We start from the raw sequence: 57,671 nt of genomic DNA, 5'->3' as shown, positions 1-57,671 counted from the left end.
CAGGATGGGTTTGGCTGTTTGTCAAATTCAACGGCTCTCTTGCCGTAAGTTCTACTCCTAATCAGGATAATCCGATGATGGATGTTCTTACGATGAACAGAGGTTTTCCTATACTTGGAATCGATGTATGGGAACATGCTTACTATCTCGCCTACCAGAATAAGAGAGCTGATTACTTAGACTCGTTCTGGTCTGTTCTTGACTGGTCTGCAGTGGAAAGAAAATATGAAGAAGCCCTTTCAAAAATCAGATAAATCCTTTTACTATAAAAAACCGTTATGAATCAGGGAACTTTCATTAATAAGGCAAAAGCTTCGGGCATTATCGCACTTGATCTTCTGGATTATAAACCTACCACAGAAATTGTAGAACTGGATATCAAGGAACATCTCTTTATGGGAATGATTGTCAAGGAGAAGGAATTTAAAGAATCTATTGCTGCGGTGGATTTTTCCGTGTACAAAGATAAAGCCGTAGGAATTATTTGCTCAACCGATGCTATTATTCCGCCATGGGCTTATATGTTACTCATGGAAAAACTATCACCTTATGCTATTCATGTTGACTTAAACAATGCTGAAACTGTTCTGCTTGACCTTTGGAAACGCCGTCTTACCTATGCTGATCTGAAAGCCTATAAAGACCAGAAAGTAGTGGTAAGGGCCCAGGCAAGCCACGACCCTTCATTATATCTGTTAGCGGCAGGGCTGCTGAAACCTTTGGTTAAAAGTCTGATGTATGGCGAAATAGGCCTGCCAAAAGTAATTTTCAAACAATAACAAAATGAAAGCAATCCTATTCAACGGATCACTGGAAAGAAGAGCTGAGTCAACTTCCGGATTTATTTCCCGCTATTTTGCAGATCGTCTTACAGCGTCAGGTATTTACACGGATATTTTTAATCTTGCTGACTCAGGCATTCCCTTATTTGACGTGAGTCTTACCAAAACACCTTTAGCCGTAGAGCGTATGGCCCAGATGTTTACAGAAGCTGATCTGCATATCTGGCTGGCTCCGCTCTATCACGGAAGTATTCCGGGGGTAATGAAAAACTGCCTGGACTGGCTTGAAGTCACAGCAAACAGATATGAACCTTATCTTACAGACAAAACGGTGGGATTAGTATGCTGGGCTGATGGGTTGCAGGCCATGCAGGGAATCAATGCGATGGACGCCATTGCCAAATCATTGCGCGCATGGCCACTTCCCTTTAGTGTACCTATTGTCAGATCCTCATTGTTTGACAACGGTAATCCCACACAAATTTCAGAACTCTATTCTGGCAAGTTTGACAAACTGATCAGCATAGCAACGACGAAAAAAATTGAAAAACTATAATAAATCAATCATAACATGATAGAAACAGATATACTGATCATTGGTGCCGGCCCGGCAGGGTTGTTTACGGTATTTGAAGCCGGCCTTCTTAAAATGCATTGTCATATTATCGACGCATTACCACAGATGGGAGGCCAGTTATCAGAATTATATCCGAAGAAGCCCATTTTTGACATTCCCGGATTTCCGAGTGTTCTTGCCGGAGAACTTATTGATAATCTTTACGAACAGATCAAGCAGTTTGAGCCAGGTTTTACCTTTAATGAAACGGCTGTACATCTTCTTAAACTGGAAGAAAATCTCTTTGAAGTTATTACAGATAAAGGAACCAGACACAGAGCTAAAGCCGTGATTATTGCCGGAGGTCTCGGAAGTTTTGAACCGAAAAAACCACCTATTGAAAATATTACTCATTTTGAGGATCGTGGAGTTAATTATTTCGTTAAACGTCCTGAAGATTATGCCGGAAAACATATTGTCATAGCCGGTGGTGGAGATTCTGCCCTGGATTGGACAATACATCTTTCGGAAATTGCGTCTTCTCTTACTTTGATTCACCGAAGAAATGAATTCAGAGGGGCACTGGACTCTGTGGAAAAGGTAAAAAAGTTAAAGCAGGAAGGAAAAATCAATCTGATTACTCCTGCCGAAGTTATTGCTGTTGAAGGTAACGACCATTTGAATACAATTGTAGTGGAAAAAGAGGGAACTCTTCAAACTCTGGAAACCGATTATTTTATTCCTTTATTCGGGCTGGTTCCTAAACTCGGGCCTCTTGCCGAATGGGGGCTGGAAATGGAAAAAAATGCCATAAAAGTTGATAACAGTACCGATTTCCAAACCAATATTCCGGGAGTCTATGCCGTGGGAGATATCAACACTTATCCTTACAAAATGAAGTTGATCTTATGTGGATTTCATGAAGCGGCTATTGCCTGTCAAAGTATTTATCAACGGCTTAATCCTAATAAGAAGTTTGTGTTAAAATATACAACAGTAAGTGGTATAGAAGGTTTTGACGGCACTAAAAAGCAGGCAGAAAAACAGGTAGTAGCAACGATTGACTAATGTATGAAAGAAGAAATTACGATTAGGGTAACAGATCAAAGAGGAATTACTCACACTTTGATCTGTCCGCTCGGTATGGGTCTCAGTCTTAAAGATATCTGTAAGGCCTATGAGCTCCCAATGGAAGCGATGTGCGGAGGAATGGCCATGTGTGCAACCTGTCATTGTTTTATCCTAAGTAAAGCCATTGCTTTACCGGAAAAAAGTGATGTAGAAGATGCTCTTCTCTCGGAACTTTTTAACACACAACCAACCAGCAGGTTGGCTTGTCAGATCCATCTGACAGAACAAATGGACGGGCTTGCCGTAGAAATTGCAACCGATTAACAGATTCAAAATAAAGTTTGCACAGTTTATGATGTATAAATTGTTGAACTGCTTTAATTAAGTTTAGCAGGGATTTCCGAAACCATGTTGAGGAAATCCCTTTTTCAAACCCTTAAAAAACCAAAACAATATGGCCATTAAAATAACTGATGATTGCATCAACTGTGGGGCCTGTGAACCGGAATGTCCCAATTCAGCCATTTACGAAGGTGCTATCGACTGGCGTTGGCAGGATAAAACAAAACTTTCAGGAAAAGTAACTTTTCCGGATGGAACAGAAGCCGATGCAGGAGCTTATCAGGAAGCTTATTCGGATGAAGTTTATTATATTGTATCCGGAAAATGTACAGAATGTAAGGGGTTTCATGAAGAACCTCAGTGCAAGGCAGTCTGCCCTGTAGATTGTTGTATTGATGATCCGGATCATCGTGAAAGTGAAGAGGTATTATTGAGCAGGCAAAAGTTTCTGCATGCATAAAACAATTAAAAATAACAATTCTAAAAAAGTGAATGCTTTATTTTATATTTAAATTTCTTACATCAAATCAATAGAGGCGGGTTAAACCCGCCTTTTCATATGTTAATCCATCTGGTTTGAGCCAACACTTATTTTCCTTTAATCTCATGGTAAATTTTTTGAGTAAAAGGAGTTTCAATATTTAATTCTTTTCCATATTGGAGGATTGCTCCGGCAAACAATTCCAACTCATTCTCTTTTTTCCCGGAATGAACATCCAGCTGTAAAGAAGTTGGAGTTTCAAAAGGAAATGTAGAAGCTTTTTTAAATGTTTTTTCGATAATATCTTCCGGAAGTCCGATGCCTTTCTGATCCGTAATCTGTTTCATTTCCTTCATAATTTCGGTGGCTTCATTTTTCTGTTCAGCATCGCTACAAACAATACCTATTGATGAGTTATGCTTCGCTGTTACCAATCCAAAACTGGCAATAAAGAAAAATTTGGTCCAGATGTCCGTTAGTGCATTGTCTTTAAAATCAAAATCGATCTTACTTTCTTCCAGTAAATCCGTAATCCACTGTATATCAGATGAAAAATATTCAGGATCTCTTCCGACAATCATTTTTCCAGCTTTTCCTTTATGTTCTACCGTACCTCTTTCTTTAATATGGGAAGCGACATAAATGCAGGTTGGCAATACAATATGATCAGGTATAATCTTTTTTATTCTTTCATAAATATCAGCTCCGTTCATCATTGGAAGCAATAGGGTATTCTGATGAATCACAGGCAATAGTTCTCTGCAAACATTTTCAAGATCATACTCTTTAACTGCGATCAAAACCAGATCAGGATTTTTGATTCCACTGACCTTTCCTTCAATAGCATCAGGATATGTCCGGATATTGGAATGTTCGGGCGATAGCAAAACCAGCCCGTTCTCTTTCACTTTATCATATGTTTCTCCCCTTGCCACAAAAGAGACTTTATATTTCTCCGAAGTTTCATTGGTTTGATTGATTTTAAAACCAAAATAGCCACCTACTCCTCCCAGTCCAACAACTACAATATGTTTTTTATTCATGAAATTATTTTTTAGCAAAGATCAGTGACAAAATCGAATCTATCACTTGACAAATGAAAAGAAATGTTATTTTTTAAGTTGGAAGCTCGAGGCTGGAGGCTGCAAGTTCTTATGGTTTAAAAAACAACCTGAAAGCAGCTTTTACTAATTATCTTACTATTCCATAAAAAACATCTATGAATCCTTTGTTTAATAGTAACTTCCAGCTCTCCTCTTCCAGCTTCCTAACATATCATGCTTTACGAACATCCCTTCTGATACGGCTCAATGAGCTGTCTTTTATTCCGAGATAAGATGCAATCACTTTTAACGGGACGTGCTGAAAGATATCGGGATCTTTTTTCATGAGGTTAAAATACCTCGTCGAGGCTTTTTGACTCGCCATTTCAATGAGCCTGTCATGAATATTGTAATAATTCAAAACAAACAAAAGCCTGCTGAACTCTCTGAATTCAGGGATATTATGAAAATTATCCTGTACATTTTCCAAACCTGTTTCCCAAAACACACAATCCGTTACGGTCTGATATATTTCCTTCGTTGGCTGCTGTCTGAAAAATGACAGAAAATCATTCACAAAACAGGGTGCTGAATAAATATTGGTGGTAATTTCCTCATTATCTTCATTCAAAATATAGGAACGAACATATCCCTTCTCCAGAAAATAGGTCTTTGTACTGATGACATTTTGATCCAGTAAAACATCATTTGCTTTCAACTCAAAAGAAGTGAACGTTTTTGTAATCTTTTCCACCACCTCATCTTTAATGGTAAATAAAGAGTGAAAATAATTGTTGATTGATGATTTATCCATGTAAATAAAGCCTTAATACTAGGTCTCTGTGGCCAAAGATAAAAATAATACTTTAAGCATGGGGATTAGGTTATAAAAGTTATTTTTGCGGGAATACCCCCGTCAAATAAAAGATTTGCCCCCCTTCCGGAGGAGGAGAATTACGCTTCCTATGGTTGTAATATGTAGGTAAATTGGAGATTATTAAAAGCCTTTATTTCAATTTTACGGCTTTGGTTGCCAGAAAAGTCGGGAGGTATTTATCAATTAAAAACCTTGGATGAGGCTGCATTTCTTCTGTAAAATCTGCAATCACAAAACCCGCTTTCATTTGACCGCCAATCAGATCAGAGAGCGTATGTCCAAAAACCAGCGCTTCCTGATTCTCCATTTTTCTCGCAATCTGTTCCTTATTCAGGTCTCTGATATCTGCATAAGGCAAAGTATATTTGGGTCTGATAATCCCATCTGCGATATCCTGTGGATTACGGTCTGCTACAAAAACAACCGGATTGAAGAAGCTGGCTAATAACGTTCCTCCTTTCTTTAAAACTCTGTAGGCTTCCTTCCATACAGGATTCACATCTTCTACATAATGGTTGGAAATCGGGTGAAAAACGATGTCAAAAGATTCATCTTCAAAGACACTCAAATCTCTCATATCCCCTTGTATAGTCTCTAAAGCAAGGCTGTCACGTTCTGCAACTCTTTGATCCTGCTTCAACTGTTCTTCTGAAATATCATAAACAACTACAGAAGCTCCTGCTGCCGCCAATACCGGAGCTTGCTGTCCGCCAGCTGAAGCCAGGCAAAGTATTTTCTTTCCTTTCACATCTCCCAGCCATTCTTTATTCAAAGGTTCAGGAGTAAGGTGTACGTCCCACTTCCCTTCTTTTGCCTCGTTGATAAGTTCTGTGCTTACCGGTTGAGACCATTCGTTTTGTTCCAGAGCCTGTTGGTTCCAGGCAGATTCATTGTGATGTAGAAAATCAATTTTTTGTTCTTGCATAGTATTCTTTTTCATTAACATTATAAAACACCTATAACGTTTTATAATATTCAAATATAGAGACTTTGCTGCGGATCAATAACGGAATGGCTACCTGTTTTCGTGAAAAAGGCTGGAAACTAATCGCATTCCAGTTCATTCTCCTCGCAAATTTTACAGATTGTGCAAATCTGAATAAATGGAATTTGAACGAGGTTATTATGACCAAGAATACACGAATTCCTGATGCATACGGCGGAAATACTCATATTATTTAACTTTACAAAAATATTGCAAATTACACAGATCCTGACAAGGAAATCTGCTCATGTGTGCGAAATTTTCTGTACTAAAATATTGCTTTACTCTATACCTTTTCTTTTTTCGTATCTTCATTAACTGAAATAATTCCTACAATTTGCTAGTTATGGATAATGACTTTCAATACAACTTTATCAAACCTGACCATACTATTGCTGATTTTGTAGAAAATCTGGGCACTTTTCATAATGCTTCAAATGAACCCAAAGAAGTCGTTGTAATCCCCGATGGAAGAATTGATTTGTTTTTGTCTCAATCTCCCAATGAACCTTTTCATATTACACTTTTAGGATTGGAAACCTATCCTGAACAAAGACAAATTCCCCCAAAAACGACAGCTTTTATCATTAGTTTTAAACCTATCGCCGTTGAATATATTTTGCAAACTTCCATTGCTGATTTATTAAACACCGGAAAGGAACTTTCTCACAATTTCTGGGACTTTACAGCAAATGATATTCATAATTTTGAACTTTGTTCTAAAAAAGCAACAGAAAAAATTAAAGAATTATTGCCGGTGAAAACTGATGAAAGAAAGCTCAGGCTTTTTGAGTTGATGTATTTATCAAAAGGTGAAATGAGCGTTCAGGAACTCTCAGAACAGGTGGGCTGGAGCACCCGCCAGATCAACCGTTATTTTTCCAAACAGCTTGGATTGTCTTTGAAAGCGTACTGTACCATTTTACGTTTCAGAGCATCATTGGAACATATTGCCCAAGGCAAGCTCTTTCCAGAACTTAATTATACCGATCAAAATCATTTCATTAAGGAAGTAAAAAAGTTTTCGGGAGTGGCTCCCAAAGAATTATCAAAAAATAAAAACGACCGATTTGTACTATTATCAGTGTTGAAAGGAAAATAAATTTGCCTTGTAAAATTTAAATTAAAATGCTGATAGACAACAAATCAATAGCTATTGTCGGTGGTGGTCCTGCGGGACTTACCCTGGCCAGACTTTTACAATTGAAAAACGCCAATGTAAAAGTATATGAAAGAGATATCAATCAATATGCCCGTGTTCAGGGTTCTCCACTTGACTTGCATGAAGATTCAGGATTAGCTGCTTTACGAAAGGCAAATCTGTTGGAAGAGTTTAAAAAAATATTTCGTCCGGGAGCCGACAAAATGCTCATTATCAATCCACAAGCAGAAATCCTGTACAGTGACCATGAAACAAAACCCGAAGAAAATTTTGGTCACGAACATTTTCGTCCTGAAATAGATCGTGGTCCTTTAAGAACAATGTTACTGGAGTCTTTACAACCTGACACTGTAGTATGGGATAGCCACTTTATTTCGATGGAGCCCCAGAATGAAGGCTGGTTACTTCATTTCAAAAACGGGACATCAGTATATGCTGACCTCGTTATTGCTTCAGATGGAGCCCATTCAAAAATACGCCCTTATCTTACTGATATCAAACCTCTTTATTCCGGAGTACTGATGCTTGAAGGAAACGTTTCAAAAGCAGCTGCTCCAAGAATCAATGCATTAATCAATAATGGTAAAATAATGGCTTTTGGAAATTCTCAAAATATACTTATCGGACAAAAAGGTAATGGCGACCTGGGATTTTATGCCAGTTTTAAAGCGGATGAAAACTGGCCGGAAACAAGTGATCTTGATTTTTCGGATAATATCCAAATGCTGCGATGGTTTAAAGAAAAATATTCAGAATGGAGTGACATTTGGGATGAATTGTTTGAGAATGCTTATACTCCTTTTATTCCTCGTCCCATTTATTATATGCCTTTAGATAAGGTTTGGGAAACTCGATCTAACCTTACTTTGATAGGTGATGCAGCGCATGTAATGCCTCCTTTTGCCGGCGAAGGGGCCAATATAGCGATGCTTGATGCTTTGAAATTAAGTGAATATCTGACAGACTCCAGATATAGTACATTGAGAGAAGCGATTGCAGCTTACGAAGCAAGCATGCGCCAGCAGGCCAGTAAAGCAATTCACGAATCGGTTGAAAACGGGGAACGGATGCATTCTGAAAAAGCGCTGGTAACGATACTTGAATTTTTTAACGGACATGCATCATGATCCTGATTTAAAAAAGGCTGCCTCAATTCTGAGACAGCCACTCCCTCTAATTTTCTTTTCTCCGTTAGATCCTGTTTTGGAGAATCATTTGTGTTTTATCTTTGATTACCTTTTATTATAATTCTATTTAAATCGAGAAACCATTCCCATAAAATCACTGTCACTGGACACGCTATTCTCACAATAGTGCTCAAGCAATAATTAATACAAAATTTCATTTTTATTTAATTTTATAGAAAAAAATTACTCTATATCATACTATAAGCACAAAGTTATATATTACATTTAAAAAAAAGCAAAACAGACCTACTACACGAATACAGCGGCAGAAAAATAAACTGATTTTCAAAAATTTAAATACATACAATTCAATTTCAAGCGATCATTATATTTAAAATATCAAATATTAAAAAGACAATTATACCAGGGAATATCCTGAAAATCATACGTGAGCAAATTGTCAATAAATGTTCTCGTTAATAATAATTATGGTCACTGATGACCCCAAAAAGAAAGAAATCATAATAATTCAATACGAGTAATCAAAAAGTAGATTGTATGACACCAAAAACACAAACGCCTGATTATTAATTAATTGAAAATAAAAATAATTGCTGTAGTACGTGTGTAGTATAATCTTTTTTTCTATTTTAATTATTTTTTTACAAATTTGAATCAAAGACCACGAAAAAAAACAAGTGGCGAAAAGAGAATATTTCGAATACTGTCTGACGTGATGAATCAGACAGTTTTTTATTTTAATCAAGATGATCTAAAAATTTATAAATATCTGTTTCGGTTGGAATATTTAATTTTTTTCTAACCCTGTATTTTTTTTGTTGAACAGTTCGATGTTGAACCAAAGTATAACTTGCAATTTCCTTTGAAGTAAAATGCAATTTGAGCATCGCACAAAATGTCAATTCAGAATTTTCAAGATCCGGGTTAATTTCTAAAAGTTTTTTTACAAAATCCGGATATCCTTCTTTAAAATAGGTCAGGAATTCAGGATCATTTTTTCTTGCCAATTCCACGAGTGTATTCTGAGTATTATCATTCATACTGCTTTTCAACTCTTCAGATTCTATTTTAAGAGCTTTTCTTCTGTTTCGCAATTGACCAACAATTCTCCATGAATATATTCCTAACAGTGAAAAGGTAGCAAGGGATAAAAAAATCACCCATTGTATCTTATTCTTGTGTTTCTCAGCGCCTTCTTTTGTTTCGGCAGTAAAAGATTCCATATCCTGGTTGATTGTATTCAGTAATGCTTTATTTGTCTTATTTTTTGCTTCAGTATAGGCTTTCAAATAAAAATAGGCTTTCTCTTTTTGTCTGGTCTTCTCATAGAGTGATCGGAGGTCATTATATATATATTTTGTATAATACGCAAAAATACGTCTGGTTTTTTTGTCTATTTCTAAAGATCTTTTAAATGCAGCTTCGGCCTCTTTATACTGCCCATCAGCCAAATAGTATTCACCAAGAATTGTATTGATATATAAGGCAATTCCATCATCTCTTTTCTGTTTTTCAAGTTTGTGATATGCCATGGATATATACACATAGGCAGAATCCATATTTTTATGCATATAAATATAATCACTGATAGCACACTCTGAGTATCCTGTATTATCAAGTTTTCTTGCCTTTTGAAAATTATCCAATGCATCTGCATCTCTTTTTCTTTCTATGAAGTAAAGAGCCTGCCTGAGGTAAATATTGAAAAGCAGGTTTTTTTGAATTTGGGACGGGCTGGTTTCTTTTATACAATTCAATGCTTCATGATTGTATTCAAATGCCTTATCAACCTTCCTGAGTTCAAAATTAAAACGACCGTATACATTATAAAATCTGGCTTTATGTAGATTATTTTTCGAATCGGCCAAAATTCGTTTTGCTTTGTCAAAAAGAATCTGTGATTTCTGATAGTTCTCTAATGAAATATTCAACTCTGCCAAATTAATATAACAGAGCGCCTTGCCATCCTGATAGTCTATCCGATCGGCCAGTTCATAATATTTTCTGTTAAGATTAATAAGAGAATCATATTCGCCAGAAAGACGAAGCTTCTCGTTCTGAGTCAACAAAGGAACATCAAATGCATTTTCATGCTCCGTATGCCCCTGATTACAAGAAACTAAAATAATGACAACAATAGAAAGAAAAATACGCATCATAGTGCTTTCTATATTTAAACTATAAAATTATCGGTATAAGTTACCATTTAAAAACATTACTTTTGTCTATTCTCTCGTTAAATCATTAATCATTTTGTTTTTTTAAATGAGCAAAAAAATCATAAATATCCTCATCACCCTGTATATTTAATCTTTTTCTGATTCTATATTTTTTTTGTTGAACAGATTTGTGCTGTACAAAAGTATAATCCGCTATTTCTTTGGATGAAAAACCTAATTTTAGCATTGCACAAAAAGTAAGCTCTGAATTTTCAAGATCCGGATTAATAGCTAAAAGAGCATTGATAAAATCGGGATTTATTTCTTTAAACTTCTTTAAAAATGATGAATCATTTTTCCGGGCAAGCTCAGTAATTTCCTTCATTTTTTTGTTGAACACATAGTTTTTAAGCTCATCTGTTTCCTGCTTTAGGCTTCTTTTTTTTGCTCTCAGATTCTTTATTATTTTCTGAACATATATACCGGAAATAGTAATGGCAGCAATAGATAAGGCTATCAGTAAAGGTAAATCATTTTTATGCCAATCTGACTCTTTTTTCATCTCTGAAATAAAATCATCAGTACTTTTGTTCATTGTCGCAAATCGTTCACTATCAAGCCTGCCCTCTTCTTTCATATATTTCTCAAGATAGTAATAGGCTTTATTCTCATCATTCTTCTTTTTATACAAATCAGATAAAGCTTTATACACTTCACTGATATGCGAGGAGTATGTACTTTTCGTTTTTATATTAATTTCTAATGCTTTTGTAAGTGCTTTTTCTGCTTCATCAAGGTTATTAACTTCATTATAATAATACCCCATTGTATAATACACCCAGAGAGATTCTACATCAGTCGTTTTCTGACTAAGCATTTTTTTGTCCGCCTGGGTGATATAGAGGCCTGCACGTTCCGGCTGGTGCATAAACAGATAATATTGAGCAACCATGCAATTGGTATACGCTGAATTTTCCAATGCATTAGCTTTGAGGAAACTCTTCAGAGAGGTTCCTTTCCATCCTTTCCAGGCAAAATAGATTCCCCGGTTTACATAAAGTCTTGGAAGAAGCTTCTTTACAAGATCTGTTTCTTTAGCATTTTTCAGATAATAAAATGCTTTATCATTGTATTTTATAGCTTTATCATATGATTTAAGATGGGAAAAATATAGACTATAATCGTTATAAAATATAGATTTATGATAGCCATTTTCAGAATTTATCAGGTCATTCTCTGTCTTATTAAAAAAAAACAATGCTTTTTCATAGTTTCCCGCGGACACATTTACTCCGGCTATATTGAGATAACAGAGGGCCTTTCCGCCCTGATATTTCATTTTTGCAGCTTTCTTCAGATATTCTGTATTAAGACGAATAAATTCTTCATATTTGCCGGATAGCTGCAAATTTGCACTCTGATTCATGAGGGAGACATCAAAAACTTCCCTTTCCTTATCCCGGGATTTTTGATTGCATGAGATCACAAAGAATAACAAACCTATACAAAGTGTATAGATTGTAATTTTCTTCATGATTTCTGAATAAATATATTTACTTTCAATAAGGATCACATTGTGCTGTTCCATCTCAACTGAACATTCTTTATCAAAATCTAACGATCAAACAATCTTAAATAAAATTCCGTTTTCAAGCAATTTATATTATAAATATACATAATTCTCAAATTCATCCTACAAAAGGAATAACAATATTTTTAACAACAATAATATATCCTTGCTTTGAGATAAATTATTTCATCATTAACGAAATTAATTTTACAATATTATCTTTAAATATAATTTTTTTCTAAATTAGCCTTCGTCAATCAAAAAATGTTTGCATTTTTATCCGGCAAAACATTATAATCGTCATTATGTCAACTATTCAATATCGCAGTCTCTCCCCTACAGAAAGTAAAATATATCGAAAAATTCGCCTCGAGAGTCTGAAAGCATTTCCTGAAGCTTTTAGTGCCACTCATGAAGAAGCTTTGAAAATAGAAAAATTCGGAATGGAAAATGATATAGAAGATCAGGTATTGGGAAGGTTTGTTTTTGGAGCATTTTCAGATCAGCAGCTTATTGGCATCTGTACATTTGTTAAGAATGAAGATTATACAGGAAGCCTGTATCAAATGTATGTCAAAAAAGAATTCCAGGGGAAAAATATAGCATATGAGTTGATTCATTCCACGATCAACGAAGCAAGAAAACGATTTAAGGATATTGAAATTTTCCTGGAGGTAGCTCCTGACAATAAAAGAGCTTATCATTTTTATAAAAAGACAAACTTTAAAGAAGTTATAAAACGGAAAACTGAAATTGTCATGCAGTATTCCCAAGAGGCTCAACAGAAACAATAGGAATACACCAACGACTTCTTCAAGCACTGTTTTTAAATTTATAACAAACAAAAAAAGAACTGCCAAATAGCAGTTCTTTTTTTGTTGTGACCCGGCTGGGATTCGAACCCAGGACCCATACATTAAAAGTGTATTGCTCTACCAGCTGAGCTACCGAGTCGGCCCCTTACTTTTTTAAGTAAATCCCTTTGTTTAAGGGACTGCAAAGATAGAAATTATTCTTTTAATTCCAAGTTTTTTCTACAATTTTATTCATTTTTTTCACATTTTCTTCAGGGAAAAGAAAAGGCAATAATACATTTCTGCTGTCATCCAAATATCTTATTATTTTTAAGTATCTGTTTATGAAATCATTTTCTCAAAAAAGACATACAAAATCCTTGAAATGTTTTTAAGCCTACATTTAAAATTCTTTCCGGAGAAATTACCAAAGAAGCGGAGCTTTGTCTCCATTTTCATTCTCTGCATAATAAAGTGAGGGAAGAACTTTTGAGAGGTAGGTAAACTCACTGTAACAATGTTCCATCAACCCGAATCCTATCTCATCAGGAAGTTGATGATCGGTATCTGCAGTTAAGGCTCCCAGAAAAAAATGACTCCTCAACATCCCGCCTTGAGCCGTATCTCTCATAATATGAAACATATAACCATCCAAAGGATCCCCATTGATATCTATGGGAGTATTTTCACCAAAACCTATTCTTGCGTACACTACAGCACTTACACTTCCATTAGCATATGCCTGTTTTAAAAGAACTGAATCAAAAATCTCTGTGGGATTATGGAATTTTATAGTTGCCGGTACGGGAGGAATATCCCCCAATGATTCTGTAGCGTGTATGGTTGCTCCAATATAATTTTTATTCTTAATCCATTGACTATCCCATCCTCCATGCTTTATATGATCATGAGGGTGCCAGAGTTTCAGGTCTGCAGTTGTTTCAAAATAAGTAAACCACCAATCCAGCATTTTTCCATTGCAACCATGCAGTATATTTCGCATCGCAATATGCAACATACCATTTTCTAATCTTCTGATACCTGCCTCAAGAGACATTGGTTTAGGAGATAGAAGGGTATCTATATCCTTAAACACCAGTTTTTCAATTTCTTTTGTCAATTCCATGATAAATCCATTTTATTTATATATGTTGGATTTTGGAGCCTTATTAAGTTTGAAAAATATTGATCGTGAATTTCACCCTCTACAATTCATCTTATCAGCCCATAAATCCTGAAACAAATTTAAATAGGATCTATCCCATTCTACTTGCATTATCTCCTAATCCAATTGGATAATTTGGAAACGGATATTAAATTGATTATGGAAAGTATTTATTGGCTAAGCTCTTTATTAAAGAAATTAATTGACAATTTGCTTTTTAAAATCTTCAGGCGTTTGTCCTGTCTGTTTTTTATAAAAACGGGAAAAATAGGCAGGATCATCAAAATTTAAATAAAATGCGATTTCTTTTATAGTCATATCACCGGAAGTCAATATCCGGTCAGCCTCCAAAATAACCCTGTCATGTAATAATTGGGTGATGGTTTTATTCATTTTTTCTTTGAGAATCTGATTGATCCGTTTTTCACTAATCCCCATTTCTGAAGAATAGAAATGGGTCTTCCGATGTACTTTGTAATGCTTATCCATCAGCATAATAAACTGGTAAACCCTTTTCTGGTCGACATCCTGATGCAGGAAGTAACTTTGATTCATTCTGATCAGATTTAAAAGGAAGACTTTCAGTAAAGCTTTTAGAACAAGATAAGTTCCATTGGGATGCTTATACTCCCTTTCCATTAATACTTTTACATATTGAAGGGTTTCCAGCACCTCAGGCTCCAAACGAAAACTGGTATATTGGCCCTGCATATTGAAGAGATTAAAAACATCCAGTGCAAATTCTTTATCATCCTCTTCGAGATATTCTCTTTTAAAGGCAATTATACATCCTTTTTTATCCTGTATATCAAATGTTTCTACGCGATACAATGGTACCAAATACATGTATTGATTCCCATGATCATCCTCCTCTTTACTATGCTTAAACCAAATAATCTCAAAAAATCCGGCTCTTTGAGGGTTTTGAAAATAGAGGTTCGGGCAGTCCTGAAGATTACATAAAATAAATTTCGAAGAATCGATCTGGTGAACACATTTCATCTGTAAATTCAATTTTCATACTGAATACAAAGATAAAGGACTGCGGCTAATTTTAGTTCTGGAAAGGCTTTTAATATTAAAGATCCATCAACGTGAAACCGGTAAAATTAAAAGTAAAGACCCTTATGGGTAAAAACAAAAAAAAAGAACTACTGAAAGGTAATTCTTTTTTACTTGTGACCCGGCTGGGATTCGAACCCAGGACCCATACATTAAAAGTGTATTGCTCTACCAGCTGAGCTACCGAGTCGGCCCTTTACTTTTTTAAGTAAATCCCTTTGTTTAAGGGACTGCAAAGATAGTAAAACACTCATTAAATCCAAATTTTCCAGGGCTTTTTTATCATAAAATTTACATCAAAAAAGTCAAACACTTGTTTATAAATCAATTACACTTTTTATTTTTTTTAATAAAAAACATAGAAACAATGGGAACTGTAGAATTAAATACCTTTTTAGCCTAAAAAATTAATTTGCCAAGTCAGAAATAATATATATCTTAGCAACTAAGATAATTAGTTAATAAATAAAATAATGCCAAAAGATACAGTACACCATTTTCGTGAAGCCAGCAGAGCCTATTCTGACGCTTCAATTTTCATGCATGAAGCTATTGCCAGAAAAGCAGGACTTTCGAGCGCTGATCATAAATATCTGGGACTTATTCTGCAGCATGAGTCTATAACAGCAGGTGAGATCTCCAAATTGACAGGCCTTACTACCGGTGCTGTAACTGGATTGATAGACCGTTTGGAGAAGAAAGGTCTTCTTAAAAGACAGTTTATTCAGGAAGACCGAAGAAAAGTAATCATCCTCCCAAACATTGAAAACAGTATGCAATTGCTGAGTCCCCTCTTTGATGAATTACAGCAAAAAACAATGGCTCTCATCTCTACTTTTTCTAAAAAAGAAATAGAAACCATTGAACGCTATTTCAGGGAAGCTACTCTCCTTATGAAAGAAACTGCAGATCATTTAAACAACCGATAAACCAATAGAAAACCATGGAAAGTTTAACAGCCACTTATATAACCCGTGCAGAAATATGGCTTTGTATTACAACACTGCTGTATTTTCTTATGAATGGTGCGCAGATCTTTGAGACTCTGATATTCGTGCCCAAATGGACTTCTTCCCCACCCGATACATTTAAACTTCTTCAGGATGGAAAAGGGGCGAGTCTTAAGTTTTTTTGGATTATTCTTCATTCATTGCATGAGATAGCTTTTATCCTCGCGATTATTTTCTGCTGGAAAATTGATCCGGTAAGAAACTGGTTATTGGGTTTATTTCTCCTTCATGCAGCTGTCAGAGTCTGGACGTTGACATTTTTTGCCCCTAACATTATACAGTTCCAGAATTTAGCCGCAACATCTTCCATTTCACAAGAAATAGCAGCCAGAATATCACTTTGGAGAAACCTTAATTATATCCGGGTAGCAATCTATATTGCAATTTCAATGGGCTTTATTCCTCTTTGTATTAAAATATTCAATTCTCGCTTATAAAAAACTAATCATTTGAAACTTCTCCTCATTCTCTTGCATTTTTATTAAAGTTGCCCTACTTTTGGAAGGAAATGGCGGAAAAGCTAACTACAGGTTTAATTTTCAATGGTTAGATCATTACAAATAATTGTTTCCAGTTTTAAACATTTAAATATTTATGAAATTAATTACTCCAAAAGGTTTATCAGCGGGTGATAAAGTTGCTACGATATCCATGTCATGGGGCGGTGCCGGTGATTTGCCACACAGGTATTTAAAAGGCAAACAAAGACTGAAGGAAATTTTCAACCTGGAAGTTACAGAAACCAGACATGCTTTGAAATCCGCTCAATGGATTTATAACAACCCTGAGGCCAGAGCCAACGATCTTATGGAAGCATTTGCCGATCCATCCGTTAAAGCTATAATTTCAAATATTGGAGGTGATGACAGCATCCGTATACTAAAATATATTGACCTTAATATCATTAAAAACAACCCTAAAATATTTCTTGGATTTTCAGACAGTACAATTACTCATTTCATCTGTTTAAAAGCCGGATTAAGCTCTTTTTATGGGACATCCCTATTGGTGGGCTTTGCAGAAAATGCTGCTATGCATGATTATCAGGTATCTGACATTAAAAGAACTTTATTTTCATCATCGGTAGTAGGACCAGTATATCCTCATAAAGAAGGGTGGACAACAGAGTTTCTAGATTGGTTTGATGTTTCTTTACAGGATGTGAAAAGAAAATTAACCCCGCCTTCAGAATGGCAATTTATCAGAGGAAATTCTATTGTTCAGGGACCATTGATTGGTGGTTGTATGGAAGTTTTGGAAATGCTTAAAGGAACCGATTACTGGCCTGCTTCTGAAATCTGGAAAGACAGCATTTTGTTTTTTGAAACTTCAGAAGATAAACCCAAACCTGAATATGTAAGATGGTGGTTAAGAAATTATGCAGCGATGGGAATTCTCGAAAATGCTAAAGGGATCATTTTTGGCAGACCATACGACAATCTATTCACAGAAGAATATGAAACTGAAATTCTGAAAGTTCTGGATGAAGAAGGCTTATATGATCTGCCTGTTGTAACCCGCATGGATTTTGGCCATACCTGCCCAACTTTTACATTGCCTTACGGTAGATTAGCCGAAATCAATTGTATAGATCAAACGTTTTCTATTCTTGAAAGTGGTGTAGCTTGATAAAAAGTTAGTTTCGGCGGCTTTCAGCCGCCGAAACCTCTTCTATAAATCAGCAAATCTTCATCTTTATACTCTTCTACTTCTGCTGATACTCAAAAAGCTCCACGATTCTATCTACTGCTTGCTGCCCCTGATACTTGCCAATTAAATAAAGCGCAGCATCTATTCCGGCAGTAATTCCCGCTGTAGTAATCAATTTTTCCTGATCAACATACCTTACCTCCCTTTGAATCTTACTTTTAGGATTATTCTTCTCAAGAGCATCTAATAGCATGCTGTGAGTTGTAATATCGTAATTGTCAAGAATTCCTGTTTCCGAAAGCAGCATGCTCCCTGTGCATACCGTGAAAATAACCGTTCCATTGTTAGCATGGTCTTTCACCCACTTTAATACAGTATTCTGAAAATCATCGTCGTGCAGATAGTGCATCACCTGGTCAGGGTTGGCACCCGGAATAACAATCATATCCGGTCTTGGAGATGATTCTATGTCATAAGTAGGAACGATCGCCATAGTATTGGCTTCTGTGCAGACAGGATCCAGGGTTATTCCTACGGTGTAGCAGTTATAACTACCCGGATACAGTACATTTGCCTTTACAAAGACATCAAGGGGACCGTTCAGGTCAAGGACTTCTACCTGATTATATACTAAAAAAGCGACATTCATTGGTTTTCCATTTTCCAGGTGTTTCATAATGTAAATTGTATTATTATTTAAAATTATTGTTTGATAAAAGGACAGACTTTCCCCCATTGATAATGAGTGATTATCAACACAATGGTGTTATTTAAAAGAAGAAAATACTAATCTGCTCTCTTAAAGGTTTTTCGATATTGTGCCGGGGAAACAGAAAGATGTTTCAAAAATAAACGACGAAGAGAAACGACACTTCCCAAACCGCATTTACCTGCGATCATCTCAATTCCCATATCAGTATATTCGAGAAGGTTTTTCGCCTGATCCAAACGCATTTTTTCAAGAAATTTTCCGGGCGTCATTCCTGATTCTCTGACAAACACTCTGGAGAAGTTGCGAACACTCATATGCATCGAGTCTGCCATATATTCAACACTGATTGCCTGCCCTAGTTTATCTTTAAGCAGATCTCTGATTTCTTTTGTAAAGGAACTCATCATATCATAATCCGGAAGTGCATTTCCGTACTGGGACTGCAATCCGGGTCTCTTCAAATGTAAAACCAGATGACGGGCAATTTCTGAGGCCAGAAACGTTCCAAAATCCTCTTCTACCAGGGCCAGCGCCAGATCTATTCCGGAAGAAACCCCTCCTGAAGTATATATTTTTTGATCCTTAATAAAAAACGGGTTGATATTGACTTCCAGTTCAGGGTAAGATTTCTGCAGAAGATCTGCATACTTCCAATGGGTAGTAACCTGCTTCCCTTTCAGAAGACCAGCTTTGGCCAGTGCAAAAGCTCCGATACATACAGATCCGATACGTCTTGTTTCTTTCACAATATGCCGGAGATAAGTATACAGATCAGAATTTATTTCATGCAGTACACCTGGTTCCGTTCCCCCTACCAGCAAAGTATCGATAGGAAAATCAATATCATAAATAGTATGACTGCATGGTAAGGACATCCCTGAACTTGAATACAGTATTTTATCTGAGGTTCCTGATACAATAAAAACATTATATCCGGCCTGATCATTGGCGAGAAAACGGGTAGCCGAAGTAAATACATCGCATGGCCCGGCTATATCCAGTAATTGTACCTGAGGCAGTACCAGAAGTACAATATTTTTCTTCCCTACATTCTTTTCAATGGTCTTCATAACTCGATCTGTATAGGTACAAATGTACTGAGAAAGCAATTTGTCTGCAATGACAAAAAAGAGACTATTTCGGCCACCGATTCAAAAACTGGGAATACATTAGAAAAAATGATAAAAAAAGGAGACTGTCTTAAAAAGGCAGTCTCGAACCACTCTACTATAAAAACAAGCTGAATCAGCTATACAATTTATTCATTCAGGATATGATAATAATGCTCTTTCAAAAGCCATTTATGCAGGAGATAATTTGCGGGATCTTAAATAAAGAACTGTACGGTTCAGGTATGGAAAAAGAATGATCAACAGAAGAGATCCTGAAAGAAGCCAAACCATCATTTCATAGTAATCCATCGCAAAACGTACATGATCCTGTACATTCATTCTCGCTACCAAAAGTCGATGAGCTGCTTTTACAGCATGACCTTCAGACATTCCTTTAGCCATCAGCTTTATTGTTTGCTGGTGAAGAAAACTTTTCACAGCCGGATCTACTGCTGTAAGGTGATCCTGAAAGGCATTATAATGACGGCTTTTTTCAAAAAGTTCATAAAAATTAATCAAAGCTATGCTGATACAAAAACCAAAGTACCGTATAGCCAACGCTGTCGCAGCCGCTGAAGGACCAATAGATACCGGAACTGATGAAATAATAAAAATAATAGTGGGAACCATTATTAATCCAACACCCAATCCCTGGATAAATAGTGGGATATAATAATTAAATTCATCAGCCTGAACATCAAAAGTATAATACATCAGGGCATGAAATGCAAGCAGCATCAGAAAACCGGGCACCCAGATATATTGTATTTTTTTCTTCTGTAATACCATACAACAAGCGACAATGACCCCCAAAACAAGTCCGGAAAGATTAAAAATATTGATGTATGAAATATGGAAAGGATCCAGATGCAGTTCCATTGCTAAATAATTATTGGTAATCCCCGAAGCAAAACGGCAGATGTACATGATAAAAAGAATCACTAATCCCACTTTAAAATTCCGGTATCTGAAAACACGTAAATCAATATAAGGTCTTTTATTCGAATTCTGGCGGAAGATTGAGAGTAACCCCAGGCCTATAATTCCTATAACACTTCCAAGAATTCTGATATCTTCCAGCCAATAATACTCCTGACCAAAAATCGCGATATACCCTATCAATACCAGCATTATACTGTAGAGCACAAAACTTTGCCAATCCAGTTTATACAGAGGAAATCTTGCGTGAGGTCTGTAATTGCTCATCGTAAGTGTCAGGAAAATAAGTCCCGGCAAATATGAAAAGATAGCCGTCTTGTATACAATATTAAAATTATAAGAATCTATAAGATCTGCTGTAATCAGATTGTTAAAAGGCAAAGCACAAATCAGGATCCCGAAAAATACTGAAAAACTGATTTCTCTTCCTCTTTCACTGCTCACCCTGGTAAACATGAGAGTGAGAGAAAGGTTTACATTCCCTGCAAACAGCATTCCCTGTAGAAAACGTACCGGAAAAAGGATATAAATATCACGGGTATAATAACAAACCAGACAAGCCAGAATCTGAAGCGTTGTAAAAATCAGGAAATACTCCTTAGCTGCCAGAAAGCTAAAAAATCTTCTCTCAAGACTATAAAATCCTACATATCCGGCATAGAACAGAGCCACTGCAAACTGAATATCAGCAGGTTCACTTCCATAATAACCCGCAGCAGCATTAATATTGGACAGCGGCAGAAAAAAGATAATAATCCCTGGTAGCGTCATAGAAAAAAGGATAATCTTAATCAGCCATTCCGGAGCCCATCGCTTAAAGATCGGAATTTGTCTAGCCATTGAAATGCTTTTTAGTCGCATAGACATTTACATTCATTCCTACTTTCAGAATATCGATCTCATTTCTTTTACCATCTACCTTGATTCTTACCGGAATACGTTGTACAATTTTCACGTAGTTCCCGGTGGAATTATCCGGAGGGAGTAAAGAAAAGCTTGATCCCGTCGCCGGTGACAATGAAATAATAGTCCCCTGAAACTCCCTGTCCGGGTAAGAATCTGCTACTATTTTCACATGATCTCCAATATGCATATCCCTGATCTGCGTTTCTTTATAATTGGCAACCACCCATTTATCCGTTTCATTATTCACAATAAAAGCCAGGGTTTCCCCTGCATCAATCATTTGTCCCACTTCAACGGTTCTCCTTCCCATTCTTCCATTGTATGCAGCCGTGACAGCCGTATAACTTACATCCAGTTTATGACGGGCCAATAAGGCTTCCAATCTTGCAATTTCTGCCACAACAACTGTTTTCTCAGTCTGAATATCATGTACCTTAGAAACAGAAGCAGCATACATATCCTGAGAAGATTTGTAATCGCTTTCATTCACATCCAGGGTGGCTTTTACATCTTCAAGTCTTTGTTTTGTTGCTGATTCTTCATTGTAAAGTTTCTCATATCGATTATAATCAAGCTGTTGTTTCCAGACTTTTGCTTTACTTGCTGCTACCTGAGCCTGGGCTGAAGCCGCCTGTTTTTCTGTTGTACTGGTTGTGCTTTCCAGCACCTTTAATTCTGCACGGGCTTTCTGAAGGGCGGCCTGAGTTTGTTTTTGTTGAAGAACATATTCACGGTTATCGACCACCAATAAAGTATCTCCTTTTTTAACCTCCTGGTTCTCTTCGAATTTAACTGCTACAATGAACCCGCCTGCTCTTGAAATAATAGGATTTACATATTCCTGAACCTGAGCATCATTGGTTTGTTCATATTGGGAATAATTTTTAAGGGTAAATCCTCCCCAGACAACAAGCGCTGCCACGATAAGTAGTGAAATCCACCCCGTAATTTTAGTAATTAAACGATCGGTTGGAGTATATTTTTTTTTCATTGTTTTATAAAGTACCTGTTATGTTTTGTAGTAAATAATAGTTGTTTTGCGCCATAATTTTTGCTGCTGCCAGTTCAAATTTAGTCTGAAGAAGCTGTAAGTCAGCATCCAGCAGATCGGTAATCAAAGCAGTCTGGCTGAAGTAGGTATTTTTAGTAATACGTGCATTTTCTTTTGCCTGTGCTACGTTGGTTTCCGCTACCCGGATCTGTTCCAGAGCTTCCTGATATCGTAGATAGGCTTCCTTTACCTGCTGTCTCACTTTATCTTCTGTATCTTTATGAATTTCTTCTTCTTTCTCAAATTCCAGAGCTGCTGCTTTTACTTTTTGAGTATTATGATAAAGAGAGGATATTGAGAATGAGGCTTTCAGCCCCACAATTCCCAATGAATACCAATCAGGATTGTATGGATACAGGAAGATCTGTGGATTAGCGTAATAAAACTCTCCGTACAACCCAATCTTTGGGCTGACATTCGCTTTAACTTGTCTTAGTTTAATTTTGCTCAATTCAGTCTGCTGCTCAGAAACATGATAATCAAAAGAGTGGTCCAAAGCCAGTTTCAGATATTCGTTGTAGGCAGTATTTTCGTTCCATTCGTTAAAGGGAGCTTCGGGAATAACAACCTGATCATCAGGCATTCCTAAAATAATATTTAGCTTCTGCATGGCAATAAGAATATCATTTTCAATAGTAATAAATGCCATTTTCCGTTTGGAAAGTTCAAGCTCTACTCTCAGAACATCAGTTTTTAATACCACCCCATTTTTATAGAGAGTCTGTATTTCTTTTAATTGTATTTTCTGATCCGCAATGTCCTGTTTAATGAGGTCTCTGAAGATTAAAGTTTTCTGCAGTTCAAGATACAATGCTGCCGTTCGGTAATGAATATCCGAGACAGATTGCTCTTTCTGAATATTTTTAATTTTTTCAAGGGTCTGATTCTCTTTAATTTTAAGATTTAATTTGTTCCCTTCATAAATATTCAGATAAAAATCTGCTCCGGCTCTGTAAAGCGTGTGAATCACCTCATGCTGGGAAGGTTTAGAAAAAATCCCATTTTCATAAATCGGGATATTGGAAGCTTTTTCTATGGAACCTTTAACACCTATTTCTGGTAGTCTTTCCCGTTTGGCATCTTTTACTTCGACTTCTGCAATGTCTGCATTGAATGTTTTGATTTTGATATGACGGCTGTTTTCTTCAGCTCTTTGCCATGCGTCTTTTAGGGAGAGTCGAATGGTATCATTTCGGAGACCGCCTGTCTGAGCTGATAATATATAGGTTGTGCTCAGCATCAGCAGTCCGGTGAGATAAATTTTCATCTGAATTTTTCAAATTATTGCACTGCAAATGTATCGTCAATCCAGAAAATATTTTTACCTAAAATAGTCAAGTTTTACATGATTCCGGCCAAATGATTATATTTGCATTCGGGTAATATTTCTAATCTTTTTATGGGTTTAATTGCGGCACTTCCTCACATCGATGAGCATGATAAAAGTGTATTTGTCATGCACGAAAAATCAGAAAAATTAATTCCTTTTCATAAACATACGAAGGGGCAATTAAGCTATGTAGAAGGCGGTATAGCCTATATTACGATAGACAATCGTACGTATGTAGTGCCCGCAAGACACTTTTTCTGGATCCCTCAGGGAATGGAACATATTTTGGAAATAGGCCACTCTGCAACCGTACTGCGTTCACTTTATTTCTATGCACACGACGATATTTCAAATTCTTTTTACAGCAGATTGGGGATCTATCCTGCATCGGAATTACTGATTCAAATGATCAAATACACAGAAATATGGGATGAAAAGCACGTTACCACAGAAGATGAAAATTTTGAATTTTTAATTGCCTTAAAAAAAATTCTTCCTAAAACTCATCAACAGCCTTTACCAATCATTCTCCCCGCCACCCACAACAAACAGATGATGAAAATCGTTTCTTACCTTGAAAGGAACATCGGAGAAAAGCACACCTTAACCAATGTGAGTGCCAGATTTGGACTCAGTGAGCGTTCTATGTCCCGTTTGTTTAAAACTGATATGGATATCTCCTTTCTTCAATATTTAAAAACACTAAGGATCATAAAGGCAATTGAACTGCTTCTCAATACAGATAAAGCCATCAATGAAATTGCTGATAATGTAGGCTATAGCTCTATCAGTGCATTCAGCGATACTTTTAGTGAGTTTACCCAATCAAGACCATCTGATCTGCGGAAAAACAGTAAGGCTTTTCGAAACCCCGGGATGTGAATATATCAATACAATGTCTGAAAAGCGTTGTATTTTTTTGCGATTAACAGTATAATAGCACTTCAGTTACTACAAAAAATCTGGTGTATGATGTTTATCAAAGATTAAAAAAATAAAAGAGTTTTTAGTCTTTTATTAAAAAAAACTTTATATATTTGTCCTGTAAAATCAATAGAAAATGTTTTCCAAAACTTGCGAATACGCTTTAAGAGCCTTAATTTATATCGCCCAGCAGTCTAAAAATGACAGCAGAGTTGGAATTAAAGACATTTCAAAAAATATCAATTCTCCTGAATATTTCATTGCCAAAATCTTGCAGGATTTGAGTAGAAAAGGATTTGTACAATCTGCTAAAGGTCCGAACGGCGGTTTTTATATGGATCAGAAAAACCTGAATATGTCGATTGCTGACATTGTAAGAGAAGTTGATGGAGACAAATTATTTTCGGGTTGTGGTCTGGGTCTCGAACAATGTTCTGAAACACATCCGTGTCCTCTCCATGATCAATTTAAAAGTATCAGAGATAATCTTCGTCAAATGCTGGAAAATTCTAAAATTCAAATGTTTGTCGATAACCTGGATTTACAACTGACCTATCTGAAAAGGTAAAAAAATTTGACCTAATAAAAGATAAAAAGGTCTTAATATATTAAATTAAAAGAAAATGAAATTACCTCTTAAAAATCCTATTGTTCTTATACTGCTATGTCTTATGGCCGGGATGTTTATGACGATTAGTTTTTTAGAAACGCCATTGAAATTTCAGGTACAAGGAATGACACTTCCAACAGCATTGGGGCTGGGAAAACTGATGTTTGGAATTTCAACGAGAATACAAGATCTGTTTCTGCTTTTAATTTTGGTTTTCATGATGCTCAGCCGTAAAAATTATACAAGGTTTGATTTCCTGATCATTATCTTTTTTCTTACTCTCGTTTCGCTAGAACAGTTTTGGATGCTTCCGGTTCTGAATAACCGGGTTGATTTACTATCAGCAGGCCAATCAATCCCCCCCACTTTGATTCATGATTACTTTATTTACACAGAAACAGCAAAAGCTATTCTTCTTATAACTGCTATCATTTCACAATTTAAAAAACAAAATAATGGATACTGAAAATATTGAAAAAATGTCCGGCCATTGGCTGCTGGCAAAAATCGGTAAAAGAGTCTTACGCCCGGGCGGACGGGCTCTTACCTACAAAATGCTCGATATGTTGAATATTAATTCTGACAATGATATCGTAGAATTTGCTCCGGGTCTGGGTTTTACAGCAGATCTGGCTTTAAGTAAAAATCCAAAATCCTATATTGGAATTGACGTTGAGCAGAAGGTAGTAGATCAATTGAATAAAAACTTCAATAACAACACCGCACATTTTCTCGTTGGAAATGCATCAGACAGCCCACTATCGGAACAATCCATTGATAAGGTATATGGTGAAGCTATGCTGAGCATGCATGCCAATCATAGAAAGTCTGAAATCATTCAGGAAGCTTCCAGAATCTTAAAGCCACAAGGGTATTATGCCATCCATGAATTGGCACTCATACCCGATAGTATGGATGAAAATGCAAAGCAACAGATACAGAAGGAACTGGCCGTTTCTATTAAAGTAAACGCCCGCCCATTGACGATTTCCGAATGGAAAACTGTATTGGAAAAAGAAGGGCTCAAAGTGGTACAAGTGGAAACATCACCCATGCATCTATTGACTCTACGACGAATCATCGAAGATGAAGGTTTTGCAAGATTTCTGAAAATTGCAGGAAATATATTAACCCAACCAGAAATCCGTTCCCGCGTGATGCACATGAGAAAAATCTTTAAGAAATATGAAGATAACCTTTGTGCAGTAGCTATTCTTACACAGAAAATATAATTCAATACCATCATTATTATGAAAAAACAACTTACAAATACCGCAGTGATATTGAGTGTATTGATCATGCTTTTGTCATGTTCCGACAAAAAGGGAACAACTCCCATTCCAATCCCTGTTCCCTCCACAGAACAACCGGCTGCACAGCCTGTTCCTGTACCCAAACCTGTTGTTTCAACAAATGTATCCAATGATCCCGGCTTTAAACTGATTGAAGGAGCCGATTGCCTTGCCTGCCATAAAATAGATACCAAATTAATCGGCCCCTCTTATCAGGATGTAGCCGCAAAATATACCAAGACAGATGTTGATCAGCTGGCTCAAAAAATTATTGACGGAGGAAAAGGAAACTGGGGAGATATTCCGATGACTCCTCATGAAGGAATAAGCCGAGAAGATGCTAAACAGATGGTAAAATATATCCTTTCCCTCAAAAAATAAGACAAAAAAAATTTATAATAATAAAAGACAAAAAAGTATTATATTATGAACACAAAAAAAGATTTTATTGGAAATATGGTCGCTGAAGACTTCAGAACTGCCGCAATTTTTAAAAGACACGGTATTGATTTTTGCTGTAAAGGCGGAAGAACCATAGAAGAAGCCTGCAATAATAAAAAGTTGGACCCTGAAAAAATTTATGAAGAGCTGGAAGCACTGCCAAAAAATGAAGGTTCTTCCATAGACTTCAACAGCTGGCCGCTAGATCTGCTCACGGATTATATCGAGAAAACCCACCATCGTTATGTGGAAGAAAAAGCTCCTGTTATTAAGGTTTTTTTAGATAAATTATGTAAAGTTCACGGAGGCAGACATCCTGAATTATTTGAAATCAATACCCTGTTTAATCAATCGGCTCATGATCTTTCTGCTCATATGAAAAAAGAGGAGCTTATCCTGTTTCCATTTGTCAAAAAGATGGTTACCGCAAAAATATCCGGACAGCCTCTTCCTTATCCGGTTTTCAATACTGTGGAAAACCCTGTTCATATGATGGAACACGAACATACCGTGGAAGGAGACCGCTTCAGAAAAATGGCAGAGATTACCAATGAATACCTACCTCCCGCAGATGCATGCAACACCTACAAAGTAGCTTTTGCCATGCTTCAGGATTTTGAAAATGACCTTCACAAACATATTCACCTTGAAAATAACATCCTTTTTCCGAAAGCGATCCGACTGGAAAAAGAATTTGCCGTTAAATCTTAAAAACTGATGAGAATGACACCTAAAAAACTTTGGCGATGGCTTGCAGCAGTAATGATTGCCTCATTTGCCGTTCTTATATTTTATGGAACTGAAATTTACAGGAAGATCCCTCCTATTCCTGAGAAAATAATAACCTCTGATGGTAAAGTCCTTGCTACAGAGCAGGATATCAAAGACGGGCAAAACGTATGGCAGTCTATCGGTGGGCAAACCGTAGGAAGCATCTGGGGTCACGGTGCTTATATTGCCCCTGACTGGACCGCTGATTACCTCCATCGGGAATCTGTTCTTTTGCTTGACGAATTAGCTAAAAAGGATGGAAAGATCTTCAAAGAACTTCCTGATGAGGAGCAAGCAAAATATCAGGTACTTCTCAAAAAAGAACTTCGCACCAATACCTTTAGTGAAAGCAAGAATGAAATTGTCTTCTCCCCTGAACGAGCTGAAGTACAGAGGCAATTGTCTGAGTATTATTCAAAACTGTTTATGAATGATCCTTCTATGGCTCAACTCAGGGATCAATATGCAATTCCCAAAAACACTATTAAAGATACAGTGAGAATGGCTCAGATGAATGCTTTTTTTGCCTGGAGTACCTGGGTATGTGTCACAGAGCGACCGGGAGATGATGTTACCTATACCAACAACTGGCCACATGATGAATCTGTAGGCAACGTCCCGCCGCCATCATTGCATTTGTGGTCTGGATTTAGTATCCTCTTGTTACTGGCTTGTGTAGGTCTCCTGGTATTTTATCATGCAAGGAATAAGGAAGAAGAAGTCAGCGAAGAACTTCCTCTTGAAGATCCACTGCGAGATATGAAACCTACTCCCTCCATGAAAGCAACGTTGAAATATATCTGGGTTGTAGCATTACTTATTCTGGTTCAGATGATGGCTGGAGTCGTCACAGCGCATTATGGAGTGGAAGGAAGCGGATTTTATGGTATTCCTTTGGATGAATTTCTTCCACAATCGGTTTCCAGAAGCTGGCATGTGCAGCTGGCCATATTCTGGATTGCTACTTCATGGTTGGCCACAGGACTTTATATCGCTCCTGCAGTTTCCGGCTACGAACCAAAATATCAGAAGCTGGGTGTGAATGTTTTGTTTGGAGCCTTATTGATCGTTGTACTGGGATCCTTAACCGGTCAGTGGCTGGGTGTTATGCAAAAGCTGGGACTGGTAGACAATTTCCTGTGGGGGCATCAGGGATATGAATATGTGGAACTGGGGAGAGTATGGCAGATCTTATTGCTTGTTGGACTTATTCTTTGGTTGATTTTAATGGTAAGAGCCCTTCTTCCTGCCTTACGACGTAAAGATGGAGACCGTCACTTATTGCTTTTATTTACACTTTCTTCAGTAGCTATTGCTATGTTTTATGGAGCAGGTTTGATGTATGGTAGACAAACGCATATGGCAATTGCAGAATATTGGCGATGGTGGGTCGTTCATCTTTGGGTAGAAGGCTTCTTTGAAGTTTTTGCTACCGTAGTCGCCGCTTTTCTGTTTACCAGATTAGGATTATTAAGGTTAAAATCGGCTACCAACGCCGTACTTTTTTCAACCATTATATTTTTGGGTGGAGGGATTTTAGGAACATTCCATCATTTATACTTCAGTGCGACTCCTACAGCAGTACTCGCTTTGGGAGCTACTTTCAGTGCATTGGAAATTGTTCCTCTTGTTCTGATCGGATATGAAGCGTACCAGAACTATCAGCTCAGTAAATCTACCAGGTGGATTCAGGCTTATAAATGGCCAATCTATTGTTTCATTGCTATGTGTTTCTGGAACTTTCTGGGTGCCGGTATTTTTGGATTTGCCATCAACCCTCCTATTGCACTGTACTATATTCAGGGATTAAATACAACTGCCGTGCACGGGCATGCAGCCCTATTCGGAGTATATGGAATTTTAGGGATTGGTTTGATGATGTTTGTCTTAAGGGGACTGTATCCTGACCGTCAATGGAATGATAAATTAATCGGATGGGCCTTCTGGATGATTAATATCGGATTATTAGTGATGGTGACCATCAGTCTTTTGCCCATAGGAATTATGCAGTCTGTGGCCTCTATTAAAGAAGGATACTGGTATGCCCGTTCTGCAGAATTTATGCAAACAGACATTATGCATTTTCTCAGATGGATGCGGGTCCCTGGAGATATTCTACTCGCTGCAGGAGAATTGCTGCTAGTTATTTTTATCATTGGATTAAAATTTGGCTGGTCATTGAAAGAAAAACGTTAATATAAGGCTTTAAAAATCATAGGTCTAGTAATTTACCATGAGCCTTACTCCTTTTTAAATCAGAAAAAATATGAAACGTAACCCAAATATAGTTCTCCTTTCACGAGATCATCATTTCGGATTGCTTTGCAGCTGGAAAATCCGACAGGGGCTAAAAAAAGAAGTTGAAACTGAAAGAATCAAAAAATATATTGTTTATTTTTGGGAAAACCACCTGAAAGAACATTTCAGGGAAGAAGAGCAAATTTTAATTCCCTATCTTGAAGATGAATATACTTCCCGAATATGTTCAGAACACCATCAATTAAGAATGTTCGCTTCTGAAATTGAAAATTCCGAAAGTATCAATCTGTTTTCAGATTTTGCTGATCTTCTCGAACAGCATATTCGTTTTGAAGAGCGCCATTGGTTTCCTCATCTGGAAGAAAAACTAAACAGCGACACTTTAGATAAAATCGGAAAAAAACTGATTTATAGCCACATCGAAGAACATGATGATTATGCTGATGAATTCTGGAAGTAATTTTCATTGATAAAAAAGTCTTCAAATACGAGTATTTGAAGACTTTTTTTAAATAAAAACAAATCAGATTACTGGGTTGCTTTTATAATTGCTGTAGTAATTTCCGTTTCTTTCTTCTTTGAATAAGTCGAATCAAAAGGCTCCATAATATCAAATAAATACTGATAAAACGGGGTTATTTTCTGTACATTTTCGGATTCTTTCATGGCTTTTTCTTTTCCCATTTGCTGCAGTTGCTGCACAAAAACATTGAATTTCTTATCAATAGGGTCCATCGACTTCACCAGATAGGCAAATGCTTTATCTTTCTCTCCTAAAATCTTATACGCATCTGTAACTGCAGAAACAACAAGAGCATATTCCATGGGTTTAGTTCTTATTTGTTTACGGGCAGCGCCTTGAAATTGAGGTGAAAGCCCCATATAGTAATCATATTCATTAAAAATCTCTTTTTTAAGGAGATTGGCCAACTCAAGCCCTTTTTGCTCCTGTCCGGTCACAATATATCCTGAAACGAGAGCACTTAGAGAACGTGGGTCATTATACTTTTCAGCAGGAATTTCTTGAGCCGCAAGATCCAGCAGTTCAACCGCTTTCGTTTTTTGTCCGTTTGCTACCAATGCCAAAACAGCTCTGCTCACTGATGTTCTGTAACTTATAATATTAGAAGTTGCTGTTTCATCATAATAAATATCCAAATCTTTAAAATTTCCCCATCTGAAATTTTTTACCACCTGGTAAAGAGAGCTGGCATCTACCCTTCCCTTATCACCGTCCGATGCCTGAGGAGTATGAATAGGAACAAGTCTGTAGCTGAAACCATCAAACTGCAGGTATTCATCAAGATAAAAAATATTTTCACTTTCATACATTCCACCGGATGAAAAACTAATGGGTCTCTTCCAATCAAAATGGGCCAATAAATCCATCATCATCAGGTTATTTTTGAATAAGGTATTTTTCTGATATGTAATTGTAATTTCATTGACAGCATTTGAACGATCTGAAGGATTGATGATTCCAGATTGTATGGCATTTTCTTTATCGACAGGAAGGATAAATTTGTGAACCGGAAGGATATTGAACCGCTCATATTTTTCTTCTCCGAAATACATCTTCAGAAGCTCATCTTTTTCAGGAGATTTCAATTTAATAAAGTCCATCGCCTCTTTTAACGGTAATGAATCCTGCGTAAGAAATTTTCGGAAATCCTGAAAAGCTGTTTCCGGTGCTCCCTGGTCCTTTAGCATGGCAAAAAGACCTTCCCAATCTTCTTTTTTCATTAAGTATACCTGATCATTAACTCCATCTCTGTAGTCTTCATGAGTCAGCTGTCCCGGAATCCCTTTCGCATTATAGGTTCGTCTTTTTACCTGATCAATACTCCAAGGCATAGCCAGCAAGGTAAAATTGACCGTTTTCACATCACTGCGAAACTCTTCTGTTTCCTGAATCGCCCATACGGGGAAAGTATCATTATCACCATAGATAAAAATAATATCATCTTTTGGCAGGGATCGCAAAAATGAATATGCGTAATCACGGGCCGCCGTTTTCCGGCTTCTATCGTGTGAAGTATAGTTTTGGAAACCCATCATAAAAGGAATGCCCAATAATACAAGTCCGAAAATGATCTGTGCCGGGCCCGATTTTATTTTAGACTGAAGAAACCATAAAATACTTCCGGCTCCCAACCCTATCCAAATTGCAAATGCATAGAATGAGCCCACCATTGCATAATCTCTTTCTCTCACTTCAAAAGGTTTTACGCCTGTATAGAAAACAATTCCGAAACTGGTCAGAATAAATAATGAAAGAATGGCGTAAAATCTTCCAAAATCTCTGTTCAGTTGAAAAAAGAAGCCGATCAAACCTAAAATTAATGGCAAAAAGAAAAATTTCACCGTACTTTCATTTTTGAATTTAGACGGCATTGTATCCTGATTTCCCCAGAGTGCATTATCGATAAACGAAAATCCGGAGATCCAATTCCCCTGAGTATTTTCCAAATGTCCCTGAAGGTCATTTTGCCTTCCGACAAAATTCCACATCAGATATCTTACAAAGTAGTATCCGTTCTGAAAGGAGATAAAATAATCCATATTTTGAGCGAAAGAAGGTCGCTTTACAGTGATCAGATCATAAGGTTTTACTTTGAGATAATCTGCTGCTGTAATGGAATCATCTTCATACTTTGCTCTTAACTCATTAAAAATCTGCTGAGCCTGCGGATTATCAGCAACCTCTTCATTATCACTATTAAAAGTGAAATCCGGTGCTCCGTACAGAGCCACATAGTTCCCCATAACATCCTTATCTTCATTGAACATTCTGGGCATAAAGCTGATCTGAGATTTATTAAATACATAATTGAAACGATCGCCGGTCTTTCTGTACGTCCCTGTCTTTTCATCTTTTTCGTAAATATCATCTGTTTTCTCTGTTTTATAGCTTCCATCTTCATTTTTTTCAATTCCTCTGGCATCCAGAAAAGCGGTATAATTTTGTCCGTAAATCGTCGGCCAGTCTCCATATTGAACTCTGTTGTAATAATCTCTCATCCCTATTGCCGTATCAGGATCATTAAGATTCATCGGAGGATTGGCATTTGCCCTAATCGGAATCACTAACCAGCATGAAAATCCAATAATCATATATACGACAGATAAAACAATGGTTTGGTAAATATTTTTTTTAGCCTTTCTTGCATATTTGATCAAAAGGAAAGAAATAACTGCCATCAGTACAAAAGCCACAATCGTTCCCGAATGAAAAGGAAGTCCCAGTCCGTTCACAAAGAAAATTTCCAGTTGACCAAACACCGTCATGATGAATGGGAAGATCATTTTAAATACGAATGCCAGTACAGCAAGTGTGATCAGATTGGCCAGGATAAACGATTTCCAGGAAAATTGATAATTCCGGGTATAATAGACCAGACATACCGCTGGAATTGCCAGCATACACATCATGTGTACTCCTACGGAAAGGCCGATAATAAAGAAAATTAAAATAATCCATCTTTCATGGTCTGGTGCCTGATATTCATTTTCCCATTTGGTAATGAGCCAGACCAGTAATGCAATAAACATAGAGCCCATAGAATATACTTCTCCTTCAACAGCCGAAAACCAAAATGTATCCGAAAAGGTAAAACATAAGGCTCCAATGACCCCGGAAAATAAAATTGAAATTTGCTGATGCTTCGTAATTTCGTTAAAATCTTTATGTAAAAGTCTTCTTATAAAATGGGTAATCGTCCAGAACAGCAACAGAATAGTAAAAGCACTGAATAATGCAGACATCGCGTTGATTACAATTGAATAATTCTGCTCATTTCCCAATGCGAAAATGCTGGCTACCGCTCCCATAATCTGAAACAAAGCGGCACCCGGAGCATGGGTTACCTCAAGCTTTACTGCTGAAGAAATATATTCCCCACAATCCCAAAAGCTCAATGAATGCTCTATGGTAGAGAGATAAGTAATTAAAGCAATAACGAAAAGGAACCATCCAACAACGGTGTTCCATTTTTCAAAAGACCAGTTTTTCATATAATATTTTCCAATAATATCAATAAGACAATTGGTGAAGAAATTATATTACATGAGGAACTGGAATATTTTAATTTTCAAACTTCAAATAAAAAAACTTTAAGTATAGATTAGACTAATTTTAAATTAAATAAACTTTTTTATTTAATATGTATTATTCAACCCTCCATCCAGCGGAATATTGGCTCCGGTAAGATAAGAAGAATAGTCTGATGCCAGAAAAGCAACCAGATGGCCATATTCTTCGGGTCTTCCCAGTCGTTTCATAGGAATTTTATTTTCTCTTGCTTTTTTAATTTCATCTGCCGATCTATGGGTTTGTTGCGCTTCATGGCTGATCAGGTTTTTAATTCGTTCTGTATCAAAATATCCGGTTAAGACATTATTTACTGTGACATTGTATTGTGCAACTTCATTAGATAATGTCTTTGCCCACGCCATTACTGCTGAACGAACTGAGTTTGATAATGCCAGATTATTGATAGGTTCTTTCACAGATAAAGAAGAAACATTAATGATCCTTCCATTATTTTGTTTAATCATATGAGGCAAAGCCCGTAATGTTGTTTCGCAAACCGTTTTAAAAAGGAGATCAAATGCTTTCTGATAGTCATCGACATTCTTTTCCATGGCAAGCCCCGGTTCCGGACCATTGGTATTATTTACCAGGATATCAATAGTATGGCTGTTGAAATATTCGGTTATCAGTGTTTTATAGCTTTCAAAATCTGAAAAATCTGCTACCAGATATTCATGTTTCTGATCCGGATGTACAATGGGCAATGAATCCGTAAAGTTTTGAAGTTTTGCTTCACTTCGGGACATCACCGTTACATTCGCTCCACATTTTGCCAGTTCTATGGCAATCCCTGCTCCTATTCCCTGTGTAGCACCTCCTACCAGAGCGTTTTTTGAAAAAAGTTGAATATTCATTGTTGAGAACTTATACAAATTAGCTACAATAAATGTAAGAAAAGCATGAATTCTAAAAAAGACTTGTCCTAAGAATAATCCAATCGTAACCATTGATATAAAGTAAAACACCAACTGCTGCCGGTGTTTTACAAATATTTGTGTTGTTAGAATTTCTCGTTGAGATGTAGTAATGCCTGATGTGAGTACTTTATGAAATTAATCTCCAATTCTGAAGACAAGTACCTGTGTGGAAGTTGCTGCCAGGCTCATTCCTGCTCCTGAACAGTTTCCGGATTGCCCTCTTCCAAGGGAGATTGTCCAGTTTCTGTTGGCAGGAAGGGTTGTCGCATAGGTGATCGTTCCCCCATGATTAGAAAGCGCTCCTTCTGAATGTGCTCCTGTATTATGAATTCTTGAAGTCGTAGCATTGAGGGGAAAATCAACAAAGTATGAACTGATGGTACACCCTGTTGCGTTGTGTGATGCTTCATAAACAAAAGTTATCTGATAAGTCCCTGCCGGGAAAGTAATAGTGCTTGTCCCTGCATTATAAGTCATCCCCGGGATTGAGTTTTTTATCATTGACATGGGCACCACCTGCGATCCACCAGCTCCTTGTGCCTGAAGGAAATTAGCCTGTGCCGTTTCTAATCTGAAAACCGCCGGATTTGGAATGGAAAGAGCACCCAATGTACCAATACTTTTTACCACTCCGCTACCATCAAGCACTAAAAGGGGATCTGTGGTTGTGTTTCCTGCACCCACTCCCTGCAACCGTAAGGGATCGGTAGCATTGACATGCAATTTATTGGTAGGTGCTGTAATACCAATTCCCATATTTCCATTAGCAGTAACGGCTACATCATTTGCTTGTTGCGCAACTGAGGGAGCTCCTGTAGCAGGATTATCTTTGGCTGCATCAATATTAAAAACACCTTGCGGGTTAGAAGTTTGAATACCAACTTGGGCATTAGAAAGAAAACAATTACCTGATAAAAGGAACAAAAAATAAATAAGGGTTCGTTTCATAATAAATTATTTTTCTGGTTAGAATTCTGAAACATGTAAAGTGGATGAAGGGAACTTTTCATTTTACATTAAAATTTCACTTTACATTGAAACAAATATAGTATTTTTCACTAATAAAAGAAATATTTTACATGAAATAAAAATTAATTATTATTAATACACAACAAATAGCAAATTAATAATAAAATTATAATCAAAACAAAAGTGAAAACAAAAAAAATAATTAAATATAGATAAAATATAGTCATTAATAATTATTTTTTAATAACAATAACACATATATAAAAAATTAAATAAAGTGTAAAGATTACTTATTATATCTATTAAAAAAACAAATAACCTCCAGAAATCCGGAGGTTATTTGTTTTTTTTTCAGTGACTATTTGACCACAGTTGCTTCCAATTCTACTGTCAGGGTTTCAAATAGTCCGGTTACTTCCAACATGGTTACCGCTTGTTCTATCTGATGTTTTTCTATCCATTCCTGAAGAATCGGGAAATGAGGCCAAAGCTCCTGAGTGGAGGTTGTATAAATATTGAGCCTTACCATTCCTTTGCATTCATAACCTGCAGTAGTTATGAGTTCTTCAAGATTAGCAATAGCCTGTAGCAACTGGGACTTCATATCTTTATCACTGGATGTTCCATCAGGATCTATTGCTGCTTGTCCTGAGCAATAAAGAGTGCTTGTTACATTTTTTACCTCAACTGCCTGAGAATAGCTGCGTTCATTTTGCCATGTCCATGGATTGATGGTTCTTTTTTCCATTATATTCAATTGTTATACGTTAGACTACAAAGTTGCAGAATAGGTATAGCAAACGCATGTGATCCGGATCACCATTATGAAGTGAGAAAAGTCACAATTTATTGGGACAGTCTGCTCAATGTTTCTCTGGAAACTCCTAAATAAGCAGCAAGAAGTGTTTTCGGAACCCGTTGAATCAAAGAAGGATATTTTTGAAGCAACTGTTCGTATCTTTCTTTAATTCCTGTAGTCATTGTAGAAATGATACGTTGTTGTGCAGAAATGAAGCCCATATATGCCTTCTCCAAGAAGAAATGTTCAATTTTGGGAAGAGCAGCACATAATTTCCTGTAGTTTTCTAAAGAAATGCACAACACATCAGCATCCTCTACCGCTATCAAAGACATTGTTGATCTTGTTTGCAGGTAAAACGCTGAGAAATCAGTTTCCCACCAATCTTCCATGGCGAATCCTACAATATGTTCTTTTCCTGTATCATCAGTGTATACAAGTTTCAAAAGGCCTTTCAGGACAAAATAATTATAGATAGCAAATTCTCCTTCCTGTATCAGAAACTGGTGTTTTTTATATTTTTTATGGGTAAAAAATGAAGATATCAGCCTGAATTCATCATCACTCAGAGGAACAATTTTCCCGATATGAGTTCTTAATTGATCCAACATATTGTATAATTAAAAGTCTTACGGAGGTTCTCAAAAGCAATCTCACGGTTTAAAATTTCTTCGACCTCATCATAAGTGGCTAAACCTTCTGCTTCAAAAACATGACCGTTGGGGGTTTTGTAAGTATATTCAAATAAATCACGCTGATAGATTGAATGCAGTATCTCTATCTGTCTGGAGGTCATATAAGGTTCATGTGTTTTCAACTGATTGAATAAATTCCTTTTCAGATCTTCTTCTCCCTCTTCATAAAACATAGCATTTTCATCAATTTCTGTAAGGGCTTCCAAAAGTTGGCGAAAAATAAAATCCTGAAAGTTTTTGGCTAATATCTCAGCTTCCTCATCATCATGAGGGATAAAAGTAATGGGTACTTCCCCATTATTTTTCAGATCAAACTGAAAAGCATATAAATCTCCCGCTCCATTTTTTGCGAAGGGAACAAATTTATAGTTTGCATGAATATTTCTATAATCATCTTCCTCAGACATTTCTTCAATAGAGGCTTCTACAAACTGCTGATGATTCCAAATTTCAATATCGTTCCCGAATAAGAGTAAGGGAGGATTTTTCTTGAATTGTGGGAAGGTTGCCCGGTACCAGTCTGAACCACTTTCACCCCAGTTTAGCATTCCATCCTCACACAAACATTTGTAGATGTCGGGATATTTAAAATTATATTTCTGCTCCAGTTGTTCTATATCCATGTTCATTATGTATTACGTCCCATACAAAAGTAAGTTTCCTTCTTTTTTCATAGACGATGTGAAATAGTTTTTGGTTTTAAAAACATACTCTCCTTTCAAAAATAAACTATTTTACCAGACTTTACAACCTTTAGCAAGGCTTATAGCTATACTGAGAACGGATAGTTTTCACTCAGTGTGGGATGAATACTATTCAAGGTTTCATAGAATTTTTGCTTCACTGATTCCGGGATAAGTCCAAATTCATCAAAAGATTGATCCAGTTGCTTAATAACGAATGCCATTTTCAACCATTGTTCAAAACTGATGTACATAGGTTCCAGCCGTTCATCATAATCATGATCATAGAAAAAAACTCTGTCCTTTTTATTCAAAAACCAGCGATCTCCCTGTCCATTACCACCAAAGCACCAATAATCGAACAAGTCAAAGCCTTTATTTTCGTTGATTGCCTCAACAGAATGATATAAAACTGTTTCAGAAGAAATTTCGGTAGTTGTAATTTGGGTTACGATATGTTTGTACTGCTCCGAAAAAGGAAATTCAATGACTTCCGGAAAATCTTGTTTTCTTTTTTTTCCTTTAAAAATTTCAGTTTCGATTTCCTCAACAGTAAATATTCTTAGTAACATTCTCAATTATTTTTTCAACCTATATAATGAAAAATTACTATAGTTTAAATACTATAATGTTTTTAAAACCCTTATTGCACCTTCATTGGCAGGATTTATCCTGAGTGCTTTTTGATAATTCTGTCTGGCTTTATCCTTTTGCCCCGCTTTCAGATAGGCCTCTCCTAAACTGTCATATACATTCTGGCTATCCGGATACAAGATACTGTTTACCCGAAAAACATCAATCGACTGGTTCAATTTATTTTGTCCCAGTAATGCATAGCCCACATTATTCAGATAATCTTCAGAAATAAAATAATGACCTGTATTTTCTGTTTTAGCTTTTTGAAATGCTTTCAACCCTTTGTCAAAATCACCATCCATAACAAACTCTAAAGGCGTTTTTTCGTCCTTATTCATTTGTGGACTCTTTGAACGAATGGTTTTGTCAGGTAAAATATTAACCATTTCCAGCTTCCCTGATTTCGGATCCTTTACAAATTGGGTTTTAAAACTCCAGTTCTGCGCGGCATACGTATCTTTTCCGACTTTTGAAAGTTGCATGGGTTCCTCTAAATCATTAATATTCAACATCAGTTTTCCGTCTTTACGATACACTCTGTAAAGTCCATATTGATCAAATTTATAACGACCTACGCTATTGCTGAAATCCTGCTCCGTGAAAGGTAATATTTTATAGGCAGAGTCTACATATTCCGGCCATTGGTAAACAGCAGCTACTGATCTGATCAGTTCTTCAATGAATTCGGGTTTATTGGTATTGGTCAAAACAACAATCCCGTCTCCGTTGGTTGTATTGCCAATAAACCTACTGGAAAAGCCTTCATTCCATCCACCATGATTAAAATAAACATGTCCTCCTTTTTTTTCAAGGAAAACACCCAACCCTACACCAGGATCGATAAAAGAGGTTGTAAATTTTTCTGCTGTTTTCTGGCTGATGATGGTATGACTTTTATTGCTTAAAGTATTTTGAATATCAATTACAAATTTGGCAAGATCTTCAGCGGTAGTCCATAAACCCGCGGCGGCCATTTCAGGATAAATATGATACTTTCCCTTTACTCTTTCTCCACTCATAGTATACGCTGTAGCTGCCGACTGGGACTGAACTTGGTTCAGGGGTTGATCAAAAGTACTGTTTTTCATATCCAGTGGCCCAAGCACTCTCTCCTGCATAATGGCTGGAAAGTCTTTTCCTTCGATGTCTATCAGCATTTGCTGCATGACAGAATATCCACCACCGGAATAACGCAATGAGATTCCGGGAAGTTTATCAACGACTACCGCAGAGGAATTAGCCGGACTTTCTCCTTTTAGCACCTGAATGAGTGTGGGGAGCGGTTTCCCGACTTCATATCCTCCAAATCCATGGACGGTAAAACCAGCTGTATGACTGAGTATATTGTAAAGTCCGATTTTTTTCTCCTTAGTGAATGTATTCTCAGGAATCTTCCAGGAGGTCAGGTACAGGTTTATATCAGCATCCGGATTTATTTTTCCGATCTCTACTTCTTTCAGTGCAGCATAGGCACTCACCGGTTTACTCATCGAAGCAGCCTGAAACAAAGTCTTTATATTTACCGGGGTTTTCGATTCTACATCTGCAAATCCATAGGTTTTGGTCCAGATTACTTTGGAATTTTTAATCACAGCAATACTTAGTCCGGGAATTTTATAATGTTTCATCCGGGATTCTAATGTCCAAAGGGGCATCCCTTCAAAACGGGTAACAGGCATTAATCCTGATTCCACCCTCGAAATTTCTTTCGCTACTTCAGCCTGAGATTGAGCAAATGCAAGATTTCCTGTCATTCCTAAAGTGATTCCAATATATAAATAAGTTATAGCTTTCATGGTTTTGAAATATAATGGATCAAAAATATAACTTTAAAGCCATACCATAAGGAACTATTCTTTAGATTTGTTGTATTTGTTAAGAAATAGAACAATTACTCTAAATAAATAGTATGTTTTACATAAGTTCTACTATCTTTGTCTCTTGAAGTTTGAAGATTTTTTTTCCTTAATCAGAGGCATTACGTTGATTTATTTTATTATTAAAGCTTTTTAATGTAACTAATTACCAATCCTTCCAACTAATCCAATATCAAAAACCAGAATTAATATAGAAGAGATCTACTCCTTTAAACAAAACTAATGCAAACATCTTTTTTAAAAATCACCGCAGCCACTGCTGCGCTCTGTTTCAGTACATTCGTGCTTGCTCAGCAAACCTATTCTGTAAGCGGAACTGTAAAAGACAAAAAAAATGGTGAACTTCTCATAGGAGTCGCTGTAAAAGTAAGTGAAAATCCTTCTATTAATGTTGTTGCGAACGAATATGGATTTTATTCTTTATCGTTACCTGAAGGGGATTACACCCTGATCATTTCTAATCCGGGATATAAGGATTTTGAACAACAAATCAAGGTGGATCAGAATATAAAACTGGATCTTCCGCTTATTCAACAGGAGCAGGTTTCCAAAACCATTGATGAGGTAGTAATCACAGGGATTAAAAAGGATAAGAATCTAACGTCTGCCCAAATGGGAACAGAAACCTTAAACATTAAAAATATTGAAAAGCTTCCTGTTCTGTTTGGAGAAAAGGATGTGATGAAAACCATACAACTTTTGCCGGGCATTAAAAGCAATGGTGAAGGAAGCAGCGGATTCAGTGTAAGAGGTGGAGCTACAGACCAAAACCTTATTCTACTGGATGAAGCACCGGTTTATAATGCTTCTCACCTGCTTGGTTTCTTTAGTACCTTCAACAGTGATGCCTTAAAAGACGCAAGCATCATTAAAGGGAACAGCCCTGCTCAATATGGAGGGCGTCTTTCTTCCGTGCTGGATGTAAAAATGAAAGATGGAAATAACCAGGATTATAACATCAACGGAGGTATTGGCCTGATCAGCAGCAGACTGAGTGTGGAAGGTCCTATCCAAAAGGAAAAGTCTTCTTTCATTGTTTCGGGAAGAAGAACCTATGCAGATTTATTCCTGAAAACCTCCAATGATTACAAAGACAACAAATTATACTTTTACGATCTGAATCTGAAAGCTAATTATCAGATCAATGAAAATAACCGCCTTTACCTGTCCGGATATTTCGGAAGGGATGTATTAGGATTGGGAAACACTTTCTCAACGGACTGGGGGAATACTACTGCTACATTGAGATGGAACAGCATTATCAACAGTAAATTGTTTTCCAACACTTCATTTATTTACAGCAATTACGATTATAAAGTCAGTTTAAAGAGTAATGATAATAATTTCGGCTTAAATTCAAAAATACAGGACTGGAATCTTAAGCAGGATTTTACGTGGTTTGCCGGAAATAAACATTCAGTTCGTTTTGGACTACAGTCTATTTACCATACCATTACCCCCAGTACAGCATCGGGAACCAGCGTAAGCAGTTTTCCAAGAAACCCGAGGAAATCGTGGGAAAATGCTTTATACATTAATGATGATTTCAAGGCTACAGAAAAGCTGACCATCAATTATGGAGCAAGACTTTCTCTATTTAGCGTTTTAGGAGGAGATACTTTTAATACGTATGAAAATGGAAACCTTACCGACAGTCAATATATTGAAAAAGGAAAAATTGGAAAAACTTATGTCAATATTGAGCCTAGAATTACAGCAAACTACAGAATCAATGAAGTAAGCAGTATTAAAGGAGGTTATTCCCGCAATACTCAAAACCTGCATCTTTTAAGTAATTCCAGTAGTGGAAACCCTACTGACCAGTGGATTGGAAGCAGCTTAACTGTAAAGCCCGAAATTGCAGACCAGATAAGCTTAGGATTCAGCAGAAACTTTAATAATAACAATTATGAACTGAATGCTGAGGTCTACTACAAATCCATGCAAAATCAGATTGACTTCAAAAACGGTGCTCAGATTACTTTTGATACAGCAGCCGATGTAGAAAGTGAATTATTATTTGGGAAAGGAAGAGCGTATGGATTGGAACTTATTGCCAAAAAGAAAAGTGGTAAACTAACCGGATGGATTTCGTATACTTTATCCAAAACTGAAAGAAAAATCAACGGAATCAATGACAACCAATGGTATAATGCCAGAATGGATAAAACCCACGATCTTTCCATTGTTGCCACCTATCAGTTTAATGAAAAATGGTCGATGTCCGGATTATTCGTGTACAGCACAGGAAATGCAGTGAGTTTCCCAACGGGAAAATATCAGCTGAACGGTCAAACTGTTTTCCAATACAGCAGCAGAAATGCGGATAGGATGCCTGCTTTCCACAGAATGGATCTAAGTGCCACTTATGAACCTTCTTCCAATAAACGTTTCCGTGGTTCATGGACTTTTGGGATTTATAATCTTTATGGCCGTGAAAATGCCTACACGATTACGTTTGAAGATAATCCTAATAATCCGGGAACTACCCGTGCTATGCAAACTTCGTTATTCCGTTGGATTCCCAATATCACTTACAATTTCAAATTCTAAATCATGAAAAATACTTTTTATATCATATTATCCCTGTTTTTAGTTACCTCATGTCAGAAAGAAATCGACCTTGATCTTGATGATCAGAGTGGAAAAATAGTCATTGAAGGGAACGTAACAGATCAGGCAGGTCCTTATATTGTGAGAATTACAAAATCGGTTGCATTTACACAGCAGAATCAATATCCTGCAGTAACCGGTGCACAGGTTGTTTTGAGTGATAATACAGGCCAGACTGAAACATTACAATATATGGGGAACGGCCGATACCAAACCTCCTTATTTGTGGGAGCACCTGGAAAAACATATACTCTGAAAATACAAGCCGAAGGGCAACAATATACCGCTCAGAGCACGATGCCACAGCCAGTAGACTTCGAAGGGCTGGCGCAGGATTCTTTTCAGTTCGGAGACAAAACCAGCTATACTCTTTTACCAATTTTCACTGATCCTGCCGTATTAGGAAACCGCTATCTGTTTTCTTACACCATTAATAATTTATCGAAAAAATACATCAATGTCTTTTCAGATAATCTTAATAACGGCATGCTTAACCAGCGTCCTTTAATACTTCCTAATGATGATAATGATGGTGCAGACCATGAGGTGAAGGTTGGAGATACCATTCATGTCGAAATGCAAAGCATTGATAATAATATTTTCACTTTTTACAGTGCTCTTCTTGATATGTCCGGTCCCGGTGGTGGTGTTACCCCATCTAATCCCCCAAGTAATATCAGTAATGGAGCTTTGGGATATTTTTCGGCTCATACCCAGAGCACACAAAGTTTTGTGATTCAATAGAAATTAAACATATTATAAAAAAGGTTATTTTGGAATTTTCAAAATAACCTTTTTTTATTGAGTATAAGCAAAATTCGGCTTTAAAGAACAAAAAGAAAAAACCGCCTTCAGCAATAGCGAAGACGGCCAATGGAAATGTACGAATAAATTGATATTAAAATCCTGATTCCATTACTTTCAGGAGTTCTGTTTGAAGGATCACATCATTTTTACTACTGATCAGATTATAATTGGCCTTAAGCCATCCGTTTCTTACAACAAAAAATGCATATGCATCGATCAGCCCTTCTTTGTATTTTTCTTCAGACTTCTGAAATGAGCGTTTCTGATTTTCAAAATTGGCATCCAACAGATTATATTTCTCACTTGCATTGAGAAACTGAGCCTTAATAGAATTGATATTTTGGGTCAGATCATTGATGATCAATTCCTTATCATAGTTGGAATTGATGATATTCAGTTTCGCTATTTCAACATTGGTTTTCACTTGTAACTTATTAAAAATAGGAATATTGAGCCCAAAATTCGCGGACTGATTTTTATTCTGGGAAAACTGTTCGGAAAAGCTGATATTAGAATTATTCTTTCCCAATACTTTATTATAAAAAGTAGACCATCCATAACTGGCATTTAAAGTAGGTAAATACCCTGCTTTTGCAATCTCTTTTCTCTTTTCTTGTGACTTAATCTCGGCCACCACCGATTGGTAAGCAGGATTTTTTTCCAATAGTTTTTTTGTAAAATCGGGATCATGGAATTCTGCCTCAGAAGAAAGGTTACTCTCACTCATTACAAATTCCAGAGAATCCTGAGTCATAGACAATGCATTCAGCAAATTGATTTTTGCCTGATCTCTTTGGTTTTTAGCAGATACCCATTGTTCCTGTAAAGTTCCAAGATTTGCTTTGATATCATAAACGTCACTTTTGGGTCTGCTCCCGATCTCCACTTCTTTTTCGGTGCGTTTTATCTGATCCTGTATTCCGGATATCTGGGTTTCCAAAACCTCGAGCCAGCTTTTGCTGTTCTGATAGTCAAAAAACATTTGAACGACATTAAGTTTCACTTTATTTTGTGCCAGTTTAAGCTTATAGGCAGCAGTTTCTTTATTCAATTTAGATAAAGAAATATCCAGTATATTTTTCCAGTTGAAGAGGTCCCAGTTTGCCTGAGCGGTAAACTCGTCATATTGCGTATTAAGGGATTCCCTTTGATTGCTCGACTGATTAATGGAAGAACCAAAACTATAATTATGTTTCACGCCTGCTTCAACGGAGGGTAATAACATTCCTTTTGATCCTGTAATCAGTTGATCATTTTTTGCAACATTCACTGTGGCTTGTCTGATCAATGGATGATGTGAAGATGCATAGTCGAGACATTGTTGCAGGTTCCATGTTTGCTGTGCCGGATAAAGGCCAACAAAAAATAGGAAAATGAAATTTTTCATGAGTATGTTCTGATTTACATAATTAAAAAATAAGATGAGCGATGAACCCGGTTACTCATACTTCAGATATTTTATAAGGTCTACTTTTGTAGCTTTATAGGCTTTGATACTTACTACGGCAAAGGTAAGCCCCAGTAGTACCAGGAAACTGACTACAAATGGCCAAACCGGCATATCAATTCGGTAGGCAAAATCTTTCAGCCATTCATTCATCAGAAAATAACAGATCGGAATACTTATCAAAACAGCGATTACAGCAATCCAAAGAAACTGTCGGGTCAATCCGAAAACAAGAATACGATCTGATGCGCCTAATGTTTTTCGAATGGCAACATCTTTCAGCTTTTGTTCGATCATCAGAGAAGAAAGAGCGAAAAGTCCCAATAAAGCGACCATCAGTACCATAGCATTCAAAATGGTAAATAAGGTCTGTTGTTTTTGATACATTTCAAAAGTCTTTGCAAACTTGTGATTGAGAAAATAATAGTCAAAAGGATAGCCCGGCTCTTCGGAAGTTTGCCAGAATTTTTTCAGCCTTGCCACCGTTCCCTCAATGTCATCAGACTTTATTTTTACCTGAATATTGTATACATTAAATCTCTTCCATGAAGATTGTTTGTAATGGAAAAACATGATAGGTTCTACCTGGTATTTAAGACTTCTAAGATTAAAATCTTTAACAATTCCCACTACCTTATATTTTTTTCCTTCATCAAATCCGGGCTTTATTTCACGCTGAAAAATCTGTTCATCGGTCCATCCAAACTTTTTAACAAATGCCTCATTGACAATAACCGTATTTATTGTATCAGATGCTAAATGAGGATTTAGCCAGCGTCCTTTCAGTAATTTCACATCCAGAAACTGGAGGTAATTATAATCCATAGCGCTATTTTCTGCATTGATGCTCTGTTGTTCATAATCCATATTTGAACTGCTTCTACGCCCTGTTCCTGCAACTGATTCTCCGAAAGAAATATCCTCTACTCCATTGATTTTTGAAATTTCATTTTTAAGTCTTTCATATTTCAACCAGGCTTTTGGAGTAGATTCATTGAAATTAATCATCATAATCTGATTTCCGTTAAATCCAAGGTCTTTGTTCATCATATATTTTACCTGACTATGTACAATGAGACCTCCAATGATAAAAAATGAGGAAATAATGAGCTGTAGTGTAAGAATTCCATTTCTAAGCCAGACTCCGTGTTTGCTTCGGGAGAAATTACCTTTCAGCGTCTCAATAGCTTTGAAATTCGAAAGATAGAAAGCAGGAATCAACCCGGATAATAAAGTAACTACAATAACCATAGCTAAAGAATACACGTAAATATGCCAGTCTTTCAGCTCTATTTCTTTGTTAAAAAATTTATTAAAAGAAGGAAGTAAAAGCTCTGTAAGTGCCAGAGAAAGGAAATAGGACAGCAAACACACAATAAATGTCTCCAGAAAAAACTGAAGCATCAGAGATCGTTTTGTCCCTCCAATCGCTTTTCTTACCCCAACTTCTTTTGCTCTCTGTGAAGCTTCAGCCGTTTTCAGGTTGATAAAATTAATGGCAGACAGGATAACAATCAGGACAGACAGGGAAAATAAAATCATAATCGTTCTGAAATCTCCTGCCCCAAACCATGATGCTTTTGCATGAAGCTTAAGTTGATCCAATGGGATCAGTTGTACACTATTCGGTCCGTGAAGATCCGCAAACTGTTCCGTAGTCATTCCCGTTCCTCTGGCATCTATACTTGATCTTAAAGTAAGTATATCTTTAAATTTATTTTCAAAAGTAGCAGGGGAAGCTCCTTTCTTCAGCATGAAAAAACACCCGTAGTTGAAGTTATTCCATTGTTCTTTATCATGTTTGAAGCCTTCTACAGGTTTGAAAACAAATTGAGGTTTGATCTGACTGTTGCCTTCAGGGAGCTCATAGACTGCGGTAACGATGTAATTTTTATCATCAAATTTTAACGACTCACCGACAGCATTGATTGTTCCGAATAAATTCATCGCAGCTTGTCTGGAAATGATAATGGAGGCATCTGATTTTAGTGCATCTTTTGCATGTCCTGAAATAATTTTAAATGGAAAAAAGGTAAGGAAACTTTCTGATGAAGTAAAGCCGCCCTGCTGAAAGGTTGTCGTATATTTTGTGGTCATCTTGACACCTATGTCCGAACCGTTGAAAATAACAAAATCCTGTACTTCCGGAATTATCTTCAATGCATTAGTGGCAAGTGGGTAAGAGATATTATCTCCATAATAATTTGTTCTTTTATAGAGGGACTGAAAAGCATAGATCTGATCTTTCTTTGGATTCCATTTTTCGTAAGACTCCTCATCATTCCAATGCATCAGGATCAGCATAAATCCGGTGAGTCCTATGGTAAGTCCAAACAGATTGATAAAGGTAGACAATCCGTTCTTTTTATAATTGATCAGGGCAATTTTGAGCCAATTGGTAAGCATAATAGTAGTATTGAAGTTAATAAAAATAGGAATGCTGCTGATTTATTTAAATGCTCCGGCATCTGCTTTTGCAAAGACATCGGTTCTTTGGGAAGCATGTTCCTCATTGAAAATCTCTCCATCTTTCATATTGATAATTCGGGATGCAAAGCCCGCATCATAGGAAGAGTGGGTGACCATGACGATGGTAGATCCTTCCCTGTGAAGTTCTGCCAGAAGGTTCATCACTTCGTTTCCATTGGAGCTGTCCAGATTTCCTGTCGGTTCATCAGCAAGAATCAGTTTGGGTTTTGTGACCAAAGCTCTTGCTACAGCAGCCCTCTGCTGTTGCCCTCCTGAAAGCTGTTGTGGATAATGTTTAGCACGATGAGCAATATTGATATTTTCCATAATTTCCTCTACTCTTCTTTTTCTTTCAGAAGAGGAAATTCCGTTGTAAATCAAAGGCAGCTCAATATTTTCATAGACTGTTAACTCATCAATCAGGTTAAAATTCTGGAAAATAAATCCTATATTTTTTTTACGGACATCTGATTTTCTTCTTTCGTTCAGACCCATCATTTCTGCTCCTTCAAACTGATAAGAACCTATTGAGGCAGAATCCAGAAGCCCGAGAATATTTAAAAAAGTAGATTTCCCGCAACCTGAAGGTCCCATGATAGCTACGAATTCGCCTTCTTTAATGCTCAGATTCACCTCATTCAGGGCATTGGTCTGCACGTCTTCTGCTCTGTATATTTTTGAAAGATTATGTATATTGATCATGATAATTATGTTTTTTTGTTATTGTTGATTACATTTTGTTATAAGTGATGAGAGCGATAGGTTAAAAATATTCATCTTTTTACTTTTTAATGTCAAGGATTTCATATTTTTTCAGATCAGAATAATCTGATGTAATAACGATCTCTCCAACTTTCAGTCCTGATACCACCTCATAATAAAGTGGGTTTTCCCTTCCAAGACTAATCGTTCTCTTTTCCGCTTTATTTCCTTTGATTACAAAGATCCACTTTCCATTGGTATCTTTGAAAAAAGTTCCTTTAGGAATCATTGTACTCTGTGTATCTGCTGAGAGTTTTAGTTTCAATCCGAAGGTCATCCCTATTTTCAAATTTTCAGGTTTCTTATCTGTAAAATTCAGCTCTACCAAAAACTGACCGTCTTTTACTTCAGGCAGAATTTTGGTAATCGCTACCTCGTAGGGTTGATCATTATTATCCAGTATTCCTTTAATTCCATTTTGCAATTTATTGATGTAATATTCATCAACCTTAGCAACCAGTTTGTATCCGTCCATCAGGTCAATCTTCCCAATACTTCGTCCGCTGGTAAGGTTTTCCCCCAACGAAATGGCAAATGATGAAAGCCTCCCGGAAGCCGGAGCCATAATCAGGAAATTATTTTTATTGGAACGTAAAATACTTAGACTTTTGTCCATTTGTCCTATGGATGTATTGATGGCTGACATCTGAGCACTTCTTGAACTTTTTTCTGTAGAAAATCCTTTCTCAATAATTGATTTTCTTTGTTTCTGGTAAGCCAGATTCTGGATACTGATGTCATAATCTGTTTTCTTTCCAATCTCTGCGTCATAGAGACGTTTCTGTAAATTAAAATTCTGAAGGGATGTATTATAATCATTTTGCGCCTGCAACAATTCCTTATCCTGTACCAATTCCTGATTTTTCAGTTCAAGGAGTGTACTTCTCATCTGGCTGATCTGCTGCATAATCCCTGTCTCCTGATTCATATAACTGAATTCCGTATTTGGATTATAAACTCTCGCAATAGGCTGGCCCCTGGTGAGCATCTGGCCATCTTCCATAAAAATTTCTTTCACGACTCCTCCTTCCAGAACATTGACCAGTGAAGAATTGAGCGATTGGGCTTGTGCGGTTACCATAAGCATATCTTCAAATTTTCCCCGGGTAACGTGCTCGGTTTGAATATCTTCTGCAGAGACATTGTATGTTTTTTTCTGCTGAATAAAATACAGCCCGGAAAGCAAGACCATCACCAATATAACCAATCCGCCTAAAACAAATTTTAATTTCGATTTCTTTTTTACTATTTTCGTATCCATATTAAAGATAACTCATTTTATTACAATGGATTACACAAGGGAAGTGCCAGAAAAATATAAACCTGTAAGTCCCTGAAAATCTGTAATACTATTTTTAACACCATTCAAAAACTGTTCATTATCGGACACTTTTTGTACGAAAATGAACAGTTTTAAGCAAAAGAATCAATTTTTAATAAAATTAATCCTATCCCATGCGTAAAAAAGAAGCTCATATCCTGATTGTAGATGACGACGAAGATATCCTGTTTTCGGCAAGAGTCTGGTTGAAAAAATTTTTTTCAGAGGTAAGTTGTCTCAGTAAACCGGCAGAAATTTTAAAATTCATGGCTGAAAAACAGATTGATGCTGTTGTTTTGGACATGAATTTCAGAAAAGGTTTTGAAAGCGGACAGGACGGCCTCTACTGGATGAACGAAATCAAGACACTGGAGCCCCATCTTCCTATTATTCTGATGACGGCCTATGGTGAAGTAGAACTGGCTGTAGAAGCCTTAAAAAAAGGTGCTTCAGATTTTATCCTTAAACCTTGGAATAATGAAAAGTTATATTCTTCTGTGAATCTGGCCGTTGATATTTCAAGAAAAAACAGAAAACTCAGCCAATGGGAAAATGTTAATCAGAAAAACAACCAATACCAACCGGGAAGTGATTCTCTGAAAATGCAGGAAGTACTTGAGCAGATCAAAAAAGTGGCTCCTACTGATGCAAATGTATTGTTATTGGGAGAAAACGGAACCGGTAAATATGTGCTTGCAGAATCTATTCACGAACAATCGGAAAGGAAAAATCAACCATTTGTACATATTGATCTTGGAAGTATTTCGGAAAACCTTTTTGAGTCTGAATTATTTGGATATAAAAAAGGAGCATTTACGGATGCTCATCAGGATTATGCAGGAAAAATTGAGAACGCCCAGAATGGAACCGTGTTTCTTGATGAAATTGGAAATCTGCCTCTTCAGCTTCAGACTAAGTTGTTAAGTCTGATTCAAAATAAAAAACTGTCCCGATTAGGAGAATCCAAAGAACGTATATTGGATGTACGATTCATTTTTGCGACCAATGAAAATCTTAAAAAAGCAGTCGTCGAAAATAGATTTCGTCAGGATTTATACTATAGAATCAATACGGTGGAAATTCAGATTCCTGCTTTAAGAGACAGGCAGGAAGATATTGGATTACTGGCAAAGTACTTCCTTGACCGCTATAAAAAGAAATATCATAAACCTAACCTGGAACTCACAGATGATTTACTCGCTAGCCTTTCCCATTTTCCATGGCCGGGAAATATCCGTGAACTGGACCATTGTCTGGAAAGAAGCGTTATTTTGTCCAACGAAAATAAACTCCAGTTGTTAATTCCTCAGTTGGAGGAGCAGGAAAGTACAATAATCAATCTCAATATTGAAGAAATGGAAGAACTTCTTATCAAAAAAGCCTTAAGGAAGCATACCGGAAATATTTCGTTAGCCGCGGAAGATCTCGGGCTTTCACGCGCCGCTCTATACAGGAGAATGGAAAAGTTCGGGTTATAAAGTTATACATTACGATTTCAAAAAAGTTACCATTTAAACCAATAAAATACAGGGAAAATAATGCATCAGAATAATAAATTATGGTTGCTGTACAACCTTTTTGCCATCACCAGCGGGATTATCGCTTATCATTTTTTTTCTGAAGGAAAGTGGTTCAATGCTATACTCTTTATAGTATTCATGCTTCTTGCCGTGACTTTGATCTATTTTTCTTTAACTGCTCAGGCTTCAAAAGTAGAAAAAGTCATCTCTTCTATCCGAAAGAAAGACTTTTCTTTATTTCCCCAGGAAGAAGGAAATCAACTTCTCGATAGCAGTATCCGTCTGTATTATCAGAATAAAGAAGAGCAGTCTTCATTATCCTCTTACAAATTGCTCTATGAAAGTATTCTGGATCAAATGGAAACAGGATTGATCATCTTATCAGAAAAAGATAAAAGCTGGGACGTATTTTATGTAAATTCTACCTTCCTAACTATTTTACAGGTTCCTAAATACAATCGATGGGAACTTTATGCTTCGAAAATACCTGTGTTTTATGAAATTATTGAACAAACGGGTTACCAAAGTTCGCAGGAGTTTTTTGATATTTCCATTCACAGTAATTCCAAACAGTCATTTTCACTCAGAACCAAAGAGGTAAAAAATATACAACACCATTTTTATGTTATTACCCTGGAGTCTGTTCAGAAAATCATTGAGCAGAAAGAAAAACTGGCATGGAATAATCTGATGAAAGTAATTTCACATGAACTTCTTAATACCCTGACCCCGGTAAACAGCCTGATCCAAAATCTGGAATATATCAGTAACCAGGAGACTATTGATCATGAGGATCAACAGGAAATGAAAGAAAGTCTGATGATCATTAATTCCAAATCAAAACAACTTTTGAATTTTGTAGATCATTACCGTCAGGTAGCCGAATTACCCAAGCCTGTTCTTGCCCCTGTATCCCTGAAAAAAATCATTGAATCTGCTCTTCTTTTTCTGAAATCCGAATTTGAAAAATATCAGATTCAAATGATTCAGAACATTGATAATTATATGGTATCCGTTGATGAAAAAATGATTGAAAGAAGTCTGATCAACCTTTACCTTAACGCCATTCATGCTGTTTCTGAAAAAGAATATAAACTCATTACCACTACTGTAAAATCACACAATAACCGTATTATTGTAAGTATTACGGACAATGGTTCCGGAATCACTTCCGAAATCAAGGACAAAATTTTTCTTCCCTTTTTTACAACAAGAGCCAATGGTTCAGGTATCGGGCTGACACTGGCCAAAAGTATCATGGAAGCTCATGGTGGCTATCTTAATTACAAGGGATTGGACGAAGGAAGCAGTTTTGAATTATGGTTTTTGGAATAGATTTGCTACTCATAAACGAGAGCATTATATCATCTCGCAGATCAGGGAGATTGCGCAGATTTCCTCACAATCATCTGCAATTGTAATTTCACACAAAGTTTTAATGTTTAAAAATAATGGAAAATAACCTACTGACAAACTGTTGTCGCTACCCTATCGTAGCTTTGTTCCAGTTATTAAAAGCAAGACAAAATGAAATTAACATCGTTAAGAATTATCACCAAAGACATTCAACAGTCTGTTCATTTTTATGAGAAAGCAATCGGTCTAACTGCTCAATGGTATACAGAAGATTTCGCTGAACTTTCTACCGAAACGATTACCATAGCAATTGGAAGTACCCGTACGATGAAAATGTTTGGTGACAATCTGGAAGAATCTACAGGATCACAAACTAGCATTATAGAATTTCTGGTTTCTGATGTAGATGTAGAATATCAAAAGATAAAAGGTCTTACCGGTCAAGTCGTTCAGGAGCCTACTACCATGCCTTGGGGTAACCGCTCTCTTCTGTTCCGTGATCCGGATGGAAATTTAATTAATTTCTTTACTCCTGTGAGCGAGCAGGCGATTCAAAAATTTAACTAAGCCTCTTCATTTAATAAAAAATACTGCCCCATCGAGGCAGTATTTTTTATTGAATAGTTTGTGTTTGTTAGAGTTTATTTAATCAACCACATCGTTTCGTTGATATCGTCTCCTCCGGGATACTGTTTATTGATTGCCTGAGTGAGATTATTATTGTTATTATTAATTTCAGATGAAGGATACATCCATCTTTTAGGAATTTTGCCATTATTCAGGCTCCCTTTTCCATCCGTGTTAAATTTAGGAAATCCTGTTCTCCTCTGCTCATAAAACGCTCTCCATCCCGTATTAAAAAATAATGCAATATGCTTTTGATCCATAATCTGCTCGATCTCTTTTCCCGGCTCAAGATTAATGGTTGATTGGGCTAAATATGTATTGATATCAGTCGTATTAACTTTGTAAAAATTCATAGAAGCATTAATTGCCTTTAAGTAATATGCATTTGCATTTCCTCCGATCCACCCACGCACAATGGCTTCTGCCAAAACAAACTGTAATTCTGTATACCCCATTAGTACCCCCGGTTCATTGATGGGATCATTAAAGTATCTGGGATTAATTCTCGATGCCAATCCATTGGAAGCTTTTGTAGAGTTCTCTCCCAAATCACCACTTCCATATAAACCGTCATAGTAACTAAACGGATCTGAAGGATCAGTTCCCACGGTACTGGTTTTCTTTTCGGCCATTATAAATAACCTCGGATCTTTAGTATTTTTTAGCTTATCCACAAAGCTCTGCTCCATATAATAAGCGGTCTTGAGATCATTGCTATTAAAATACGGATAACGGTTATTCACCTGATTATAGAAAGGAAGAACTCCACTATCTTCACCCGTTTCCATAATAGGATTTTGAATAGGATTATTGACAATATCTGCAAAAGTCTGCTTTATATTCAAGTCCGGATCATCTGTTCTTTTGGAGAGATCCATCAGAATTCTCAATCGGTAAGAATTAATGAGCTTTCTCCATTTTACAATAGCTCCGTTATAAATAAGATCTCCTGCTATAGGAGTATTAAGATCAGAAAGTTCTGTATTTGCCAATGCCAACTCATTAAGTACATTTTTATAGATACTTTTCTGATCATCATATTTAGGATAGAAATTATCTGTCTTTATAGCTTCACTATAAGGAATATCACCAAATGTCTCAGACAATGAAATAAAGTAATATGCTTTAAAGAAACGGGCTAGTGCAATATATTCTTTTCCTCCTTTTTTATTGGCCTCTGCTACCATCTTATCTACCTGTTTGATATAATCATACGCTCCAAAGGACCCTCTCTGCCAGTTGTAATATTGCTGGGCATTAACACCATTGATATAGGCTAGCTGTCTCGATGCCAGGGCGGCTTCCGCTTTAATGGTGTTAAAAGCATTAACTTCAATTCCCGGAAGGATATTGCCTGCATCCACACTTTTAGGACGATTAGGATCATCCTGATAATCTTCAACTCTGCTACAGCTGATTAAGCTTAATCCGATAATCAATAAAAATATATAAATTCTGGTTGATTTCATTTCAATAGTATTTATGATTAGAATTTCACATTGAGGTTTACCCCGAAACTTCTTGTTGCCGGAGTCTGGAGCTGATCCATACCGGAATCCGGATCTACATTTTTAATTTCAGAAGCCAACCAGAGGTTTCTTCCGATCAGAGAAATGCTCGCTGAAGACATATTCAGTTTTTCTACAAAAGACTTTTTAAAATTATAGGTCACTGTTACCTCTCTTAGTTTGATGAAGGTTTGCTTATAGTAATGATAATTACTTTCAAATGCATTGCTTGTACTCTGCATGTAGGCATTGTAATTGACCGGAACATCGTTAGGGACAAAAACGCGGGTATCAGATTTTATGGTCCCATTCTGATTATAGGTAACAGATCCGCTCACAACCCTTACTCCCGGGGCGATATACGTGTTATGTCCTGCATTAGCATCATCCCTGTACTGGTTGACTGTTCCTGGTGCAATGCCTCCCCACCACATTTTTTGATTGGTTGTAGAATACATCGTTCCCCCAATTCTGCCATCAAAAAGTAAAGAGAGTGAAAAATTACGATAGCTAAAATTATGGGAAAATCCATACGTCCAGTCCGGATCAGAATACCCCATTTTGCTTTCAAACGGAGCCGTAGAATTCACCGGATATCCATTTTTCAATACCAGTTGTCCGTCCGGGGAAGTTTCATAAGGCATAGCAGTAAGCTTATCCATCCTTTCTCCTACCCGGACAAAATTTTCCCGACCATTGGCAGGATTGTAAACCGTAATATAATCTTTACCACCATAAGCTTCTTTTAAATACTTCCGATACCTGCTAAAATTAAGCTGAGAACTCCATTTAAAATCTGAATGTTTAATAATATCCGCATTCAGGGTAAATTCTACCCCTCTTCGCTGATATACATTCCCGTTAGTGAGATAATATTTATAACCTACCCCCTCTGATAAAGGAATTTTGGCCAGGTTGTTGTAATCGCGGGTTTGAAAATAGGCTACGTCTAAACTAATCCTGTTCTTCAGCAATCCGATATTCGTCCCCACTTCCCATGAGTCTACCGTTTCAGGTTTTATATTCCCATCAATCAGAATATCTCCGAAATAAAATGAAGATTGCCCGTTCCAATTGACATTGCTTTTTTCAAAAGCTGAAATATAACCGTAGGTATTATCTGCTATTTTTCCTGTAGAAACCTGGGCAAATGATCCCCGTAACTTGGCAAAATTAATCCATGAAGGAAGGCTAAGCAGTTGGTTTAATAGTAATGATCCTGAAATAGAAGGATAAAAGTATTCATTATTTCCCTTCGGTAGGGTTGAAACTTTATCATATCGGGCGGTCATATTCAGGAAGAATGTTTTATAAAACTCCATATCTACATAGCCGTATACACTATTGATTTGTTCATATTCTTTTCTGTTTCTGTTTCCATCCGTAGGGACAAACAGAGGACCTATACTATTGAACAGATTATACCATCCCGGAGTAACCAGACCATCGGTCCGTATTTCACTATTCTTAAGCTCTCTATAAAAATTAGAAATATAGGCTTCCCCACTTAACGTAAAGTTATCGGAATAATGGTTCTGATATTTAAGTCCTAGTTCTGAAGTCATATCAAAATAATTTCCGGTAACCTGAGTGTAATTTCCCAGTGATTTATTACCATATCCAATATAGCTCTTAGGCTCCCTGAATTCACGATTCAAACTGTAGATATTAGCTCCTACCCGAGCTTTCGCTGATAAATTCGGAACGATCTGGTATTCTACATTGACATTCCCCAGTACATTATCTTTATAGTATGGCCTCAGGTATTCATAAGCCTGAAAATAAGGGTTGTTATAGTAAGACACATTATAATGTCTCTGCTGATATCCTTGTTTCCCAGGCACCCAATAATTTCTCAGGTCTCTGACGTCGACATCAGCTCCTGTCCACAATACGAGATTATACAGATAATTGGTTGGCCCATAGCCTACTTCCGGGAAATTGGAAGTATATTCTTTATTATAGGTTAATGTAGAATTAATCATGAGATCCTTAACAGGATTTACAGACCCCGCCAGGCTGATAGATGTTGTTTTGAGATCCGTATTGGGTACAATTCCTTTCTGATAAATATTAGAAAAGGAAAGCCTGAAAGTAGCCTTTTCATTTCCCCAGTCGACGCTTACATTATTTGACTGAATCAATCCGGTTTCAAAGAAGTTTTTAATATTGTCTTTTCCCCGTGAAATCCATGGTAATGGAACCAGTTTTCCTGTCACAGGATCAATCGGACTGTTATATTGTGGTGTTTCAAAATACCCGCTCGGAGTAGTGGGATCCTTTTGATCCAGCTTGGGACCCCAGATCCATCCGCCTCCTTCACTTCCGGAGCCTTCTCCATTCGTATAAGCATACTTCCCGTTATTCC

General features: G+C 36.7%; 51 protein-coding genes and 2 tRNA genes (2 of these 53 cut by a window edge). 25 read left to right on the top strand and 28 right to left on the bottom strand.

Annotation, left to right across the window (positions count from 1 at the left end; all coding sequences use genetic code 11):
- From C1631_RS15705 to C1631_RS15680, 6 genes are all read left to right on the top strand, one after another.
- On the top strand, positions 1–254 hold the 3' end of the coding sequence (locus tag C1631_RS15705; RefSeq protein WP_103249613.1) for a superoxide dismutase. It extends 373 nt beyond the left edge of the window; only the last 254 of its 627 coding nucleotides appear in the window; its start codon lies off the left edge, out of view; the stop codon is at positions 252–254.
- Positions 255–278: 24 nt separating this feature from the next.
- Positions 279–779, top strand: a complete 501-nt coding sequence (locus C1631_RS15700; RefSeq protein WP_103249612.1) for a DUF2480 family protein — start codon at positions 279–281, stop codon at positions 777–779.
- A 4-nt stretch (positions 780–783) separates the two neighbouring features.
- Positions 784–1,338: an NADPH-dependent FMN reductase gene (locus C1631_RS15695; protein WP_103249611.1), complete on the top strand. Its 555-nt coding sequence runs from the start codon at positions 784–786 to the stop codon at positions 1,336–1,338.
- A 15-nt stretch (positions 1,339–1,353) separates the two neighbouring features.
- Positions 1,354–2,406 carry an NAD(P)/FAD-dependent oxidoreductase gene (locus C1631_RS15690; RefSeq protein WP_109713290.1) on the top strand — a complete coding sequence of 351 codons (1,053 nt, stop codon included), beginning with the start codon at positions 1,354–1,356 and terminating at the stop codon, positions 2,404–2,406.
- Between the two features lie 3 nt (positions 2,407–2,409).
- On the top strand, positions 2,410–2,733 hold the full coding sequence (locus C1631_RS15685) for a 2Fe-2S iron-sulfur cluster-binding protein (protein WP_109713288.1): 324 nt from the start codon (positions 2,410–2,412) through the stop codon (positions 2,731–2,733).
- A gap of 130 nt (positions 2,734–2,863) precedes the next feature.
- The gene (locus C1631_RS15680; protein WP_109713286.1) at positions 2,864–3,211 is read left to right on the top strand and encodes a 4Fe-4S dicluster domain-containing protein; all 348 of its coding nucleotides are present in this window, start codon (positions 2,864–2,866) and stop codon (positions 3,209–3,211) included.
- A gap of 128 nt (positions 3,212–3,339) precedes the next feature.
- On the opposite strand, the gene C1631_RS15675 is transcribed toward C1631_RS15680, so the two are convergent.
- The 3 genes from C1631_RS15675 to C1631_RS15665 all read right to left on the bottom strand — a co-directional run bounded on the left by C1631_RS15675 (position 3,340) and on the right by C1631_RS15665 (position 6,077).
- Positions 3,340–4,275, bottom strand: coding sequence for a ketopantoate reductase family protein (locus C1631_RS15675; protein ID WP_109713284.1), 936 nt, complete (start codon positions 4,273–4,275; stop codon positions 3,340–3,342).
- A 232-nt stretch (positions 4,276–4,507) separates the two neighbouring features.
- Positions 4,508–5,089, bottom strand: coding sequence for a Crp/Fnr family transcriptional regulator (locus tag C1631_RS15670; RefSeq protein WP_103250001.1), 582 nt, complete (start codon positions 5,087–5,089; stop codon positions 4,508–4,510).
- Between the two features lie 193 nt (positions 5,090–5,282).
- Complete coding sequence (locus C1631_RS15665) at positions 5,283–6,077, bottom strand: class I SAM-dependent methyltransferase (RefSeq protein WP_109713351.1); 795 nt, start codon at positions 6,075–6,077, stop codon at positions 5,283–5,285.
- A 406-nt stretch (positions 6,078–6,483) separates the two neighbouring features.
- Between C1631_RS15665 and C1631_RS15660 the strand changes: the two genes are divergently transcribed.
- Together C1631_RS15660 and C1631_RS15655 are read left to right on the top strand one after the other, a co-directional pair.
- On the top strand, positions 6,484–7,239 hold the full coding sequence (locus C1631_RS15660) for a helix-turn-helix domain-containing protein (protein WP_109713282.1): 756 nt from the start codon (positions 6,484–6,486) through the stop codon (positions 7,237–7,239).
- 26 nt (positions 7,240–7,265) lie between these two features.
- Positions 7,266–8,426 carry an FAD-dependent oxidoreductase gene (locus C1631_RS15655; protein ID WP_109713280.1) on the top strand — a complete coding sequence of 387 codons (1,161 nt, stop codon included), beginning with the start codon at positions 7,266–7,268 and terminating at the stop codon, positions 8,424–8,426.
- A gap of 758 nt (positions 8,427–9,184) precedes the next feature.
- On the opposite strand, the gene C1631_RS15650 is transcribed toward C1631_RS15655, so the two are convergent.
- Both C1631_RS15650 and C1631_RS15645 read right to left on the bottom strand, forming a co-directional pair.
- On the bottom strand, positions 9,185–10,606 hold the full coding sequence (locus C1631_RS15650; protein ID WP_109713278.1) for a tetratricopeptide repeat protein: 1,422 nt from the start codon (positions 10,604–10,606) through the stop codon (positions 9,185–9,187).
- An 85-nt stretch (positions 10,607–10,691) separates the two neighbouring features.
- Positions 10,692–12,140 (bottom strand): tetratricopeptide repeat protein, encoded by a 1,449-nt coding sequence (locus C1631_RS15645; protein WP_123966705.1) that lies wholly within the window; start codon positions 12,138–12,140, stop codon positions 10,692–10,694.
- Positions 12,141–12,481: 341 nt separating this feature from the next.
- Here C1631_RS15645 and C1631_RS15640 point away from each other — a divergent pair, with 341 nt between their 5' ends.
- On the top strand, positions 12,482–12,970 hold the full coding sequence (locus C1631_RS15640) for a GNAT family N-acetyltransferase (RefSeq protein ID WP_103250264.1): 489 nt from the start codon (positions 12,482–12,484) through the stop codon (positions 12,968–12,970).
- Between the two features lie 87 nt (positions 12,971–13,057).
- Here C1631_RS15640 and C1631_RS15635 read toward each other — a convergent pair.
- The 4 genes from C1631_RS15635 to C1631_RS15620 form a co-directional block, all read right to left on the bottom strand.
- Positions 13,058–13,130 (bottom strand) — tRNA-Lys (locus tag C1631_RS15635).
- A gap of 264 nt (positions 13,131–13,394) precedes the next feature.
- Positions 13,395–14,096 carry a DAPG hydrolase family protein gene (locus tag C1631_RS15630; RefSeq protein ID WP_103250139.1) on the bottom strand — a complete coding sequence of 234 codons (702 nt, stop codon included), beginning with the start codon at positions 14,094–14,096 and terminating at the stop codon, positions 13,395–13,397.
- A 237-nt stretch (positions 14,097–14,333) separates the two neighbouring features.
- Complete coding sequence (locus C1631_RS15625; RefSeq protein ID WP_109713274.1) at positions 14,334–15,137, bottom strand: helix-turn-helix domain-containing protein; 804 nt, start codon at positions 15,135–15,137, stop codon at positions 14,334–14,336.
- A gap of 177 nt (positions 15,138–15,314) precedes the next feature.
- Positions 15,315–15,387, bottom strand: a tRNA-Lys gene (locus C1631_RS15620).
- A gap of 283 nt (positions 15,388–15,670) precedes the next feature.
- Between C1631_RS15620 and C1631_RS15615 the strand changes: the two genes are divergently transcribed.
- The 3 genes from C1631_RS15615 (at position 15,671) to C1631_RS15605 (ending at position 17,836) form a co-directional block, all read left to right on the top strand.
- The gene (locus C1631_RS15615; protein WP_109713272.1) at positions 15,671–16,126 is read left to right on the top strand and encodes a MarR family winged helix-turn-helix transcriptional regulator; all 456 of its coding nucleotides are present in this window, start codon (positions 15,671–15,673) and stop codon (positions 16,124–16,126) included.
- A 14-nt stretch (positions 16,127–16,140) separates the two neighbouring features.
- On the top strand, positions 16,141–16,644 hold the full coding sequence (locus C1631_RS15610) for a transposase (protein WP_109713270.1): 504 nt from the start codon (positions 16,141–16,143) through the stop codon (positions 16,642–16,644).
- Between the two features lie 157 nt (positions 16,645–16,801).
- Entirely contained in the window at positions 16,802–17,836 is a 1,035-nt protein-coding gene (locus tag C1631_RS15605) for a S66 family peptidase (RefSeq protein ID WP_109713268.1), read from the top strand.
- Positions 17,837–17,912: 76 nt separating this feature from the next.
- On the opposite strand, the gene C1631_RS15600 is transcribed toward C1631_RS15605, so the two are convergent.
- The 5 genes from C1631_RS15600 to C1631_RS15580 form a co-directional block, all read right to left on the bottom strand.
- Positions 17,913–18,533, bottom strand: a complete 621-nt coding sequence (locus tag C1631_RS15600) for a DJ-1/PfpI family protein (protein ID WP_103249973.1) — start codon at positions 18,531–18,533, stop codon at positions 17,913–17,915.
- A 110-nt stretch (positions 18,534–18,643) separates the two neighbouring features.
- A complete protein-coding gene (locus C1631_RS15595) occupies positions 18,644–19,639 on the bottom strand; it encodes a GlxA family transcriptional regulator (protein ID WP_109713266.1) in 996 nt (331 codons plus the stop codon).
- A gap of 231 nt (positions 19,640–19,870) precedes the next feature.
- Positions 19,871–21,460, bottom strand: a complete 1,590-nt coding sequence (locus C1631_RS15590; RefSeq protein ID WP_165828314.1) for an efflux MFS transporter permease — start codon at positions 21,458–21,460, stop codon at positions 19,871–19,873.
- Positions 21,453–22,517, bottom strand: a complete 1,065-nt coding sequence (locus C1631_RS15585; RefSeq protein ID WP_109713262.1) for an HlyD family secretion protein — start codon at positions 22,515–22,517, stop codon at positions 21,453–21,455. The genes C1631_RS15590 and C1631_RS15585 overlap by 8 nt, the downstream gene beginning before the upstream one ends.
- A 4-nt stretch (positions 22,518–22,521) precedes the next feature.
- On the bottom strand, positions 22,522–23,844 hold the full coding sequence (locus C1631_RS15580; protein WP_109713260.1) for a TolC family protein: 1,323 nt from the start codon (positions 23,842–23,844) through the stop codon (positions 22,522–22,524).
- Positions 23,845–23,976: 132 nt separating this feature from the next.
- On the opposite strand from C1631_RS15580, the gene C1631_RS15575 reads away from it, so the two are divergent.
- The 8 genes from C1631_RS15575 (at position 23,977) to C1631_RS15540 (ending at position 30,664) form a co-directional block, all read left to right on the top strand.
- Complete coding sequence (locus C1631_RS15575) at positions 23,977–24,789, top strand: AraC family transcriptional regulator (RefSeq protein WP_109713258.1); 813 nt, start codon at positions 23,977–23,979, stop codon at positions 24,787–24,789.
- A 178-nt stretch (positions 24,790–24,967) separates the two neighbouring features.
- On the top strand, positions 24,968–25,399 hold the full coding sequence (locus tag C1631_RS15570; RefSeq protein WP_109713256.1) for an RrF2 family transcriptional regulator: 432 nt from the start codon (positions 24,968–24,970) through the stop codon (positions 25,397–25,399).
- Between the two features lie 55 nt (positions 25,400–25,454).
- Positions 25,455–25,907, top strand: a complete 453-nt coding sequence (locus C1631_RS15565) for a hypothetical protein (RefSeq protein ID WP_109713254.1) — start codon at positions 25,455–25,457, stop codon at positions 25,905–25,907.
- The gene (locus C1631_RS15560) at positions 25,897–26,673 is read left to right on the top strand and encodes a class I SAM-dependent methyltransferase (RefSeq protein ID WP_103250209.1); all 777 of its coding nucleotides are present in this window, start codon (positions 25,897–25,899) and stop codon (positions 26,671–26,673) included. The genes C1631_RS15565 and C1631_RS15560 overlap by 11 nt, the downstream gene beginning before the upstream one ends.
- Positions 26,674–26,691: 18 nt before the next feature.
- Positions 26,692–27,114: a c-type cytochrome gene (locus C1631_RS15555; protein WP_228441259.1), complete on the top strand. Its 423-nt coding sequence runs from the start codon at positions 26,692–26,694 to the stop codon at positions 27,112–27,114.
- Between the two features lie 45 nt (positions 27,115–27,159).
- Complete coding sequence (gene ric, locus C1631_RS15550; protein ID WP_109713252.1) at positions 27,160–27,885, top strand: iron-sulfur cluster repair di-iron protein; 726 nt, start codon at positions 27,160–27,162, stop codon at positions 27,883–27,885.
- A gap of 12 nt (positions 27,886–27,897) precedes the next feature.
- Positions 27,898–30,141, top strand: coding sequence for a nitric-oxide reductase large subunit (locus C1631_RS15545; protein WP_109713347.1), 2,244 nt, complete (start codon positions 27,898–27,900; stop codon positions 30,139–30,141).
- A 70-nt stretch (positions 30,142–30,211) separates the two neighbouring features.
- Positions 30,212–30,664: a hemerythrin domain-containing protein gene (locus tag C1631_RS15540; RefSeq protein WP_103248956.1), complete on the top strand. Its 453-nt coding sequence runs from the start codon at positions 30,212–30,214 to the stop codon at positions 30,662–30,664.
- 68 nt (positions 30,665–30,732) lie between these two features.
- Here C1631_RS15540 and C1631_RS15535 read toward each other — a convergent pair whose 3' ends face one another.
- From C1631_RS15535 to C1631_RS15500, 8 genes are all read right to left on the bottom strand, one after another.
- Positions 30,733–34,218, bottom strand: a complete 3,486-nt coding sequence (locus C1631_RS15535; RefSeq protein ID WP_109713250.1) for a glycosyltransferase family 117 protein — start codon at positions 34,216–34,218, stop codon at positions 30,733–30,735.
- 144 nt (positions 34,219–34,362) lie between these two features.
- Positions 34,363–35,151 (bottom strand): SDR family oxidoreductase, encoded by a 789-nt coding sequence (locus C1631_RS15530; protein WP_109713345.1) that lies wholly within the window; start codon positions 35,149–35,151, stop codon positions 34,363–34,365.
- Between the two features lie 198 nt (positions 35,152–35,349).
- A complete protein-coding gene (locus C1631_RS15525; protein ID WP_109713248.1) occupies positions 35,350–36,162 on the bottom strand; it encodes a hypothetical protein in 813 nt (270 codons plus the stop codon).
- 379 nt (positions 36,163–36,541) lie between these two features.
- On the bottom strand, positions 36,542–36,931 hold the full coding sequence (locus tag C1631_RS15520; RefSeq protein ID WP_109713246.1) for a RidA family protein: 390 nt from the start codon (positions 36,929–36,931) through the stop codon (positions 36,542–36,544).
- A 98-nt stretch (positions 36,932–37,029) separates the two neighbouring features.
- Positions 37,030–37,593 carry a Crp/Fnr family transcriptional regulator gene (locus tag C1631_RS15515; protein ID WP_109713244.1) on the bottom strand — a complete coding sequence of 188 codons (564 nt, stop codon included), beginning with the start codon at positions 37,591–37,593 and terminating at the stop codon, positions 37,030–37,032.
- On the bottom strand, positions 37,578–38,300 hold the full coding sequence (locus C1631_RS15510; protein WP_228441256.1) for an SMI1/KNR4 family protein: 723 nt from the start codon (positions 38,298–38,300) through the stop codon (positions 37,578–37,580). The genes C1631_RS15515 and C1631_RS15510 overlap by 16 nt, the downstream gene beginning before the upstream one ends.
- Before the next feature lie 146 nt (positions 38,301–38,446).
- Entirely contained in the window at positions 38,447–38,932 is a 486-nt protein-coding gene (locus tag C1631_RS15505; protein ID WP_109713242.1) for a hypothetical protein, read from the bottom strand.
- A 51-nt stretch (positions 38,933–38,983) separates the two neighbouring features.
- On the bottom strand, positions 38,984–40,792 hold the full coding sequence (locus C1631_RS15500) for a serine hydrolase (protein WP_109713241.1): 1,809 nt from the start codon (positions 40,790–40,792) through the stop codon (positions 38,984–38,986).
- Positions 40,793–41,095: 303 nt separating this feature from the next.
- Here C1631_RS15500 and C1631_RS15495 point away from each other — a divergent pair, with 303 nt between their 5' ends.
- Positions 41,096–43,426 carry a TonB-dependent receptor gene (locus C1631_RS15495; protein ID WP_109713239.1) on the top strand — a complete coding sequence of 777 codons (2,331 nt, stop codon included), beginning with the start codon at positions 41,096–41,098 and terminating at the stop codon, positions 43,424–43,426.
- A 3-nt stretch (positions 43,427–43,429) separates the two neighbouring features.
- Entirely contained in the window at positions 43,430–44,230 is an 801-nt protein-coding gene (locus tag C1631_RS15490; RefSeq protein WP_109713237.1) for a DUF4249 domain-containing protein, read from the top strand.
- Between the two features lie 154 nt (positions 44,231–44,384).
- Here C1631_RS15490 and C1631_RS15485 read toward each other — a convergent pair whose 3' ends face one another.
- The 4 genes from C1631_RS15485 to C1631_RS15470 all read right to left on the bottom strand — a co-directional run bounded on the left by C1631_RS15485 (position 44,385) and on the right by C1631_RS15470 (position 50,232).
- Entirely contained in the window at positions 44,385–45,680 is a 1,296-nt protein-coding gene (locus C1631_RS15485) for a TolC family protein (protein ID WP_109713235.1), read from the bottom strand.
- A gap of 51 nt (positions 45,681–45,731) precedes the next feature.
- A complete protein-coding gene (locus tag C1631_RS15480; RefSeq protein ID WP_109713233.1) occupies positions 45,732–48,146 on the bottom strand; it encodes an ABC transporter permease in 2,415 nt (804 codons plus the stop codon).
- A gap of 42 nt (positions 48,147–48,188) precedes the next feature.
- A complete protein-coding gene (locus C1631_RS15475; RefSeq protein WP_103249406.1) occupies positions 48,189–48,911 on the bottom strand; it encodes an ABC transporter ATP-binding protein in 723 nt (240 codons plus the stop codon).
- A 79-nt stretch (positions 48,912–48,990) separates the two neighbouring features.
- A complete protein-coding gene (locus C1631_RS15470) occupies positions 48,991–50,232 on the bottom strand; it encodes an efflux RND transporter periplasmic adaptor subunit (RefSeq protein ID WP_109713231.1) in 1,242 nt (413 codons plus the stop codon).
- 194 nt (positions 50,233–50,426) lie between these two features.
- Between C1631_RS15470 and C1631_RS15465 the strand changes: the two genes are divergently transcribed.
- From C1631_RS15465 to C1631_RS15455, 3 genes are all read left to right on the top strand, one after another.
- Positions 50,427–51,770: a sigma-54-dependent transcriptional regulator gene (locus C1631_RS15465; protein ID WP_109713229.1), complete on the top strand. Its 1,344-nt coding sequence runs from the start codon at positions 50,427–50,429 to the stop codon at positions 51,768–51,770.
- Positions 51,771–51,830: 60 nt separating this feature from the next.
- A complete protein-coding gene (locus tag C1631_RS15460) occupies positions 51,831–53,147 on the top strand; it encodes a sensor histidine kinase (RefSeq protein WP_109713227.1) in 1,317 nt (438 codons plus the stop codon).
- 192 nt (positions 53,148–53,339) lie between these two features.
- Positions 53,340–53,735 carry a VOC family protein gene (locus C1631_RS15455; RefSeq protein ID WP_103248877.1) on the top strand — a complete coding sequence of 132 codons (396 nt, stop codon included), beginning with the start codon at positions 53,340–53,342 and terminating at the stop codon, positions 53,733–53,735.
- Between the two features lie 74 nt (positions 53,736–53,809).
- On the opposite strand, the gene C1631_RS15450 is transcribed toward C1631_RS15455, so the two are convergent.
- Both C1631_RS15450 and C1631_RS15445 read right to left on the bottom strand, forming a co-directional pair.
- Positions 53,810–55,264 (bottom strand): SusD/RagB family nutrient-binding outer membrane lipoprotein, encoded by a 1,455-nt coding sequence (locus tag C1631_RS15450; RefSeq protein ID WP_109713225.1) that lies wholly within the window; start codon positions 55,262–55,264, stop codon positions 53,810–53,812.
- A gap of 17 nt (positions 55,265–55,281) precedes the next feature.
- Positions 55,282–57,671: the 3' portion of a SusC/RagA family TonB-linked outer membrane protein gene (locus C1631_RS15445; protein WP_109713223.1), read on the bottom strand. The gene runs 574 nt beyond the window's last position; 2,390 of the gene's 2,964 nt are visible here — the last part of the coding sequence; the start codon falls outside the window, past its right edge; it ends in the stop codon at positions 55,282–55,284.

Source organism: Chryseobacterium phosphatilyticum (assembly GCF_002899825.2).
Taxonomy (GTDB): Bacteria; Bacteroidota; Bacteroidia; order Flavobacteriales; family Weeksellaceae; genus Chryseobacterium; species Chryseobacterium phosphatilyticum.
Note: the sequence above shows the minus strand (reverse complement) of the source record. Positions and strands in the feature narration are given on the sequence as shown.

What these genes read in the sequence shown, in the direction of transcription:
- C1631_RS15700 (WP_103249612.1), top strand. Translation starts at nt 279, where the DNA reads ATGAATCAGGGAACTTTCATTAATAAGGCAAAAGCTTCGGGCATTATC.
- C1631_RS15695 (WP_103249611.1), top strand. Translation starts at nt 784, where the DNA reads ATGAAAGCAATCCTATTCAACGGATCACTGGAAAGAAGAGCTGAGTCA.
- C1631_RS15690 (WP_109713290.1), top strand. Translation starts at nt 1,354, where the DNA reads ATGATAGAAACAGATATACTGATCATTGGTGCCGGCCCGGCAGGGTTG.
- C1631_RS15685 (WP_109713288.1), top strand. Translation starts at nt 2,410, where the DNA reads ATGAAAGAAGAAATTACGATTAGGGTAACAGATCAAAGAGGAATTACT.
- C1631_RS15680 (WP_109713286.1), top strand. Translation starts at nt 2,864, where the DNA reads ATGGCCATTAAAATAACTGATGATTGCATCAACTGTGGGGCCTGTGAA.
- C1631_RS15675 (WP_109713284.1), bottom strand. Translation starts at nt 4,275, where the DNA reads ATGAATAAAAAACATATTGTAGTTGTTGGACTGGGAGGAGTAGGTGGC.
- C1631_RS15670 (WP_103250001.1), bottom strand. Translation starts at nt 5,089, where the DNA reads ATGGATAAATCATCAATCAACAATTATTTTCACTCTTTATTTACCATT.
- C1631_RS15665 (WP_109713351.1), bottom strand. Translation starts at nt 6,077, where the DNA reads ATGCAAGAACAAAAAATTGATTTTCTACATCACAATGAATCTGCCTGG.
- C1631_RS15660 (WP_109713282.1), top strand. Translation starts at nt 6,484, where the DNA reads ATGGATAATGACTTTCAATACAACTTTATCAAACCTGACCATACTATT.
- C1631_RS15655 (WP_109713280.1), top strand. Translation starts at nt 7,266, where the DNA reads ATGCTGATAGACAACAAATCAATAGCTATTGTCGGTGGTGGTCCTGCG.
- C1631_RS15650 (WP_109713278.1), bottom strand. Translation starts at nt 10,606, where the DNA reads ATGATGCGTATTTTTCTTTCTATTGTTGTCATTATTTTAGTTTCTTGT.
- C1631_RS15645 (WP_123966705.1), bottom strand. Translation starts at nt 12,140, where the DNA reads ATGAAGAAAATTACAATCTATACACTTTGTATAGGTTTGTTATTCTTT.
- C1631_RS15640 (WP_103250264.1), top strand. Translation starts at nt 12,482, where the DNA reads ATGTCAACTATTCAATATCGCAGTCTCTCCCCTACAGAAAGTAAAATA.
- C1631_RS15630 (WP_103250139.1), bottom strand. Translation starts at nt 14,096, where the DNA reads ATGGAATTGACAAAAGAAATTGAAAAACTGGTGTTTAAGGATATAGAT.
- C1631_RS15625 (WP_109713274.1), bottom strand. Translation starts at nt 15,137, where the DNA reads ATGAAATGTGTTCACCAGATCGATTCTTCGAAATTTATTTTATGTAAT.
- C1631_RS15615 (WP_109713272.1), top strand. Translation starts at nt 15,671, where the DNA reads ATGCCAAAAGATACAGTACACCATTTTCGTGAAGCCAGCAGAGCCTAT.
- C1631_RS15610 (WP_109713270.1), top strand. Translation starts at nt 16,141, where the DNA reads ATGGAAAGTTTAACAGCCACTTATATAACCCGTGCAGAAATATGGCTT.
- C1631_RS15605 (WP_109713268.1), top strand. Translation starts at nt 16,802, where the DNA reads ATGAAATTAATTACTCCAAAAGGTTTATCAGCGGGTGATAAAGTTGCT.
- C1631_RS15600 (WP_103249973.1), bottom strand. Translation starts at nt 18,533, where the DNA reads ATGAAACACCTGGAAAATGGAAAACCAATGAATGTCGCTTTTTTAGTA.
- C1631_RS15595 (WP_109713266.1), bottom strand. Translation starts at nt 19,639, where the DNA reads ATGAAGACCATTGAAAAGAATGTAGGGAAGAAAAATATTGTACTTCTG.
- C1631_RS15590 (WP_165828314.1), bottom strand. Translation starts at nt 21,460, where the DNA reads ATGGCTAGACAAATTCCGATCTTTAAGCGATGGGCTCCGGAATGGCTG.
- C1631_RS15585 (WP_109713262.1), bottom strand. Translation starts at nt 22,517, where the DNA reads ATGAAAAAAAAATATACTCCAACCGATCGTTTAATTACTAAAATTACG.
- C1631_RS15580 (WP_109713260.1), bottom strand. Translation starts at nt 23,844, where the DNA reads ATGAAAATTTATCTCACCGGACTGCTGATGCTGAGCACAACCTATATA.
- C1631_RS15575 (WP_109713258.1), top strand. Translation starts at nt 23,977, where the DNA reads ATGGGTTTAATTGCGGCACTTCCTCACATCGATGAGCATGATAAAAGT.
- C1631_RS15570 (WP_109713256.1), top strand. Translation starts at nt 24,968, where the DNA reads ATGTTTTCCAAAACTTGCGAATACGCTTTAAGAGCCTTAATTTATATC.
- C1631_RS15565 (WP_109713254.1), top strand. Translation starts at nt 25,455, where the DNA reads ATGAAATTACCTCTTAAAAATCCTATTGTTCTTATACTGCTATGTCTT.
- C1631_RS15560 (WP_103250209.1), top strand. Translation starts at nt 25,897, where the DNA reads ATGGATACTGAAAATATTGAAAAAATGTCCGGCCATTGGCTGCTGGCA.
- C1631_RS15555 (WP_228441259.1), top strand. Translation starts at nt 26,692, where the DNA reads ATGAAAAAACAACTTACAAATACCGCAGTGATATTGAGTGTATTGATC.
- ric (WP_109713252.1), top strand. Translation starts at nt 27,160, where the DNA reads ATGAACACAAAAAAAGATTTTATTGGAAATATGGTCGCTGAAGACTTC.
- C1631_RS15545 (WP_109713347.1), top strand. Translation starts at nt 27,898, where the DNA reads ATGACACCTAAAAAACTTTGGCGATGGCTTGCAGCAGTAATGATTGCC.
- C1631_RS15540 (WP_103248956.1), top strand. Translation starts at nt 30,212, where the DNA reads ATGAAACGTAACCCAAATATAGTTCTCCTTTCACGAGATCATCATTTC.
- C1631_RS15535 (WP_109713250.1), bottom strand. Translation starts at nt 34,218, where the DNA reads ATGAAAAACTGGTCTTTTGAAAAATGGAACACCGTTGTTGGATGGTTC.
- C1631_RS15530 (WP_109713345.1), bottom strand. Translation starts at nt 35,151, where the DNA reads ATGAATATTCAACTTTTTTCAAAAAACGCTCTGGTAGGAGGTGCTACA.
- C1631_RS15525 (WP_109713248.1), bottom strand. Translation starts at nt 36,162, where the DNA reads ATGAAACGAACCCTTATTTATTTTTTGTTCCTTTTATCAGGTAATTGT.
- C1631_RS15520 (WP_109713246.1), bottom strand. Translation starts at nt 36,931, where the DNA reads ATGGAAAAAAGAACCATCAATCCATGGACATGGCAAAATGAACGCAGC.
- C1631_RS15515 (WP_109713244.1), bottom strand. Translation starts at nt 37,593, where the DNA reads ATGTTGGATCAATTAAGAACTCATATCGGGAAAATTGTTCCTCTGAGT.
- C1631_RS15510 (WP_228441256.1), bottom strand. Translation starts at nt 38,300, where the DNA reads ATGGATATAGAACAACTGGAGCAGAAATATAATTTTAAATATCCCGAC.
- C1631_RS15505 (WP_109713242.1), bottom strand. Translation starts at nt 38,932, where the DNA reads ATGTTACTAAGAATATTTACTGTTGAGGAAATCGAAACTGAAATTTTT.
- C1631_RS15500 (WP_109713241.1), bottom strand. Translation starts at nt 40,792, where the DNA reads ATGAAAGCTATAACTTATTTATATATTGGAATCACTTTAGGAATGACA.
- C1631_RS15495 (WP_109713239.1), top strand. Translation starts at nt 41,096, where the DNA reads ATGCAAACATCTTTTTTAAAAATCACCGCAGCCACTGCTGCGCTCTGT.
- C1631_RS15490 (WP_109713237.1), top strand. Translation starts at nt 43,430, where the DNA reads ATGAAAAATACTTTTTATATCATATTATCCCTGTTTTTAGTTACCTCA.
- C1631_RS15485 (WP_109713235.1), bottom strand. Translation starts at nt 45,680, where the DNA reads ATGAAAAATTTCATTTTCCTATTTTTTGTTGGCCTTTATCCGGCACAG.
- C1631_RS15480 (WP_109713233.1), bottom strand. Translation starts at nt 48,146, where the DNA reads ATGCTTACCAATTGGCTCAAAATTGCCCTGATCAATTATAAAAAGAAC.
- C1631_RS15475 (WP_103249406.1), bottom strand. Translation starts at nt 48,911, where the DNA reads ATGATCAATATACATAATCTTTCAAAAATATACAGAGCAGAAGACGTG.
- C1631_RS15470 (WP_109713231.1), bottom strand. Translation starts at nt 50,232, where the DNA reads ATGGATACGAAAATAGTAAAAAAGAAATCGAAATTAAAATTTGTTTTA.
- C1631_RS15465 (WP_109713229.1), top strand. Translation starts at nt 50,427, where the DNA reads ATGCGTAAAAAAGAAGCTCATATCCTGATTGTAGATGACGACGAAGAT.
- C1631_RS15460 (WP_109713227.1), top strand. Translation starts at nt 51,831, where the DNA reads ATGCATCAGAATAATAAATTATGGTTGCTGTACAACCTTTTTGCCATC.
- C1631_RS15455 (WP_103248877.1), top strand. Translation starts at nt 53,340, where the DNA reads ATGAAATTAACATCGTTAAGAATTATCACCAAAGACATTCAACAGTCT.
- C1631_RS15450 (WP_109713225.1), bottom strand. Translation starts at nt 55,264, where the DNA reads ATGAAATCAACCAGAATTTATATATTTTTATTGATTATCGGATTAAGC.